This is a genomic window from Pseudobacteroides sp. (genome assembly GCF_036567765.1).
Taxonomy (GTDB): Bacteria; Bacillota; Clostridia; order Acetivibrionales; family DSM-2933; genus Pseudobacteroides.
In genome coordinates this window covers 115,343-161,202 of the sequence record NZ_DATCTU010000033.1, presented here as the reverse complement: position 1 = coordinate 161,202, position 45,860 = coordinate 115,343, and the positions used below count along the sequence as shown (strand labels likewise).

At 36.7% G+C, this 45,860-nt stretch carries 29 protein-coding genes (1 of these 29 cut by a window edge); 9 read left to right on the top strand and 20 right to left on the bottom strand.

Translation table 11 applies throughout. The features are described from left to right. Window positions 1-279: 279 nt before the first annotated feature. The 10 genes from VIO64_RS06200 to VIO64_RS06155 all read right to left on the bottom strand — a co-directional run bounded on the left by VIO64_RS06200 (window position 280) and on the right by VIO64_RS06155 (window position 23,933). Window positions 280-936 carry a hypothetical protein gene (locus VIO64_RS06200; protein ID WP_331916245.1) on the bottom strand — a complete coding sequence of 219 codons (657 nt, stop codon included), beginning with the start codon at window positions 934-936 and terminating at the stop codon, window positions 280-282. A 234-nt stretch (window positions 937-1,170) separates the two neighbouring features. Next, window positions 1,171-2,094 (bottom strand): ImmA/IrrE family metallo-endopeptidase, encoded by a 924-nt coding sequence (locus VIO64_RS06195; RefSeq protein ID WP_331916243.1) that lies wholly within the window; start codon window positions 2,092-2,094, stop codon window positions 1,171-1,173. A gap of 1 nt (window position 2,095) precedes the next feature. Next, on the bottom strand, window positions 2,096-2,440 hold the full coding sequence (locus tag VIO64_RS06190; protein ID WP_331916241.1) for a helix-turn-helix transcriptional regulator: 345 nt from the start codon (window positions 2,438-2,440) through the stop codon (window positions 2,096-2,098). Between the two features lie 1,451 nt (window positions 2,441-3,891). After that, window positions 3,892-4,455, bottom strand: coding sequence for a DinB family protein (locus tag VIO64_RS06185; RefSeq protein ID WP_331916239.1), 564 nt, complete (start codon window positions 4,453-4,455; stop codon window positions 3,892-3,894). Between the two features lie 321 nt (window positions 4,456-4,776). Further along, a complete protein-coding gene (locus tag VIO64_RS06180) occupies window positions 4,777-5,037 on the bottom strand; it encodes a transporter (RefSeq protein ID WP_331916237.1) in 261 nt (86 codons plus the stop codon). Window positions 5,038-5,271: 234 nt separating this feature from the next. Next, complete coding sequence (locus tag VIO64_RS06175; protein ID WP_331916235.1) at window positions 5,272-5,655, bottom strand: hypothetical protein; 384 nt, start codon at window positions 5,653-5,655, stop codon at window positions 5,272-5,274. Window positions 5,656-5,799: 144 nt separating this feature from the next. Next, window positions 5,800-14,391: a S8 family serine peptidase gene (locus tag VIO64_RS06170; RefSeq protein ID WP_331916233.1), complete on the bottom strand. Its 8,592-nt coding sequence runs from the start codon at window positions 14,389-14,391 to the stop codon at window positions 5,800-5,802. 15 nt (window positions 14,392-14,406) lie between these two features. After that, window positions 14,407-21,033, bottom strand: coding sequence for a hypothetical protein (locus VIO64_RS06165; RefSeq protein WP_331916231.1), 6,627 nt, complete (start codon window positions 21,031-21,033; stop codon window positions 14,407-14,409). A gap of 137 nt (window positions 21,034-21,170) precedes the next feature. Then, window positions 21,171-23,132 (bottom strand): anti-sigma factor domain-containing protein, encoded by a 1,962-nt coding sequence (locus VIO64_RS06160; RefSeq protein ID WP_331916229.1) that lies wholly within the window; start codon window positions 23,130-23,132, stop codon window positions 21,171-21,173. A 42-nt stretch (window positions 23,133-23,174) separates the two neighbouring features. Further along, window positions 23,175-23,933 carry an RNA polymerase subunit sigma gene (locus tag VIO64_RS06155; protein WP_331916227.1) on the bottom strand — a complete coding sequence of 253 codons (759 nt, stop codon included), beginning with the start codon at window positions 23,931-23,933 and terminating at the stop codon, window positions 23,175-23,177. A gap of 299 nt (window positions 23,934-24,232) precedes the next feature. Here VIO64_RS06155 and VIO64_RS06150 point away from each other — a divergent pair, with 299 nt between their 5' ends. Next, the gene (locus VIO64_RS06150; RefSeq protein WP_331916225.1) at window positions 24,233-25,588 is read left to right on the top strand and encodes an FIMAH domain-containing protein; all 1,356 of its coding nucleotides are present in this window, start codon (window positions 24,233-24,235) and stop codon (window positions 25,586-25,588) included. A 108-nt stretch (window positions 25,589-25,696) separates the two neighbouring features. On the opposite strand, the gene VIO64_RS06145 is transcribed toward VIO64_RS06150, so the two are convergent. Both VIO64_RS06145 and VIO64_RS06140 read right to left on the bottom strand, forming a co-directional pair. Beyond that, complete coding sequence (locus tag VIO64_RS06145) at window positions 25,697-26,329, bottom strand: RICIN domain-containing protein (RefSeq protein WP_331916223.1); 633 nt, start codon at window positions 26,327-26,329, stop codon at window positions 25,697-25,699. Between the two features lie 80 nt (window positions 26,330-26,409). Continuing rightward, window positions 26,410-27,222 (bottom strand): hypothetical protein, encoded by an 813-nt coding sequence (locus VIO64_RS06140; protein WP_331916221.1) that lies wholly within the window; start codon window positions 27,220-27,222, stop codon window positions 26,410-26,412. A 230-nt stretch (window positions 27,223-27,452) separates the two neighbouring features. On the opposite strand from VIO64_RS06140, the gene VIO64_RS06135 reads away from it, so the two are divergent. The 4 genes from VIO64_RS06135 to VIO64_RS06120 are packed head-to-tail and all read left to right on the top strand — an operon-like array spanning window position 27,453 to window position 34,265. Next, window positions 27,453-28,901, top strand: coding sequence for a Wadjet anti-phage system protein JetA family protein (locus tag VIO64_RS06135; RefSeq protein ID WP_331916219.1), 1,449 nt, complete (start codon window positions 27,453-27,455; stop codon window positions 28,899-28,901). Continuing rightward, window positions 28,882-29,571 carry a DUF4194 domain-containing protein gene (locus VIO64_RS06130; protein ID WP_331916217.1) on the top strand — a complete coding sequence of 230 codons (690 nt, stop codon included), beginning with the start codon at window positions 28,882-28,884 and terminating at the stop codon, window positions 29,569-29,571. The genes VIO64_RS06135 and VIO64_RS06130 overlap by 20 nt, the downstream gene beginning before the upstream one ends. Further along, a complete protein-coding gene (locus VIO64_RS06125; protein ID WP_331916215.1) occupies window positions 29,568-32,978 on the top strand; it encodes an ATP-binding protein in 3,411 nt (1,136 codons plus the stop codon). Before VIO64_RS06130 ends, VIO64_RS06125 begins: the two co-directional genes overlap by 4 nt. A gap of 3 nt (window positions 32,979-32,981) precedes the next feature. After that, window positions 32,982-34,265 carry a Wadjet anti-phage system protein JetD domain-containing protein gene (locus tag VIO64_RS06120; RefSeq protein WP_331916213.1) on the top strand — a complete coding sequence of 428 codons (1,284 nt, stop codon included), beginning with the start codon at window positions 32,982-32,984 and terminating at the stop codon, window positions 34,263-34,265. Between the two features lie 112 nt (window positions 34,266-34,377). Here VIO64_RS06120 and VIO64_RS06115 read toward each other — a convergent pair whose 3' ends face one another. Genes VIO64_RS06115 through VIO64_RS06105 form a run of 3 tightly spaced genes read right to left on the bottom strand, consistent with a single transcriptional unit; the run spans window position 34,378 to window position 35,741 of the window. Then, window positions 34,378-34,803: a DUF3795 domain-containing protein gene (locus tag VIO64_RS06115; protein ID WP_331916211.1), complete on the bottom strand. Its 426-nt coding sequence runs from the start codon at window positions 34,801-34,803 to the stop codon at window positions 34,378-34,380. Between the two features lie 57 nt (window positions 34,804-34,860). Then, complete coding sequence (locus VIO64_RS06110) at window positions 34,861-35,220, bottom strand: RNA polymerase sigma factor (protein WP_331916209.1); 360 nt, start codon at window positions 35,218-35,220, stop codon at window positions 34,861-34,863. 38 nt (window positions 35,221-35,258) lie between these two features. Next, window positions 35,259-35,741 (bottom strand): hypothetical protein, encoded by a 483-nt coding sequence (locus VIO64_RS06105; RefSeq protein WP_331916207.1) that lies wholly within the window; start codon window positions 35,739-35,741, stop codon window positions 35,259-35,261. A gap of 241 nt (window positions 35,742-35,982) precedes the next feature. On the opposite strand from VIO64_RS06105, the gene VIO64_RS06100 reads away from it, so the two are divergent. Together VIO64_RS06100 and VIO64_RS06095 are read left to right on the top strand one after the other, a co-directional pair. Then, a complete protein-coding gene (locus tag VIO64_RS06100; RefSeq protein WP_331916205.1) occupies window positions 35,983-36,117 on the top strand; it encodes a CD1871A family CXXC motif-containing protein in 135 nt (44 codons plus the stop codon). Next, window positions 36,110-36,988, top strand: a complete 879-nt coding sequence (locus VIO64_RS06095; RefSeq protein WP_331916203.1) for a 4Fe-4S binding protein — start codon at window positions 36,110-36,112, stop codon at window positions 36,986-36,988. Before VIO64_RS06100 ends, VIO64_RS06095 begins: the two co-directional genes overlap by 8 nt. Window positions 36,989-37,047: 59 nt before the next feature. Here VIO64_RS06095 and VIO64_RS06090 read toward each other — a convergent pair whose 3' ends face one another. Continuing rightward, window positions 37,048-38,346 carry a cellulase family glycosylhydrolase gene (locus VIO64_RS06090; RefSeq protein ID WP_331916201.1) on the bottom strand — a complete coding sequence of 433 codons (1,299 nt, stop codon included), beginning with the start codon at window positions 38,344-38,346 and terminating at the stop codon, window positions 37,048-37,050. A 294-nt stretch (window positions 38,347-38,640) separates the two neighbouring features. On the opposite strand from VIO64_RS06090, the gene VIO64_RS06085 reads away from it, so the two are divergent. Next, window positions 38,641-39,450 carry a M23 family metallopeptidase gene (locus tag VIO64_RS06085; RefSeq protein WP_331916253.1) on the top strand — a complete coding sequence of 270 codons (810 nt, stop codon included), beginning with the start codon at window positions 38,641-38,643 and terminating at the stop codon, window positions 39,448-39,450. A gap of 136 nt (window positions 39,451-39,586) precedes the next feature. On the opposite strand, the gene VIO64_RS06080 is transcribed toward VIO64_RS06085, so the two are convergent. The 4 genes from VIO64_RS06080 to VIO64_RS06065 are packed head-to-tail and all read right to left on the bottom strand — an operon-like array spanning window position 39,587 to window position 44,681. Continuing rightward, window positions 39,587-40,633: a sugar ABC transporter substrate-binding protein gene (locus VIO64_RS06080; RefSeq protein WP_331916199.1), complete on the bottom strand. Its 1,047-nt coding sequence runs from the start codon at window positions 40,631-40,633 to the stop codon at window positions 39,587-39,589. A gap of 1 nt (window position 40,634) precedes the next feature. Further along, window positions 40,635-42,242, bottom strand: coding sequence for a response regulator (locus tag VIO64_RS06075; protein ID WP_331916197.1), 1,608 nt, complete (start codon window positions 42,240-42,242; stop codon window positions 40,635-40,637). 6 nt (window positions 42,243-42,248) lie between these two features. Next, window positions 42,249-43,688, bottom strand: a complete 1,440-nt coding sequence (locus tag VIO64_RS06070) for a sensor histidine kinase (RefSeq protein WP_331916195.1) — start codon at window positions 43,686-43,688, stop codon at window positions 42,249-42,251. A 39-nt stretch (window positions 43,689-43,727) separates the two neighbouring features. Then, window positions 43,728-44,681 (bottom strand): sugar ABC transporter substrate-binding protein, encoded by a 954-nt coding sequence (locus VIO64_RS06065; protein WP_331916193.1) that lies wholly within the window; start codon window positions 44,679-44,681, stop codon window positions 43,728-43,730. A 191-nt stretch (window positions 44,682-44,872) separates the two neighbouring features. Here VIO64_RS06065 and dcm point away from each other — a divergent pair, with 191 nt between their 5' ends. Further along, window positions 44,873-45,860: the 5' portion of a DNA (cytosine-5-)-methyltransferase gene (gene dcm / locus VIO64_RS06060; protein ID WP_331916191.1), read on the top strand. The gene runs 8 nt beyond the window's last position; the window shows 988 of its 996 coding nt (coding positions 1-988); its start codon is at window positions 44,873-44,875; the stop codon falls past the right edge of the window.

Genomic DNA, 45,860 nt, shown 5'->3' with positions numbered 1-45,860 from the left:
TATACTTTATCTGGCCCTGCAAGCTATATAATGCGACTTACGCAGAATTTCCATTTTACCTTATCCGAAATTACAATTATGTACAATGAAAAATATTTGCAACACTAATGACCTAAATTAATATTTGGTTTATCTTTATATCACGTATTACAGTTCAATAATTGGAATACTATCAAGTATTACATTTTGATCAGATTAATGTCTTCTGTATGTGCAAGCAGGCGACGAAGCCAACACTAAGCTTTACCGACAATAAATATCAGTTCTTCATTTTATTAATTATAAAGAACATTTTGATAAAAATTCCCCAAAAGACTTTGGTAAAGAGCCTCTTTTAATTTCTGGCTCACAGTATGTTTTGTAAAGTGATTTTATTCTCTTCTTAACTAAAGCATTATTTTGATTATTTAAACTTAAATATCCTAAAAGTAAACAGTATTCAAAACCAATTAATTGGACTTTCTCAAGTTCATTTAATTCTCTAATTGCACTCATTACAGAACCATCTCTTGAAGAACAAAACGGTATCTTATGATATGCAGCATATGCTAAGGTAAACACATCACCGCGATTATATGATGGATTATCTTTTAATATTAAGCTCTTTCTCTCATAATCAAATAAGTCATATCTAGCAATTGAATTAAATATTTCGTTGTAGATTGGATCACTATTATAAAGGTTACCTTCACTCACAATCGTTAAGTTTTTACCAATGAATTGTGTTAAATATTTTTCTCTAACATCTCCAACCTCAAGCATCACAGCCTCATGAACTTGAATATCCTCAAAATATGCAAACATATGGTCCAAATAGCATTCACGCATATTCTCAAATGAATATTCAGCTTTCTGATTACTGTGCTCAATACCACACATTAAAATATTAGCATCTACTATTATTTTACTTTTTTTAGCCTTTTCTAATTTACGCAATCAGCTTCACCCAACTTATCAGAAATATATTTAATAATCACTTCATCTGTTTCCAGTATAATGAAACCAATTATATTTTATGTTTTTTTAGTTAGATTGTCAAATTTTCATGGCGAATAATTTCTGCTACTATATAAAACACTTATGCCCAAGCCTCATTCTAACATAAAAAAGTTCATACAATTCAAATATATTGAATTGTATGAACTTTTTATATACTATAATTTTATTTAATCAACGAATTAGTTTTTTTTTCAATTTTTCTATAAGTTCCAACTCATTAATTTCACTGTCATCTTCCGACTCATCATATGGTGATTTAATTCCAAAGTTATTAATATCTAAAAGTAATGTATTTACATCATAAAGAAGTTTATCATAAGAGATGTACCCCTTCTCATATGCCTTTGGAATATAATCATACATAACTTCTTCTATATGCTTATTTCCCGGACTTAGTAATTCTTGCCCTTGATCTGTATACCTTCTAAAAATTTCTGATAAACTTTTTTTAAAAAAATCATAGTTATTTACATAAACTTTAATATCTTTCAAATATCCTTCTTCATAAAGTCTATATATAGTAGCTTTTAGTGGCAATCCATAATTTATAGATAAAACATAACATAAAATGGCTATGAAGTTTGTATCATTATTATCACTTTTAAATATATTACAAAGCCTTTTAAATTCATTTCTAAGAGCTTCTTCAGGTAATAAAAACTCTGCTGCAAATCTACTAGCTTTTTGTTCTCTTTTAATATTTGAATTTGCTAGAGAACAAATTATTGGTTCTCTTTTTATATCCTCAATATCTTTTAAATAATGATAGTATTCATGAGCTGCTGCAAAAATCTGATTTACCAAGGGTTTTGACTTATTCAAAATAATAAATGCTAATTCGCTATTTTTATCAGGAAGGTATATTACTGCATCAAAATTAGAATTAAAGTTATCACCTTCGAAAAAGATATTTTTCTCTTTATCTCTAATAAATTTGAAAATATTTATCCCTATTGGTGCATTTCCATAATCATAACGCTTTTCTCTAGATATTTTTTTAATCTCATCAATATCATCGTTTGAAAGCTTATCAGGTTTAAAATCATACTTTTCCTGAGAATAGTCAGTTATTATTTTATTTAGTACCTTTTCCAATTTAATCACCCAGCCTATTACTAAGAGAAATATACTTTTTTCTAATTTTAATACGATCAATTACTCTCAGTAAAGTTTCTTTATCAGACACTTCCATTTTACCCATCATCATTAGTAAAGGATCTTTATTTTCTCGCACAAAAAAAACATCAATCGGCTTATTAATTAATTCGCAGATCTTATTTAATACTTCTGTAGAAGGTGATTGCTGTTTGTTTTCAAAAAAAGAAATTGTAGTACGATTGAGACCAAGCCTTTCTGCCAGTTCGGTTTGCTTTAAGTCATTCTTTTCTCTAAAAGATTTCAACTCATTAGCCAATAAATCTCTATCAAATACAGTTAACACCTCATTACCCCCTTTATAATGGATATAGAAGCATTACAAACAATTGATTGTTTACTCTTGCATTCCCTACTAGACTTGTTAATATCACCACTGATTCTTATAAAAAAATCAAAAAAAACATTTTCATCTACAAGTACCATTTAGTACCCCTCCATCCTATGTTATATATTATAACACACGCGAAACAATTATACAATATATGTTATGCTCAGTCAACATTATTATTGACTAAATCTTAAAAAATATTCTTAATATTTTTGACCAAACTATTAAATACTTCAAATTATTCTAGTAGACATACGTTGAAATGTACACTCTGTACTCTTTAAACAGATTCTAATATTGTCTATTACATTTGCCTTTCGAGTCAGCTTTAGATAAACTATTTTTCATATGGGCCGAGTGCTAAAAATACTAAAAACGTTATGTTAAAAAATGTTAAACTGATATCTTTTAATTATAAAGATAAATTAACAAGTTAACAAGATTAATATTTAAAGGCACTCTTTTTTATGATAGACTTGTTTGAAATCCTACTTCTCTGATCACAGGAAGAGGCAGTCAAGGAAATTGAAATATAAAATATAAGGATTATCATTCCAGTTACCTTACTTCCCAAACATTACAATTGAACTAAGTACCAAACTGTAATTTTTTTGGACAGCATATGCATGCAGTTTGTGAAGATTTTCTTATTCTTTGTTTTCAGTCAGAAATTGGTTTTGAGAAATACTTTTCATATACAGCACATTATGTAGATTCTTGAAAGTTGATATTTTTGCAGTTTTTGATTGTACATAATTGTAATTTCGGATAAGGTAAAATGGAAATTCTGCGTAAGTCGCATTATATAGCTTGCAGGGCCAGATAAAGTATACTATAGATGTTTTTATTGTATACTTTATCTGGCCTGACTCTGCAAGACCACTGCATAGCAGCTTTTCAGTTACTTATAAGCTGCTACTATAGGACTCTAAAGCAACGCTTCGCCAGCCATTCTAAAGTTTGGGGGGATTGGTTTTCTCAAGACTCGCTTTGTTAGTGTCTACTAAGGCAGCTCTGAAGCCATTCTTAAAATGCAATAACTTAACTAGAAAAAATCATTATAATTTTTGAATTTTTTATTATGGTACTTTATCATTTCGCTTCAATTTATATAGGACTGGAAATTATTTTATAAAAATCTAGCGAAACAGTTGTGCCATAGCGTTCCAGCAATAATTCTACATGCAGAACTTTTTTGAAAATTGGAAATTGTACAAATATTTATTTTCGTGTATTGAAAACGTAATATCGGAAGCAGAAATTACCCTCAGGAATAGGAAAGTACACCTGATTGGAAGCCCACTTTTTAGTTAGTTGATAAGAGTGAAACAGAAGCACCTTACTGGATATTTCAGATTTCAGAAGCGTGCTGATGCTTCTGAATCAGATGGCATGGAACCAACACTTTATAATTTAATATATTCCTTTTCTACATTTTCCATTTGTGCAATATGCCTTTTAGCATGTTGAGCTAGGAAATAGATATAATGATAAACATCAATTTTACCTAAGCTGTTTACTGTCATCATTGTTTTATAAAGTGTACCTTCTCCATTAGCCATCTCTTCTAAGTTCGTTAAACATTGATTGACTTGTGATTTCAAGAGAGTTCTAATTTCTAGCAGTGCTTTTTCACCAGTTGGCTCCATGTGTTCTGGGTTTATCCAGTTGAAAGAATTATAAATTGCTATTTCATCTAATTTTTCCGAGCCAAATTTATAATCTGACAGCTCTATGTTAGCATTACCTTTTCTTGCAATTTCAATAGCTTTTTTCGTTCCTTTATTGATTAAGATCAGAAGAAAGTGATTAGTTAATGAAATATGTTCCAATATTTCATTAATTGTCCAGCCCTTATCTTGAGGGCTATAAGATCTTAATTGCTCAGATTTTTCGAACCATTTATCTATTTCTTGAAATGTACTTTCTATTGCATTCTTAATCATTTGAATAATTTCTTTAATATTCATATCTATTCTCCCATGACTGTTTATTACTATACTTTAATATGTGTTCTTATTATAACATTAAAATTTTAAAACTAAGCCACTGTTTTCATTCCCTGCACCCCTGATATTCTCTGCTGATTTCCAGAATTTGATTTTGTGTAAAATTAGAGCCGGATTTCTCCAGCTCATGCCCAATTTAAATTTTGAATTCAAAATGATACAATATTTCCAGCACTATACTGTGGATAGGTAATACTCGTTTATTGTATCAACAAACAGTCCCCTGATGATTCATGGGTATATCTTTGAGGATGTTTCAAGTTTTTACAAAGTTCTATAAGGTTAATATAGAGTAGGAATTGGATAACATGCAGATGCTTCAATTAATGCTGGGTCAAACCCATAGAACGTCCAATTCCTCCCATTCCATATATAGCCTGAAACCTCGCCATATTCTATTCTTGTAGGATAAAACCAGAAAGGCATTCCATATTTAGGCCAAATATACGTATAGTTGTTTACACAGTCAATGAGATAAGAAATAGCTGGTTTTGGTGGGGGAACACTTGGTGGTGGATATGCTGGAGGCCCAAATTGTCTCATATATTTTACTTCCTTTTAAAGTCTTCTATATTATAATACGAAGGTATACATAATATGGTTCATGTATAAATATCGTTTCATCAACAAGCTTGCACCCCTGATATTCTCTGCTGGTTTTCAGAAAAGAAAACCTGTAATAGAGTTTTAGCCACTTTTACAGGTTTCCTTTTGCCTTGATTATTATTTAAGAATAGGTTTCAATATTTGTTGCACAGTTTGTAAAAAATACCTTTATTAGTCATCATCATACCCTGACGGTAAAACAGTTGATTTTCCATTATAATTAGAACGTATAATAAATGACAAGGCTGGTGTAAATATAAAAACAAAATGTCCTGTCCTTATAGCAATCTCTTTGTCAATAACATAATTAAATGGCTCAATATTTTTATCAATTTTCTGATACTTAAGGTTGTTTTCCTCAAACTTCTGAATGATTGATTCATATTTTTCACCAACAGTAAATGACAATTTGACTTTATTTCCTTGGGATGTGCTCATTTCAATAACAACTGTATTTTTACTTTCAGTTACCCAGTGCATATAATTATATACTACGACTAATCCAATCAAAACAAGAATTGTACCTATTATAATTAAGTAAAATGATCTCTTCAAAAAATCCATCTCCATTCTATTACATTTTTACACTTTCATAAAAAATCAATTTCAATACCTAAGTTATAATACCTTTACAATACTATGCAATATTTATTTAGCTCTTGATGGCGATAAAAATATATGCACTCAATGCCTATTATGTTATTTGGGCTTAGGTGTAACTATTGGTGCTGGTGCTGGTTTCGGTGAAGGTGGAGGAGGCTTAACCCAGGTAATAATTTTATAAATCTCATTACCTAAATTAGACATCTTTGCTTTTTCACCTGATGGTAATGAAGAACCTCCTGTATATGCACCATATGTTTTGTATTTGTCAGGAACATTATTTGCCAATCTCTTACCAAGATTGATTCCTCTTACTGAGCTCTCCCAGTCTTCAAAAGTCCCAGATACTTGATTACCGCTAAATATAGGTTGTATTGTTTCGTGAAAAGCGGCTGGGAAATAGGCTAAATTTTTATAATTATACCCCAGATATATTGCTAATAGATTGTGTTGTACGTTATTAGGATCTGGGTCATTGGCGAAATTCTCTTGTAGATCAGGACTAAATCCTACTTGCCCAAATGATCTAAGACCAAGTTGAAATTTACTATCTCCATTTTTCAAAAATTCATTAGGATACTTATTTTTACTAATAGAGTATTTAGACGACCCAATTGTTAAAAGTAAATCATCAAGCACTTGCCCAACTTTATACTGATCATCAGAGTTAATAATTGCTTCATTGAGTTTTACTGAGTAGTTAGCAATCTTCCTATATGCTTCGGCATCTGAATAAGCAGTGGGATTTTGCTTTGTTTCAGGCCTAAGATAACTAGGCATTCTTTCTCTAAACTCGTTTGCTTGAACTCTAGCAAAATGTTTCAAAAAGTACAGCCTTGACTCCCTGTCTAACTGATATTTTTGTGCATCAAATTTGATAGTAACCCAAGTACCTTTTTCATCTTTTCTGTACTTATAATTGTTTTCAGAATCTACAGTTTGCTTATATAAAGTAGTTTCTCTAAAAGAATCAGTAATTTTTGTTTCATCAAAATGTAGAATACCTTCTCTGTCAAATAGTGCAACATCATCTTCTGACATATTTTTGCCATAGTTTTCTTTTATATATTCTTTCCTATCATTATCAGTTACTCTTACAAAGTGACCGCTTGGGTCATCATACTTTATCGGTTCATTATAACAATATGTATACAAATTCAGACTCAACGGATCGTCTATTTCCCCAGTATACGTATCTTCCTGCAAAAATCTTGCTATTGTGGGGTCATACATTCTGGCGTTCAAATAATACAAGCCGGTTTCCTTATCATACTGGTACCCAGCATACATGATTGAGTTATCAAAGTCAGTCATAGCTGCTGCTACAGTTGTTGGTTCATTTCCTGCTCCATACAATTCTGTAAGGTCAATAAGCTTCCACTTATCAATATATACCTCACAGGTTTGTGTGTCAACAAAACAAGGTATCAGAGATGTAGTAGTTCCTGTAGCTGTAAATACAACTCCAGCTTCCTTCCACTGATTGAGAGTACTGCTCCAGTATACTGAACCAAGATTTAGGTTCCAACTGTTGCCTTCGCTGTTTACCCTTGTTGATAAGCTACTACCCTTGCTTGCAATATAATATGATCCGGCAAACAGGTATTTGTGACCTGCTACTGTAGCATAAGTCTTATATACACTAGCGGTTGAAGCGGTTGTCTTAATCTGTTGTGCTTTTCCTCCTGAAATAGCAGGGTTTGTTACAAGTGCTGCTGTAATTGAAGCCGAGTAAAGCCAGTTATCATCTTTTCCGTCCTTGTTGCCGTCTTTCTCAAACTCCCCGTCTACTTTGCTATTGTCTTTCAGATTACCCCACTCATCATAGCTGTATGCTGCCTTGATCTTGCTGCTTGATGCATCCAGCAGAGCAGTTACATCACCATGTCCGTTGTACATATAGTAAACAGTTGTTGAACCAATAGTTCTCATTAAGAGGTTTGTGCCATAGACATTTCTTGCTGTCCTCAAGCCGTCATCATCAACCTCAAGAACAACCTTATCCCCTTCATACAAGTACCTTGTAGTTTTCCCTGCTACTGTTTTTTCTACTCTATAACCTTCCCCATTATAATTATAGTATTGGGTTTTACTTCCTGCTTCAACCTTGACAAGCTGATTGAAGTTATCATATTCATAGTATGTTGTGCTGTTGTCATTCTCACCTGAGATTGCTGCTGATATACTTCCATCTCCTGTGGAATTTGAGTCCAAGATTACATTGGATCTGGAAACCATATTTCCATTTCCGTCATACACATACTTAACAACCGCTGTCTCAACATCATTAATCTTAGTCCTTACAGTAAGAAGTCTATTTTCCGAATTATATGAATAAGTATTGACAGTCTTGGTTCCTGTAATAGTAACCGTTTCTGTAGTCCTGTTTCCAACTGCATCAAATGTGTAGGCAATAGTTTTTCCTGAAGGATCGGTTACGCTTTCAAGCCTGTTGAGCTTGTCATAGGTATAGGCTGTAACTCCTTTGTTTACTCCATTAACTATCTCATTTTTAGTTACCTGATTGCCGGCTTTGTCATATGTGTACTTATAGCTATCCATCAAGACTTTGACGCCGCCTGACATTCTGTAGTTGGACAGAGCCTCAATCTGGTTATTGCCATTGTATGTATATACCTCAGTTGATCCGTCAGGATATGTCACACTCTTCCTGTTACCGTTATCATAATAAGCTATGTTTGTCGTTTGAGTACCGGTTGTTACAGCAGATAGCCTTCCAACCTTGTCAAACGTCTTGCATGTCACATTTCCCTTTGGATCAGTGGTTATTTCTGCATGGCAGCCCTTTGGTATGTTTTTGCCTGTAGCATCATATTGGTATCTTGAAGTTCCCAGCTGTGGAACAGTTTTGGTAGTTACTCTGTTCTCCTCATCATAGGTTCTGGTTGTTATACCTGTAGCCCCCTCAATTGTAAGTATGTTTCCGTTATCGTCGTATGAGTATTCAACAAAGGCTACCTCAACATTACTTAATGTTAGCTTTTCACCGCTCTGGTTAAGAGTATTTTCTTCAAAAACCTTTCCAGCTTCCTTCTTAACCAAACGTCCGTGAATATCGTAATAAAAACTTGTTTTAATACCGTTTCTGTCGACTACCGATGCCTTATTTCCATAGCAGTCGTAAGTATAAACTTCTGTTTTTGCCTTGTTATAAACGGCCCCTGTCTTACCTCCGTGATCAATTCTTCTTTTTATCTTGTTTGCAACATTGTACTCATAGGTTTCTACATTACCCTTTCCATCCTTGATGGAGGTCATGTTTCCGTTTGCATCATAGCTGTAACTTGTAAGCTCATCTTTTGCATTTCTCACCTGTATGAGTCTGTTGAAATCATCATAAACATACTTTGTTACATTTCCTCTTCCATCGGTCTTGCTATCTATGTTCCCCTCATTGTCATAGCTTTGCAAAGTTGTGTTTTTAAGAGAATCAACCTTTTTTACAAGTCTGTTGTTTTTATCATACCAGAAGGAAGTTGAGTTTCCAAGGGCATCAGTTGACTTTGACTGAATGCTGTTTGCATAGTAATAAAGTGACTCTATCACTTTTCCATTCTGGTCGGTTTTCTTTATAAGCCTGTTTAACGGATCATACTCCATTGTAAGCTTATTTCCCTTCCAATCCTTGATGGAAGTCTGATTGCCGTTCTTGTCGTATGTATAACTTGTAATCTTTGTTATCTTCTTTCTGTTGACATCAGTAACAATTGTTTTCTCTGAGATTAATCTGTTTAGAGCATCATACTTTTTAACCTTCTCGTTACCGTTTCCATCTTTCTCAATAACCTTGTTTCCATTTGCATCGTAGACTGAGGATACAGTAATTGCCTGGCTTTCGTCAAGTTTTTGCTCAGTAGTAGCAACTTCAAGGCTCTTATTGTTGTATTTGTGGATTATGACCTTGCTGTTTGCATATATTTCTTTTGAAAGCCTTCCCTGTTTGTCGTACTGGTAATATACCTCCATTGATGGAATGCTCTCATCTCCAGGAAGCTTTGCTTTTCTCTTTTGCCCAAAGTTATTGTATTCATAGTATGTAGTATTACCCTTAGCATCCTTAGCAGTCAGCAAATTACCCAAATAATCATATGTATTCGACTTAATAATGCTGACTACACCGGTTTTTGGACTTGTGTGTTTTTGGAAAATGATATTCCCATCGCTGTCATACTCATTGGAATCCTTAGCTCCATCGGTACTGATTTCTGCTATAATCTGCCCCTTTGCATCATATTCCCATTTGGTTGTAGAATCCAGTTCTCTTTCCTTTGATACAGGATCGAGAACAGAAGTCTTAAGCCCTGCTGCATTATAAGAATACTCTGTTCCATAGCCTTTATCAATACGTTCATCAACGGTGCTGCCTGTTCCTGCAAGGTATCCCAATGCATCAACTTCTTTTATTACATTTCCTCTGCTGTCATACTTGTAGGCTTTGGAAACTACCTTTTCCATTTTCCCGCTAACTGGATTCTTATATATATCACTCTTAGTAATGATTCTTCCTGTCTTATCATAAGCGTATTCAATCCTGTTAAGATCGGTAAGGGCTTTGTTGGAGTAGTAATTGGCAGGTGAAACCTCAGCGGTTTTTCTTCCTGCTCTGTCGTAATAATATGCAGCTATCCCCCCTGCAGGGTCAATCACTTTTTCCAACAACCCCATTCTGTTGTACTGGTACTTGGTAGTATATCCGTTAGCATCAGTTGAAGAAATCTTTTTACCCTCAAAATCATATGTTGTTGAAGTAGTCTCGATAATTTCATTTCCTGCTTCATCAACCTCATAGATTACTGTGCTTGTCTGCCTTCCAAGCTTATCATGAACATAATCGTTTTTTGTTCCATCAGGCTTTGATACGGAAACAACATTGCCTTCCTTATCATATTCGTAGCTTGTTACAAGCTCCTGAAGATCTTCTTTTAGTCCAGTATCGTTTCCAGCCAAATCCCTTTTCTCAATATATTCCTTTTGTTTTACTGTTTTACCAAACTGGTTGTTTTCATATATTGTAGTTATTTTGTTTGTCTTATCAACATAAACCGTCTCTCTGTTTACATTACCATCTGCATCATACTCGAACTCTGTCCTTCTTCCGGAATCAGTATGTTGGCTCTTTTTGTTTCCATCCTTATCATAGGTGAAATAAGTTCCTGTAATCTTACCTGGCACCTTGTAAAGCAGTACTTTTTCAGAACTAGACCTCTGGGCCGTTACTCTTCCAGCTTTGTCGTACTCAATAGATGTATATGAGTAGTAAACAGTTCCTTTTACTTCCTCAAATGGGCTCCATTTTTCAGTCAGCCTTCCAATACCATCATATCTATAATAAGTGGAATAACCCATTTCATCCTTTGTGCTCGAAATCGCACCATTGGAATAATACTGAGTAGAGGTGGCAGCTCCTTCTGCATCTATCTTCTCCACAACATTATTCCTGTAATCCAGTATCTCTACTGTTTCCGCCGTTTCCTTGTCATTGAAGTAAACCTTTTCAGTCCTTTTTGTATTTTTGTCTGACAGGACCTCATACTTGTATTCCCTTAACAGGATAGGAGTAGCTCCACGCTTTGATACAAAATATACCTTATATAGCCTGTTAAGCTTGTCATACTCATATTTGACCACACTCCCATCGCCCTTTGATTCTGTCTCAATCTGTCCATACAGATCATATGTATAGGACTTTGTGTTGTTTTCAGCATCAGTTATGGATTTCACTAGGCCGCTTGGGTAATATGTTATGTAAGAGCCCTCACCACCATTATAGGTATTGGTAGTTGTATCCTCATTTTCAGGCTCATAAAGATTGGGGGATATCTCTCTTACTTTCCTTCCTGCAGCATTGTACACAAAACGTCTTGTTTCCCCTGTGCTTGCAGCTTCCTTTATAATAGCTCCATTGTTGTCAAAAGTGTAGTCTATAGAGTAGCCTTTTGGAGATATTATTTTTGTTGTCCATCCAATCGGATTATTGGTGTATTTGGTAACGTTGCCTTCAGGGCTGGTCTCGGATATGAGGTAGCCTTTTGAGTCGTAATCGTAAGTTGTAACGTTGCCTTCAGGGTCTTTTTGGGATGTAATTTGTCCGTAACCATTATAAGTATAGGTAGTTATAGCAAAACGGCTTTGGTCACCTGTTTCTGAATAGAGCCCTGTTGATGACATAGGTTGCACCTTTTTGGCTAGATATCTTTTGTCTGTGTAGAAATAGTATGTTGTATTGCCCTTTTCGTCAACTTCCTTAGTCAGGTTGTTTTTATCGTCATACTCACAGGTTTTTGTGCTACCGTCGGGGTTTGTAATTTTTGTTATATTTCCATTTACATCCCTATCGTATTTTGTTATATTTCCATTTCTATCTGTAGCACTATATACCTCACCATATGAGTTATACTCATTTCCACTGTTTTTATCCTCTGGGTCTTGAATGCCTGTTATGTATTTATCATCATTATAACCATAAATGTATCTATTTTGGTTTGAGTCAACTACAGTTGTTTTTTTGTTTGTAGGATCGTAGGTAAATGTATATGTATTTTTAACAGCATCGGTTATTTTGCAAACCCTATTTGACGTATCATATTCAATTTTATTTAAAGAATCTCCATCATTATTTCTTATCTCTGATAAGTAATAATTTAATGTGCTATATGAATAATAGGTTTTATTCCCCATTGGGTTTGTTATACATGTCAACCTGCTATTGCTATCATATTGATATTTAACAGTTCTCCCCATAGGGTCTGATATTGTATCTATATATCCAGCTGCATTATACGTTATTAATATTTCTATACCAAGCGAATTATAAATTTTATCTATCCTGTAACCGTTTGATGTTGATGAGTTGGCAAAAGATATCCTATTTCCATATTTATCTTCTATATGGCTTAGAAATCCATAACTATCATATCTATACTTCGTCTGATCTTGAGCTGTGAGAATATATGCCGTATAATTATTAGTTTCTCCTTGGGTTTCCATCTTGCAGTGGTTTCCATATGGGTTAAATGTGCCAGTGTAACTATCCTTCAAAAATGCATATGACTTTCCACCAACTTTGGCTACTAAAACACTACCAGAGTTCTGAAACTCAATTCTTCCATAATAACCCATACTCCACCCATAGCCAAAAAGGTTATATCCACCATCTAACGAGTTATAAGTTCTCGTTACCTTGATCTCACCAAATGGTGTAAAGATTCCAGCCAAATCAGTATAGCTATCAGAGAAATTACCGGAAGGTGGGTAAACACCTTCTTTACCAAAATGGATTTGTTCAGTCAATAGTGGCTGTGCTGTAGCCAAGGCTTCAACCATTGATGAGTCCTCTGTATCTTCGTTCTGTTCATCTTGTTGTTGGCTTTCATCCTTGTTTTCAGTTGTGCTATTTAAAGTAGAAAGTGCATTTACAATTCCTCCTGATGCAATTTTACCTTTTAAGCTTCTTTGTTCAATTGAGCCGTTACTAAGCATTGCTGCGATTTCTGCTGGCTTTAGATTTTTGTTCTGGCTTTTTAAAAGCACCGAAATGCCGGTAACAAAAGGAGCACTCATGGAAGTACCATTAAGTGTACCATAATTATTCCCAGGAATAGTGCTGAGTATGTTAACACCAGGAGCCGCGAGCTTCACCTTTGGACCATAATTTGAAAATGCCGCAAGTTTTCCATCCCTGTCAACAGCACCCACAGAAACAACATTGGAGAGGTTAAAGCCCCCAGGATAAGCACAACCAAGCTTTCCTCCATTACCGGCTGCCGCTATGAATAAAATATCCGGGTTGTTCCTTATTTCGTCTTTAAGGACTTCGTTTTCATCAGGTCCTCCCCAACTGCAATTGATAATCTTAGCTCCAGCCGCCTTAGCATATTCAATAGCCTGTATGGCATCTGAAGTATATCCTGAATCTCCGTTTATAAACTTCAAAGGAAGAAGTTTTACCTTTGGCGAAACACCTATAGTCCCCATTTTGTTTTCTGAGGCACCTATAATGCCCGCCACATGGGTTCCATGAATATCAAAAATCGTTGAATCAAAGACTGTTCCGTTTTTACTTACAAAGTTCCACCCGTTTACATCATCTATATAACCGTTTTGATCATCGTCTTTTCCGTTTCCCGCAATTTCTTTTTTGTTAACATAGATATTTTTTGACAAATCATCATGAGAAATATCAATACCCGTATCCAAAACACCAACTATAATATCTGTGCTTCCCTTTGTTATATCCCAAGCATCCGTCACACCTATATCTACACCCTGAGTATTTGTATTATTCAAACCCCATTGTGCAGAAAAGTCGGGCTCATCAGGAATATAATTCAAAAACAGTTTATAGTCCGGTTGAGCATAGAGTACGTTGGTGTCCTTCCTGAGCTCGTTTACAATACTTGTTACATCAGCCCCCTCATCAACTTCAACAACTTCAACCTTACCTTTTTTCAGCTTCTTTTTTGATTTTAAATCCTTAAGCTTTAGTTTCTTTTTTACATTTGCTTTAACTGTTTCACTCTTGGTATCATCCTTATATTTTATAATTATGCCCTTATACGTTGTTCCCTGATTGCCAACTCCACTCCATACCATTTTTGCAGGAGCAAGTAAAACAACCAGCATTGTTACCAAAATAAGCCTGGTAATAGCTTTGTTTAATTTACTCATAGTTGTTTTGCTCCTTTATTCAAGTATGTATGTAATTGTGGATGGAGTTGCTGACTTTGACCTGAACTTAACGGAATTCAATGCTCCAGTCCAGGCAGCACCATCGTTGGCAGATTTAGTTACCGTATATCTTACTACTCCCGTATTTGGGTTAAATTCAACTACCTTAACACCAGTATCCGCAATATCACCTGTTGCCAATTCCTTATCAAGTGTATCCGCACACAAATCAAGTACCTCAAGCTTAGCAGGATCATATATAAGTTTAAATGTGCAGATATCAACATCCTTAAGGTTTCCTGCTGAAAGTACAATATTAAATATCTTACCTACACTGTAGTTAACGGGTATTTGGTTTGTCTTCGATGCAGCCACCGTTGTAGTATAAATGCTGCTCCATGCACCTGTACCAGCAGTATTAGCAGCCCTTACCCTAACATTGTGGCTTACACCTGCTGCTAGACCTGCTTTTACATAGCTTGTTGAAGTTGTTGCGTTAGTATAAACCACACTATCGATTTCAACATCATAACTTTGTGCACCATCAAGCTCATCCCATGACACTTTTACATTGGTTCCATAAGATGCTGTTTTAACATTGGCTGGAACTCCAGGCACAGTATTAGCAGTTAATAGTGATACCGCAGGTGAATATTTGGTTTCAATATTTTCGCCATTTACTGCTTTAAAGAATACCTGATATGTGGTATTAGCTTTTAAACCTTTAATTTTTATTGACTTGGTTGAAATCAGATCAGCCTTTGTTGAAAGTGTACCGTCTGCAAGTAAGTATTTGTCTCCAACTTTAACCTTATATTTGGTATCGGCACCATTCGAATCTGTAATTGTTATATTTGCTGTAGTTGCTGTTTTAGTCCCTATGGTAGCAGATGGAACAGCAGCTTTAGTAAAAGCCTCTTTTGTTGAAATAGCTATGTTTCCGCTCATATCCTTAGTTTCAAACTTTACTGTGTATTTTTTACCGGGAAGTAGTCCAGTTGCTGTATAAGATGCAGACTTTGGTTTAAAACTAATAAGTCTTACTTCATTAGCTGTTTTGTCTCTATATATTAAAACTGGTTGAGTTTGCTTTGGATTATTTGAACAGAAGCTTGGGTTTTCACCATTAGCTGCTACAGTCTCAATATCACCCCAAATACCATCAAAGGTTTTCTTCTGGATCTCGTTGTTTCTTGCCCAAGCAAGATGGACCCTATTTTGTGAATCAGTGCATATTGAGAGATTGCTGCAGTTGTAGATATTTCCGGTTGTCAATTTGATTGGGGTGGACCAAGTGTTCCAGTTTCCTGTTTCTGATTTACTGTAGAATACATTATATGCTGTGTTATCCGTTGCATCTTTTGCAAGCCAAGCTACGTGATATATGCCATCATTATCTTGACATCCTACTGGCGAAATAATATCGAATCCATTGGAACCTGCAATATATACATCACCAAAATCATTTTTTAAGCGCAATGCGGAACTTGAATTACTATATCGGGCAAATAGAATTTCAGCGTTTCCAGTAATCTTTTTAAATATCGACACATCACTACTATCACTATAACCATATAAACTTAAAGAAGATTCCCAAATACTACCATTATTACTCTTGCTATAATACAATGCATTATTATTGCTTCTCTTCCATGCTGCATATATAACACCTGAATTATCCATTGCTAATGACAAACTTTTATTGTACACGCTATCCCCACTGATTATTTTTGCTGCATTCAAGCCTATATTTGCTTGGTTACTTATTGTACTATTAAATCTAATAAAATTAGTGTCAAATGTTGAATAGTAGCCGTTATAGTAAGACGTATTATAAATGCAATAAACTTCGTTACCTTTTGATGCTATAGCAAAATCTTTATCATTCCCAGGATCTACACAGCTAACAAAACCAATATTACTCCAACTCTTAACATTATTATCAGCTTTATAAAAATTTATTTTTGTACCATAGTTAATCCCAGCAACATATCCATTATCTACCTTGACTATTTTAGTGCTTCCTACACCAGTTTTAATAACTTTTGAAACATTAAGGTCATTATCTTGCTTAATCCATCCACTATCTGCAGTTCCAATACAAAATCTTATTGGATTTGTATTGAGTCCCCTTGAATCGATGCCAGTCCCTGTTGCTGTTATTGTATTAGTTGTTGATGTTGTTGTAATAGTACCTGCTGATGGCAACCGATCATATATGAAACTTCTTGTTAAAATTGTTGTAGATATTCCATTGCTTACCTCAAACTTTATAGAGTGGTTACCTTCAGTAAGATTTGTATTATCTATTGGGTTAAATATTACTTCCTTTGCCTTATAGCTACTGTTACAAGCTTTACTATCATAAGGAATCTGCGAGCTATCCAGATATGCCATTATACTAAGTTTCTCATTATCCCTGGAAGTCACATTAACTGACGGTGTAATAAATCCGTCTTCTCCCGTAACTACCTGGCTATTACCTGGTTTAGCATAAATTATTTTAGGTACAAACCTGCCCTTATAAATTTCCACAGGAAGATTTCTACTATTGGTGTCACCAAGCCCAAGGATACCAACTTCATTTTTTCCCCATGCTTTAACGCTTCCATCTTTTAAATATGCTAGAACTGATCCATTATTAGCGGTAATATCAACTACGTCTGAAATGGAAGATATATTTTGTGGAGTTAGAGCATCAGTATTATTACCTAGCCCAAGTGTACCATATGTGTTTGTTCCAGCTGTTTTTACTTTACCATCTTGATATATTGCAAAAGAAGCATAAGTATCAAATACAAATTTTGAAGCTCCTGTATAATCATTAACTTTGGTTGGAGTATTCTTATTTACTTTATCGCCCAGGCCAAGTTGCCCATTTGTATTTTGTCCACAGGCCCATACTTCCCCATTATTTAAAATAATAAAAGTCGAGCTTCCAGAGCTAAATACTTCTTTTACATTTGATTTTACTAATTGAAAACTACTAATTGATTCCGTGCTTCCAAGTCCCAACTGGCCATAAGAATTATCTCCACATGCATATAAATCTCCGTTACTGTTAATCTTGAATATTGCACTATAATATGTAAATAGTTTGCAATCAGTGAATCTTGCAGGTGTAGAATAAATGTGACTAGCAGATAATCTTCCATATACCCATGTTTCTCCATTAGAAGTAGTATATGATACATATGATGGTCCCGAAACTACTCTCTCTACACCACTAAGGTGTTTGCTTTTTATCGGTAGTTCAATATTGCTTATCCCGATATCACTGTTATTTCCCCAAACCATTACAGTACCATCGTTTAAGATAGCATACCTCACCTCACTATATATTACCATCTCCCTTACGTTTGTCAATCCTTCAATTTCCATTGGGATATCAGTAGAACTAACACCAGTACCAAGATATTTCCATCCCCAGGATTTAACTGTCCCATCATTTAACACTGCAAAAAGTGCTCTTCCGTCTGTTACAATTTGCTTAACATTACTCAATTCAGTCCAAACAGTTGGAGTTAACGAGCCATTAGTTCCTCCCCATTTTTTCACAGTTCCATCTGTCATTAGGCCATAGTAACCTGTTGTTGCAGTACCTACAATGCTCTTCAAATTGTAATACGCATTTACATTTGTGCTATACTGCACAGTCTCCTTGCCGTCCCATACCTCAACCTTAATCAAATGGTCACCATCAGTAAGACTACCCAATGCCAGATTGACATCCTGCTCCTGCCATGCATTACTCACAACCTTTGTATCCCTTGCAACTGATTCATCATCCACATACAGGCTGCATGTCAACACATCATTATCCACATCACTCACAGATATGACAACATTGTTGTCACCACTCTTCATCTTAAGAGTAGCCGGCATCATAGTATTGGCTTCAAATTCCGTTTTGCTGCCCTCATAAGGATATCTTTGAAGAAGCTCTTCCACGCTCAGTGTAGTATACTCATTTTGACTGATCTCCTTCAGCATGATACCATCAAAATAAGCTGTATGCTGCTGTCCTGTAATTCCCTTCGCAACAAGAGAAAGCACACCTATTGAAGATGTAGGCTTGAACACAAAACCTTTCCTTACAAAAGTTGATGAAGTACATGGGTTAGTAGTTCCACCACCAGTTGATAATCCATATGCATTCCCAATAAGCATTTCGAGATTACCTCCAGATGCACTTTTGCCATACCCCGAAAGCAAATAATACTTATTTGTATCAAGAGGCATAAGATACTTTTCCAGCCCTGTATCAGTTCCTGCATTGCTTACTATCTTAATTCCATTGTTTCCAACCGCCTTGTTGGCAGTATCCAAGGTAGCAGTTCCTGTTTTTGCATTCCATGCTCCCAGCTCTTCGCAATCTCCGTCACTTTCCAGAAGGTTTTTATAGGAGTATTTTGTCATAAGCTGTGTTTCATTCAGTTTATCGTATTCATCCTGTGTTATCTCAACAATAATCAGGTTGTCAATAAATCCATACTGAGCTGCAGTTCCTGTATTGAGCTTAAGTCCAACTCGATACTCTGCAGCCGCCCCCATATCTGAAGGCTTTATTTTTATTCCCCGTCTTACATAAGCTGTAGTGGCGTTAGTGGTAGCATTTTTCTCTGTTCCAAAATTGCAATAAAGGTTTACTGAGTTGGTGCTTCCACTCTTAGTATAAGCCGAAATGAAATAGCACTTGTTATTATCAAGTATGGATTTAACATTCCTATAGATATATCCAACACCGCTTGCTGTTATAGAACCTTTTATAGCATTACTGCCATACAGCTTCGCCGATGTATCAAGTGCAACTGTTGCGTTTCCTCCTGCCCAGCCGGTTGTACTTTCACAATTTCCATCTGTGCCAAGCACACTTGCTTTAACTCCTTCTTCAGTGTAGGATGAAGGATAATTTATTCCCATTACTGGAGAGGAGTTTGCTCTCATTCCATTTATACTTATTTCGGTAGGTACATTAACGTTTCCTACATCACCAATTTTTTTCCCCCAGTATTTCATCGTCCCATCATTAAGAACTGCAAATGCATAGGCTCCCCCAATGTTAATATATTTAACACCTTCCAATTCAGGAACTATCTGCGGATACACCTGATCCTTATTGTTTCCAAGCCCCAATTGGCCATTACCGTTGTATCCCCATGTCTTGACAGTACCATTATTCATAAGAGCAGCTGTAAAATCAACACCTGCAACTATTTTTCTAACTCCGGATATTTCTGATACAAGTTCTGGCTTATTTCTGTCTATGTTGTCTCCAAGACCTAATTGACCGAAAGCATTTTTCCCCCATGATTTGATTTTTCCATCTGCAGTATGTGCAAAAACATGAAAGGCCCCTGCTGCTATATACCACACATCCAGCAAATCTGGGATTGTCACTGGTGTTTTTCTGTCTTCAAAGTCTCCTAACCCAAGTCGACCTAACCCATTATATCCCCATGCCTTTACAGTTCCATCATTCATTACAGCATAAGAAGAATTATAACCTGCTGCAATTTGCTTAACTCCAGCAAGTCCTGGAATTGTAACTGGTGTAAACCTATCTACAATATCTCCAAGACCTAACTGACCAAAATTATTTTTCCCCCATACCTTTACAGTTCCATCCTCCATCAATGCAATAGAATGATATTGTCCTGCAGCAATTTGTTTTACTCCGCCTAACCCTGGGATATCTATTGGATTAGTCATATCATCAGTACTATTTATACCCAACTGACCATTGTCATTTTGTCCCCATGATTTTACTGTTCCATCATTTAGAATGGCAAGTCCATGATATTGACCCGATGCAACACTTCTTACATCAGTTAGTACTGGCATTGACACTGGTACCGGCTGATTAACCAAATTACCAAGCCCCAATTGGCCTTCTGTATTAATCCCCCATGCTTTTACCGATCCGTCTTCTCCTATCACAAAAGCCGTATTGGTTCCGAGTTCAATCGGATATGTAGGATATTTTGTCCCTCCAGAATATGGATACTTAACCAAAAGAGCTTCAGCAGTCTCACTTAAGTATTCCTCTTCTGTTATTTCATTTATCATTATTCCATCAAATAATCCATTCTGACTCACAGTCTGACTGTTCTGTACAACATTTATCCTAAGCTCTCTCTTTGTACTGCTGCTGCTTATTGCATCAGCATCAAACTTAACGCCTACACGCCTGAATGCTCCAAGCATCTGCGAAGGTGTCTCGCAAAGGGTAGTATAGGTTGACCCAACTACATCCATAATCTTCAGACTGAACGCATTGTCCACATTGTTGTTTCTCAAGTAAACAGACACAAGATAGTACTTTTCATCCTTACCCAAGGTACTTGATATATCTTTTGAAGCAAAGCCATCACCTGCTGTTGTTGTAAAGTTTATTGATGCTGTTCCGAATACTTTCTGGCTTTTATTTAATGATGTAATTCCATTACTTGCTGTCCACCCTGCTAAGCCATCACAATCACCTGCTGATCCAAGCAGGTTTACAATCTGCGGCACAGCTGATGGTGTCAACTCCTCTGCAAATGACTTGTCCTCAGGTATTGGTTTGACTCCTCCTGGCAATAGCTGCAGTATAAATAAAATTGCCAGCAGCAATGAACCTAATTTTCTCTTTTTTAACATGGTTACCTCCCTATAAATTTACAAAAAATATAAAACATAATTGAATATTGTACCATACGTCATAAATTATGTATATATCAATTTGCGTTTATAGGTGTGGGCATTATAATACATTTGTTTGATATATTACCAATTGATTAATTAGCAACATTACCAAAGACTATATCCTCAATATATACCCCCCCATTCGGATGCTCCTTCACTTTCATGACAACAGTCTCTATGCAGGGATTATCTATTGAAATTTCAATATTAGCAGGAGTATATTTGCCGTTAGTCACACCCGTGAATGTTTTAGTTTTTACCGCTACCAGTTGACCAAATGAGTCATAGGCTTCTATCATTACTGTAGCAGGAACGTTATTGATAATGTCATAATCAGATGGAACAGTTACCAGACATAGCTTTGCATAATTTACTGGCTGATTCAAAAATTTAATGTTAATTGCTTCATCATCACTAAGACCAATACTTTCTTCTGCATAATTAGGGGAAGCGTTACCGACAATAACACCTGTATTGGCTATAGGTCCGTGTATTCTTGTTGTAAAAACAAAACCAGCTGGGGTACCTGTTATATCAATCCCCTTTGATTGCAGCCATTTTCTGTGTTTATCCACACTCTCAGGTTCTTCACCGAAGCTTGTATTCCAAGTAAATTTATCAGTAACATTTGGATCATCCTCAAAATCAACCGTTATGAGATGCGGTTTTATAGCCGAAGTGGAAGCAGGGGTATTAGTAGGCGTATTTGTTGGTGTATCGGTGGGGGTATATGTGGGCATGTTTACTGGCGTGTTTGTGGGTGTACTTACTGGTATACTCGTAGGTGTATTTGTCGGTGTATTTGTAGGTACACTCGTTGTTGTACTTCTTGGTGTGCTTGTTGGTATGTTTGCAGGTGTACTTGTGGGCATACTCATAGATGTATTTGCAGGTGTACTTATCGATATCCTCGTAGGTGTATTTGTATATGCATTTGTATGTGTGTTTTCATGCATGCTTACCGGTCCATTTGTTGGAAAGCTGGCAGGTGTACTGGAAGGAACGTTTGTAGGCAAATTTATTGGAGTATTTGCAAAAGTAATAGTAGATATATTTGTCGGGGTATTTGAGGGCATCGTGTGAACAAGTGTGGCTCTGGGTGTTACGGTAGTCCGGTTCCCAGGAGTTTTAGGCAGGTACGTTGCCGGCTGCAAAGTTGGAACAGAAGGCTCTATCTCTTTAGTATCTTTTCCTGTATCAACGGATTTTGTTGTATGGGTGGGTCTTACTGTGCTTGAAGGTATAGGGCTTGTCAAAGCTGTCTTACCTATAGCCCTATCTGAATCTGATGGATTGATTTCAACCACGCTCAACTCCACCTTGTCTATTATATTCTCCAGGGATTCATTTCTAATAGAATCAACCGATACCTGTAATCCTGATTTTTTTGCTTCTTCATATATTTTATATCTTCCCATGGATATATTATTATCCATGGCAAGGGCTCTTGTTTCTGGCTGAACTTTTATAACTTGAGTATTGATGTTATCATTTTTTAATTCTTTTATATCACTGCAAATATTGACTACAATACTTTCAATTTCTTCTTCCCTTCCCATTTCCTCATCAACCTGTGCAGTTGAAATCAAAACCACATCTTTTTTGTTCAAGTCAAGAAAACCCAGTTCTTTTGTTCTTTTAAATATTTGAGGCAGAGCATCCTTGATTGGGAGCCCTTTTAAGTCCAATTTTTCTATAACAATTACGGCATCATCATTTAAAGGAGACACATCCTTAATGCAATAGCGTTTATCTATGGAAATTTCCAGGCTTGGGTTAATATCTACAGCGATGTAACCAAAAACATTATTTGATGAATTCATATAAAAAAACAATATAGATGCAAAGATAATTAAAACAGATGCGGCATAGCCGGCAAATTTAATATAGCCTGTGAAAGTCTCTCTTGTGTAGATGATATCCGATTTCTCAAACTCAACCTTTTGACCTTTACACATACCAGGCCTTCTTCTAAGGTTGTAGTATTTACAGTCCTTTGTTAAAACAATAACTTTTTTATCTTGAATTTTTAAAATCAATCCAATTTGTTTCAAATTCTTTCCTCCTTACTTTATTACAGCATGAATGAAAATTACTTACGCTTTTGAGCGGGCGGCCATGTTTACATATTCCATGATATGTTCCTTTATATCATCAAATCCTTCGTTTAAGATCAGGCAGACAGATATAATAAATTTTCTGTTTTTTTCTATGGCTTTATGGTTAACCTTTATCCTTTTTTGCAGTTCTGACATGGGTACTACTTTCTTTGTAACAAGCAATCTATATAACAAATCATCTTCTGCCAGCAGTTTTCCAATCCTGATTGCCTGATGCATGGAATCCCTATGCTTAGGCCTGCTTTCCACCAAATCCTCCAGGCTGATTCCGAATTCAGCGAGCCTACTTTCGAAAAGTTCATATTGATCTTTCATCTCTATCTGATGCAATAAACTGCTTTGGCTTATTGAAAGGTATTTGCTCTCAAAACTGGGTACGCAGTCTTCCAGGTGGGAAAAGGGGAGTGTCTTTAGCTCCTTCTTTTGCTTATTAAAAAAGGTATACAGCTTCCTTCTTATTACCTGATCGGAAAATTTAAAAAAGTTGGCGTTCAAATTCTCATTATAACAATCTATAGACTCATTAAATGCAGAAAGGCCTATGCTATACTCCTCGCTGTTTTCAACTTCTACAAACTTCCCGATTGTCGTAGATACTGATTTTATAATAAAAGCTCTATAATCATGGATAAACTTTTCCTTTAAAAGCTTATCACCGCTTTGAATTCTTCTTATAATGTCATTAACAGAGTCTCTGCTCTGTTGTCGGTTTTTTATAAATTGTATTTTTAGCAAATTATCACTTCCTTTGTAATAAAGCTTTATATATAAATTCTAATAAACTTGAGCTTTTATGGGTAGATGCTGGAAAAATAAATTTAAATTTATTTTTCCAGCATCTACCCATAAAACAATTTAATTTGTAGAACATTTATGATAACAAAGCAAAAATTGTATTTGGTTATGCTGACAGACCTGTAATCGCTTCTCATAAAATAAATAATGAGAAAGGAGGTAAACCCTTAGAATTTGAAGTGTTACAAAGCAAACAGCATACAAATACGATAAATTAATAATAATAGGGGTGATTAGTCATGAAAGGAATTAGAAGGTTTTCCAGATTAGGATGTTTCATTTTTGTTTTGATTTTTTTGGTTTCGGCAAGTGTTTGCAATGTTTTTGCCTCAGATATCGGAAGAAGTGCTGAAGCTAGCTATGTGGTAGATAAGGTCGGAGATACTTATACATATACCGTAACTGTTAAGAACACTAGTCTAAATCCAAATGACAGCATTTATGCTTTTATGCTGGGTAACTGGTATGATGAACCAATAGTATCGCTGCCTTTAGAGAGCCCAACAGCAACGGAATTCCCTGAAGGATGGAGTTCATCAATTTTAGGGGGAAGCAGTTATAATGGCTATTCCATCTCGTTCAGTTCAGATTGGGAAGGAAGTGCCGAAGCTTCCAACTATATAAGATCCGGAAACACAGCTATATTCAAATTCACTGCCTACAATGAACTAAATGAACTTAAAATAGGGGTTTGTTTCTATAATGACAGCGGAATATGGGGGGGAGAAGGCTTCAACGGCTATGCATATAAAAAATCTTCCTCAGATCCAAAGTTGATAACAGTAGATTTTGAAGATGATCCAAGTGTCGGCGAAAAGTTTAACTGGAACCCAGACTTTGGTGTAGAACCTGCTGATATAGCTTCTCATAAAGCATGGCTGCTTTCAAAGGGCATAGATATAACAGGGACTCCAGCCGGTTTTGTTTTCTCAACAAGGATATATGGTCCTGTAGGTAATACAGGTGTTGTTATTGGTAATGCTTCTCCGCATTTTGAAGAGGAAAGTACAGGATTAAGTGAAGACGAGACCCTCAGCATAAAATTTTTAAAGCAAACAGTAAGCTATGCAAAGCTTTCCCTGACATCCAGTCCGTCCGACTATGAGAAGATTAATAATGTTCCCGCTGAAGTTATAATTGAAGCTTATGACTCAAACGGTGAATTGGTGTCCACTAGCACCAAAACATTCACAGGAGTAACAAACGGTAAGTACACTCCCGACTTCATAGAAATCTCAGCAGCTACTCCCTGCATTAATACTGTTGTTTTAAAAGTTAACGGGCATCCTTATGGAGGGATATATATTGAAGATATAACCTTCGGTTCTACACTAAACCAATCCCCTGATTTACTTATAAAGGACTTGATAGACTCTGTTAAAAAATTGGGTACTAGCCATTTTAATACCAACTACTTAACCGTAAAACTTTATAATGCAAAATATTTTATCGAAGAGGGTAAAACCGATAAAGCCTATTCCGAACTTAAATCCTTTATAAAAAAGGTGGAGTCTACATCAAAACGCCATCTATTTGATGAAACAAAAACTGAACTTATAAGCAAAGCCCAATCTATAATTGATGTATTGAAATAAAAATTTACTAAGTCGACCTATAGATAACGAATTATAAGTTCAACATTAATAAAATAAGGCTAGAACACCTAAATCATAAGTGTTTTAGCCTTTGTCTTTGCTTTACAATTATTCCTTTCCCACCTGCTGAATCCTAACAAGCTTCCACTGCTGATGCATACCTTCGTTGTCATCCCACTGGATAACCTTTCCTCCGTTTGCTTTGGAGCCGCCGCTAACCTCAAGGTACTTTCCGCTGTTTCGGTTTACCAGTTTAAAGTATTCACCTTCCACATTTATATATTCCCATTGTTGATTGTGGCTGTTTATATCCTTCCACTGTATAATGCTTGCCCCATTTGAACCAGACTTGCCTGAAACCTCAAGAATCAAACCGCTTTTTCGATTAACCAGCTCATAATAGCCGTCCCTTGTTTTTTCAAATCTCCACTGCTGGTTATAACTGTTTTTATCAGTCCATTGTATGATATTGGCCCCATTTGAACCAGATCCACCTTTTACATCCAACAGTTTACCGCTTTTTCGGTTAACAATTTTGTAGTATGTATACAACACACCTTTTCCCTTAAGGTTCGTCATATAATGATAAACCTTTTTTACCTCCTGTGAGGCACTTGGATTTGATATTCCCTTAGCTGTAATATTTAATGCAGGTGCAGCCACCGTACTCCCCATAGTATTGGCAACCACCCAGATCACAAAGATCACAGACATACTCTTTGGCCACTTCAATATATACATATGACTCCCCCCAATATCAATATACATTTATAATATCGGATAATATAATTGAAGGGTTGAGTAATAACTGCCGTTTTCAATTATTCAAACTTTACAGAATCCAACATGCCTTTGATTATCTTATCATTTTCATTATTAGTTGATGTTGTAATAAAGACAAGTGCATAACCCTTTAAGACACATGCATAATATTTTTGAGTAAGCTTTATGTCCGGCGATTCAATAACTGTCTCCAAAACCGAAAATACCTTCCCGCCAATTTTTTCTTCATACACATCCTTATCAAGCTTATATGGCATTTGGCCATTTAATTCCTTTAATCCTTTTTTTACATATTCAAGGTATTGGCTTCCCTTGTTTACTCCCTGCAGAAGACTAAGTTTCTCAGCCATTATCATAAGATTGCCGTTGTCATATGATTGATTTGTCATACCAATCTTTGAAACCATGAGCAAATAAACTGACTTTAAGTCCGCTAAATCCAACTGAGTTTGCTTGGATTTGTCATCACCTGCAATTGCTTCTTTACCTGCATTTAATACTTTTTGTTTCTCTTCATCGCTGGAAACTTTCCAATCTTTAGGAAGCTTCATTGACAAACCGAAAAATTCGTTCTTATATGTGTCACCTTCATTTTTACCTAAATCCAACTTTTTACCGGTGCTGTCATCAGCCTTTTCACTTGGCTTTGCACTTGGTTCATTGCTTGAAGACTCCTCCGGCTTTTCACTTGGTGTCTCATCGTTTTTGCTGTCAGTGTTTTCACCTGTTTTATCGCTGCTGATAATCTCGCCCTTACCTACTTCTTCCTTGTCTATGGCACCGCATCCAATAGAAGACAATGCAAGGCATGCTGCTAATAAAATAACACCTGCAATTCTAAATTTTTTCATTTTGCTCCCCCTCAATAATATTAAAAGTGTTAATGACCTTATATCAATCACTTTCAATTTGTGATACTAAAAGTAGTTTCATTAATACTAAAATACTAATGACTATTTAACTATAAATGAATCTTAAACCCTTGTCAAATTAAACATCTCCCATTTTATTTCTTGCCCCTCAGCCGAGGTATATATTATAATAATGTATTGCCATAATAAACCTTATAACCGGAGGTTATATGAAAGTCTTTGATGTAATACCAGGCCAGTTTTTCAGGATACTGACCGGAAAAAACCGCAATGTTTATGTAGAAATACTTCTGTCGCTGCGAAAAGCCTTCAAGAATGAACTTTATATAGAAAAAGACAATCTTGTAAATATGTTTGCCGAGTGCCTTGAGGATCTTATGATACCCGTCGATATAGAAGCAGAGCTGGAAGAAGCTGAATCGGATATGTCAGACATGAATATTGGGGAGCCTCAGTCCATTACATGGTCAGCAATGGCTCATCTCATATTACGTAGGCTGCGGGATACACATTGGATTGAAGTTGAATACAAGCAGCGTTCCTATGATGAGATTGTTACAATACCTCCATATTCGGTAAGCATGATTGAATTTTTGCATTCAATTACACAGGAGAACACACAAGCTTACAAATCCTACGCTTTTAACACCTATTCCTCATTGAAGACAGTTTTAAGCGATGATTCGGAGGATTATTTGTATACAGCACTGGAATCTGCCTATATGAACTGCAATTTGCTTCTGGATTCCCTCAAGATACTGCTTAATAACATACGAAGATTTCATCAGATCCTAAATAACTCCATAGCAGCCAATGATATTTTGAAGGATCACTTTGAAGGGTACCAGATATTAGTTAATGAAAGAATATTTCATCCCTTGGTAACCAAAGATTCGGTCCTGCGTTTCAAAATACCCATAATGACCATGATTGATAAAATCCGATCCAACGAAGAACTTAGAAAACGCATAGTATCATTGGGATTGAGAGAAAGACAGTATAATGATCCTGAAAGTGGTATGGAAGAACTAGCCCAAAAACTATATGAAATCTATGACACATTTGAAGGAATCGACAGGCTCATGCAGGAGATTCAATCTAAAAACACAGCCTATACAAAGGCTTCAATAGACAAAATGATTTACCTTTTGAATTATGACCAGAGCGTGAAAACCAAGCTTGCAGACATATTAATGAAGTATTACGATCTGGATGAAGATAAAAAAGAGGTTGTCTCATCGGCTGTAAATCTGTTTAGGCAATGCTGTATTGATGAAAGATCTTTATACTGCCGCTCTAGCAGAAAGATACGGTCAATTGAGCCACCTGAGAAAATTAAAATTGCCAAAACTGAGTACCCTGAAAAGGATCTGGATGATTTTCTTAAGAGTGTTCAGAGTCTTTACAGTCATAAGCAGATTGAGGATTATATGAAAAGGGAGTTTGGTGACCGTATGGTTGTGCACAGCCATGAGCTCAGTATAACAGATGACAAGAGCTTTGTGCTTATGCTTTTGGCCTCAATGAAGTCCGGAGAAAAAAGAACATTTTATGATGTGGAATTTCTGGAAGGATATGTTGAAAAAGAAGGCTACCAATACCCTAAAATGAGATTTATCAGGAAAGTAGAGGATACAAATGACAAACCTTTGGATTGAAGAATTCGAAAAGTTAAGCATTTCTGAGCAAAACATGTTCAGGAAATGCATAAACAGCCTTTTAGCAAAGACTTTTGCCGTATGTGATACCTATGATGAAGCTACAGGCATGATGAAATCCAATCCGGAATACCGCTTCATTGACCGAAACTTCGACATTATAAATACATACTTGTCCTATGCAGGCTGGAACCTTTTAAAGGACAGAAACTTAGGAGTAATACATATAGAAAGTGAATACGAGTACAATAGGCTTCATCTTAACAGCATTACGACCCTGTTTATATATACATTGCGGCTTTTGTACGATGAAGAACGAGAGAATCTAACATTACGATCAACCATACCGGTCACTACCTATGATGTTGTTTCACGTTTAATGACCTTTAATACATTAAAAAGAAAGCCTTCGGACAAGGACCTTTCCGACACCTTCAAGCTTTTGTCCAGGTTTAATATAATACAGAAACTGAGCGGTGACTGGACAGAGCCTGACTGCAAGCTAATTATATTTCCGTCAATACTAATGGTTCTTCCCAACGACTCTATAGGAAGGATATTTGCAAGCCTCCAAGAGAATTTTGATGCAGGCGACCAACCCAATACAAGTGCCCAAGATGAGTTTGATGAGCTTGAGCCTGATGTTATAAGAGGGGAGGAAGATCAATGAAAAAATTGACCCGCCTTTTACTGGTTAACTGGCACTACTATTCTGTAGAAGTTATAGACTTTGATGATATAAACTTCCTCACCGGAAAAACCGGTGCCGGGAAAACAACAATAATTGATGCAATGCAGCTGGTTCTTCTTGGTGATACAAACGGACAGCACTTTTTTAACAAAGCAGCCAATGACCGCTCCCGAAGAACACTAAAAGGCTATCTCCGCGGAGAATACGGCGATGACGGCCAAACAGGCTTTCTATCACTAAGAGAGGGCCCCTTTTCAAGCTATGTTGCATGTGAGTTTTTTGACACAGAGAAGAATCGTTATCTTACTTTAGGGGCTGTATTTGATTGCAATTACTCGCTGCAAGATGAAAACACTTATTTTATCCTGAAAGAGCCTATTCCTGATAACAAATTTATAATTGATGATACTCCTCTTTCCATTAAGGATCTGAAAGTTTATCTCCGAAAGACATTCGACAAAAACCTTTTTGAATTCAGTGAAAGCGGAAGAACCTATCAGTCAAAGATAAAGAGTCTTTTTGGGGGGCTTCGGGATAATTACTTCAGTCTTCTGAAAAAAGCTGTATCCTTTTCTCCCATTGTGGACATCGAGGAGTTTATCACCAGCAATATCTGTGACGCAAAAAACAATGTGGATATAACAGCCATGCAAGAGAACTTAAGGCATTACAGAAAACTTGAGCAGGAAGCGACCCTGATGAAATCCAGAATAGATGACCTGGAAAAAATAAGCCATACCTACAGGACACTGGAGGATGAGAAGCAAAAGCTGGCAGTCTATCAATTCCTCATTGACCGGTCAGAGCTGGAAAAAAATCTTCAGGAAATAGAAAAGCTAAAGCAAAGTATTGAAGGCACCGAAAATGAATATGCCAAAACCGCAGCAATCCAAGTACAGCTTGCAGCGGATATCATGGAAAAATCCACGGCCCGAGACGTTCTTATAGAGCAGCGTGGAAAGGATAACATTTACCAGAACCAGCAGTCCTTGGAAAACCACAAGAAAACAATAGAAGAAAAAATACGGTCTTTGGAAGGCACCATAAATGAGCTGGTAAACCGGTTTCATATATACGGCCTTAACTGGAGTGCTGCCGCAGAAGACACCGAGAATCTTTTACAGCAAGTCGGAAGACTGACCAGCAAAGATATGATCAACGATGAATTAGATCAGCTTTATACAAACCTTTCAGGCCTTAGGCATGAGATAGGAATACTACTGGATATACGAGAGGACAACCTTTCAAGCCTGAGCAGTGATCAATACCATAAACTTATGGAATCAGGGAACTCATTTAAAACATCACTTTCCAATCTGGGCCATATGCTTGGCAAGCTATTGGATTCAAAATCCCTTGCCCTAATGGAATGTGAAGAAAAGATAAGTGCCCTCAAAAGGAATATCAAGCCATATGACCGTTCAGTACAGGTTTTGAAGGAGGAAATTCAGCTTCGGCTTTCACTTAAATACAAGCACGATGTTGCCGTCAATATACTGGCAGACCTCCTTGAAATCCCCGATACAAGATGGGTTAATACAATCGAAGGATATATGAACAGACAAAAGCAGTACATATTAGTAGCACCTCAATATTATACAGATGCCTTAAAGCTTTATGAGCAAATTAAGTTTGAAATGGGCATTTATGATATTGGACTTATTGACGGAGAAAAGGTACTTTCATCAAACCCTGTTTACCTAAAAGGCAGCCTTGCAGAGGAAATTGTCACAGATGACCCCTACGCTCGTGCATATGTGAACTTTTTGTTAGGAAGGGTTATAAAATGTGACAGGGTTGAAGACCTGAGAAAGAATGATCGATCTGTGACCGATACTGGAATGCTCTATCAGGGATTCGTTGCTAGTCAGATTAACCCTTCCCTATGGCAAAAACCCCTTATAGGTAAAAAGTCTATCCAGGAGCAGATTGCAAGGCTGGAAATGGAAAGGACTGAGCTGGAAGAAGATTATAGGCTAGTTAAGTCTTCCCATGAAATGTTTAAAGGTATACGGCATATTGATACAATGAACCAGAATGAAGCACAAGATAATGAGAGGAAGCTTCAGGAGTCAATGGCAATACCCCATCTTCAATCAAGAAGGCAGGAGGTACTAGACAAGCTTTCACAGCTTGATCTGGCGTGGATTCATGACATAACTGAAAAAATCAATTCGCTTGGAACAGAAATTGAGGAACATAAAACCCTTGAGAGGGAATGCATCTCAAAATGTGGAGTTCTTAAGGAACGTATAGATAATATGCGTGACTTGCAGCTTCCTAATGAGCTCTTACAAGTTGAGATGAAAAACCGGTATATAACAACCTCCTATATGAAGGAATGGATATTCTCTGTCGGTGAGCCCAGGTTTAAGGAAGAACTGGCCAATAAAAAGAGTCCTAATGCAATAATTGCAGACTATAGGTCCCAGGTAGGTATACGCAGAAATCAATTGGAAAAGCATCGAGAGCTGCTCAACAACCTCCGTTCTGAGTACAATCGCCAGTACGGTTACAGCTATGACATCAGTGCACATGATAATCAAAAATATGATAAAACCCTGGCAGAGCTTAGAGAAGAAAAACTGCCCGAGTATCTGGAAAAAATTACAGCTGCCAAATCAATGGCCTATGAGCAGTTTGTAAGCCACTTTTTGGCAGAGCTTAAGGCCAATATAGATGACGTTACCGAGAGGATTAAAGAGCTTAATAATGCATTGAAAAAGCACAGGTGGGGAGCAGAGCAATTCAGTTTCTCTGTTATTCCCAACCCTGATTATAAGCCTTTTTATGATATGATAACTGACCCAATGCTCATGAGCGGATATAATATCGCATCCCATGTATTTATTGAAAAGCATGGGCCTGTAATTGATGAGCTGTTCTCAAAAATAATGGATTACGGAACCGGAATGGATGCAGATTCCAGGCTTGAAATGGAAAAGAACATCAAGCTCTTCACCGATTATAAGACCTATTTAAGGTTTGATATGTATTCCTATGATCAGGAAAATAACAGGCAGAGGCTCTCTAAAACATTGCTCAAAAAGTCCGGAGGAGAAACCCAGACTCCATTTTATATAGCAATGCTGGCTTCCTTCGCACAGCTTTACCATGTTAATGACCGGAACTGGAACTGCATAAGGCTCATAATATTTGATGAGGCCTTCAGCAAAATGGATGGGGAAAGAATAAGAGAAAGCATACTACTCCTACGCAGCATCGGTTTTCAGTGCATATTGTCTGCACCTCCGGAAAAGATAGGTGACATTGCACCTTTGGTGGACAGGAATATTGTTGCTATCAAAAAGGGCCGGCAATCCTTTACAAGGTTTTTTGCAGGAAGCAGGATGGCTCAGGAATTTGAAATGACTGAGGGGGAATAGAAAATGGACTATAGAAAATATATCCTGGAAAAATTATTGTACCGTTATAATAAAAGTGCCCACTCTATAGGTAATGCTAGTAACCACAGGGTCAGGATAAAACTTGGCCCAAAATCCAAAGATATGAAAGAATACGATATCGAAGACTTTGAAAAAAAGGATTTGATTCATTCTGCTATTTATGATCTTAAAGAAATGAAGTTAATAGAGTATGATTGGGAACCATTCGATAAAAAGAACGTAATGTCGTCTGTATGGCTCAATCTGGAAAATATTGATTTAGCCTATGCGATAACAGGTAAAGAGTCAAAGTTACAATCTCTTAGGTGCTTTTGCGAGAATATAGAATCTTTAATAAATGATCTTTCTAAAATTAACAATGGGACTCATGAAAAATCAAATACAAGCTGGATTGTTACAGCTTTAGAGGATATTCTTTCAAAAATTGAAAAGAACAAAAAAATTGACCCAATCATCCCTAAAACCTACGATGGCTTAAAGGAATTTTCTACGGCTCTCAAAGAAATATGTTGGAGCTCTGATAAAGAAGTATTGGAAAGGGTTTTCAGCCTCCGCTGTTATGGTGATACTAAGCACTTTGAAAACAACATACGCAGCACCTTAATTAAATTCATAAAAAAATATAGCACCTATTATATTACGGAAGATGAAGGCATGGCAGAGGAAGACATTCTACTTAGTGTAGGAATTTTAAGAAACCCTGAAATATTTGAATTTTGCGGCCCAATTATATTACTCTTCAATGATAACTATGTGGATTTTAATCTATTTACTCAGGGAGCTGCAATAAATTCAGATACTTTAGAAATTATAACTAATTTCAATATGCAAAATATTACCAAGGTTTTATTCATTGAAAACCGATCTAATTTCTCGCATTATATCAAGAATGAAATAACTAGAAATGAGCTAGTTATATATCATGGTGGCTTTTACAGTTCTTCCCGGGGCCGTTTTTTTAAATTCATTTATCAAAATGCTGCAAAAGGGACTAAGTTCTACCATTGGGGGGACATCGACCTTGGTGGTCTGTCTATATTTATGAGATTAAAAGAAAATATTATACCTGAACTTTTACCCTACTTAATGGACACTAATACTCTTGAATCCATGAAACAATACGGTAAGAATTATAGTCCTTCTTACAGAAACAAGTTGGAGCAAGCTTTAAATAATACGAAATTTTCTGAATTTTATAGCACTTTGCAATATATGTTGGATAAAGGTATTCGTTTGGAACAAGAAGCCTTTTTGCTATTAAGATGAGCTTTATTTTATAAAACTAGTAATCTTCCTTAACACTCATTAGATAAGGAACTCTAAACTCATCAAAGGCTTTAGAGTTCCCTTTTTATTTAGATTATTTAAAATCCATCTCTTACTTTCCGCCTTCTCCTATATTCATCTGTTTACTGAAATATGTCTTCCTGATATCTCCGGCTTTTTCACAAAAGGCTTCAAGTCCGATTCTCTTAATGGTGCACAGGTTGTAGAGCTTGAAGTTATGGGGATACTTGGAAGCCCCATCCGCTATGGGCATAAGGTACTCACACGGAAACTCATTGCATTGAAAGCAGTAATCCACGCCCTTGGACTTAACGCACTCCAAGGTGGAGCACTTTTGATTCCTGATGCTTAGAAACAAACATATATTTCCATCCTTGCAGCCCTTACAGACAATCTTATCCTTTGGTATTCCTGTAGCCAAAGAAAGCCGTTCCTGAAATTCCTGTGTTACATTTTTCTCGTACATTTCACAGTTAAAACAATCAATGCCGCATGGGGCAACAATCTTTTCACACATAATCATGACCTCCAATGTTTTTGGCTTAACACTTTATATGTTAATGGCTCTTTTGGTTTACTCACTTCTTAGACACTTTTCTCTCATTTCATCTACGATTAGTTCGTCATCAAAAGACGGCAGAGTCTTTAGTCTCTCAAAGAAAACCTCTTCTGTTATCCCTTCACGATTGGTAATACATGTTATTGGAAGTGCATTTATTCTTGAAAAAAATTGATTTGATTCATTTATAATAATTCTGTATATCCAAGTTGAAAGCTTAGAGCCGCCGCGGAATTTATCAATATTCTTAAAAGCCTTCATAAAGGAATTTTGCAGTATGTCCTGGGTATCATGATGATTTCCTGTCATCCTGAATGCGATGGAGTAAAATCTCTCATAGTCAGATTCAAGTAAAGTCTCAAGCTTTCCAGTCATATTTTCCCCCTCAGTAATCCTCCAAGCTTCTTACCACATTATCTGTTGACAATTGAGAATTTAAATCCTTCATATATGGCAAATCCATAGAACAGCAAATCCATTACCTTAAACCCTAATTTAAGCACATCAAAAAGTCCTATCATTTTATAAGCCTCTGACATTGTTATATTAAACTCATTTGAAATTGCTCCGTAATACGAAAAAATGTTTCCCAAGAAGCAGCCCAGAAAGGCTAAAGCCGCACCCATAATCCCATATATTGGTGCATTGCCTTTACCTAGAACCCTTACACACATTCCAACCAGGAAGCCTATTCCAATAGCTATTAATCCAATCCTATAGCCAGTAATGACTGTTATAAATGCCCATACGCCTGCACTTATAAGTGCAGCAGCCAGACCTCCAATAAATCCTAAAAACAAATTACCACGTGTTTCTTCCACCATATTCAAGCCGCTGCTGTTCTGATCAAATCCACCTGGTGAATTCGGCTCAAAGTCTGTGTTAAAATCGCTCATTTTAACCCTCCGTTAATTAAAAATAAAAACATAATAAAATTCTACACCATAAAATTACAATTTACAACAAAATTCTTACCCGTCTTCCTTTGCCACTTTACAGAGTCAAAATCATGTAAAGACAAACTTCAAAAAATAAGTTAAAATATAATCAAGTAAAAGTATCATAACACTAAACAAAAATTCTAATAACCATACATCAATCATATTTATACAGGCATTAACTGACAGGAGATCATATATGAAAAACCGAATAAGAATAAGTCTTCTTATCATATCAACAGCGTTTATAGCTTACGCTGTTTTACGCGGAGAAGTGAAGCAGGTGTTTCGCAAAGCAGTCTTAATATGTCTGGAGTGTATAGGAATTGGTTAAAATTAAAAGATACTGGTTTCAGATTACTTCCCTCTTATTGGGTAATTCTTATTTAAAGGGCTTTTTGGAAGGAACTATTTATACCGGAAATCTGAAAAAAATCTGCTTCCCTGGGCTAAACTGCTATTCATGTCCTGGGGCAGTGGGTTCATGTCCTATCGGATCCATGCAGGCTATTGCCCTTGATATTAGATTCAAATTTTCTCTATATATTGCAGGGATTTTGATATTTATAGGTACCCTTATAGGCAGGGCCGTATGTGGTTGGATTTGCCCCTTCGGATTTTTTCAAGATATACTGTATAAGACACCATTTAAAAAAATAAAAATTCACAAGCTCTTTGAAAAGCTCAAATATGTTATACTGCTTGTGACCGTTATTTTACTTCCTGCACTATATATAAGCTTTGATATTGGTTCAGGTTCTCCATATTTTTGTAAGTTCATTTGTCCGGCAGGCACCTTGGAAGCAGGCATTCCACTGGCTATAGCAAATGAAAGAATCAGATCGACCCTGGGACTTTTGTTTACATGGAAAATGGCATTACTTATAGGTGTTATCATTCTGTCTATGGCGTCCAAAAGGCCTTTTTGTAGAGTTGTTTGCCCTTTAGGAGCCATTTATTCGGTATTCAATAAGATCAGCTTTTATAGAATGGAAGTTTCCAAATCGAAATGCACACGCTGTGGAAGCTGCAAAAGCAAATGCCCTGTAGATCATACAATCTATGAAAACCCTAACGGTCTTGAGTGCATACGATGCGGGAACTGCAAGAAAAACTGCCCTGCAGGTGCCATTAAGTCCTATTTCGGAAATCATGAGCTCAATTCAAATTCCAAATGTGATAAGCTTCACGATGTAAACATTTAAATTGTAATGAAACCTAAAAAGCAGGTACCTGCCAAACCGGCAGATACCCGCTTTCTCTATCAGTATGTATAATTAAATCTAATAGCCAGCATGATTACATCTGTCATGTTTATAGCTCCATCATTGTTCAAATCACATTTTCTATTGTATTTGCTATCTTGTAAAGTCGCATTGAAGCTATTTGCAATAAGAATTACATCCACCATATTAACAGCCCTGTCGCCGTTTATATCCTCAATTACTGTGTTGGCTTTGGTTGGTGTAGGAGTGCTGGTTGGAGTATTGGTTGGTGATTTAGTCGGTGTATGGGTGGGTGTGTTGGTGGGAGCAGTTGATGGAATTCCTCCCCCCATAAGTGATTTCACCAGATTACCTGACTGGGTTAGGTCGCTGCTGGTCCATCCTCCCTGTGTGCTTGCTCCTGCATTTAGTATTGCGGAGGTTTCAGCTTTCGGACACAGCGACCAGTTAACCCAGCTTATTTTTTTGCTGTTGAGAAAATCAATCCAGGTTTTGGTTTCTTCCACAAATACCCCTCCAGTACCGGAAGCAAGGCTTGTTCCCCACTCAGAAACAAAAACACCGCAGCCCTTACTTAAAGCAGTATTTATTTTGTCTCTTAAAAACTGCTTGTGTGTTCCTGCATAGAAGTGGCAAACATATTGTATGTTTGAGAAAGAAAGGGGATCATTAGCGGCAGCATCCACATCCTGACTCCAGTTACCTGTTCCTACCAAAATAACGCTTTCAGGATCATTTGCCCTTATCACAGGAATCACTTCATTTGCATAAGGCTTTATGCTAGATGACCACTGTACCTTGTTGGGCTCATTACAAATTTCATATATAACATTTTTGTGGTTTTTATATAGGCTTGACATTTCTGCAAAGAATTCTTTTGCTTGAGCCTTATAGGTGTTTGGGTCACCATCGGAAAGAATATGCCAGTCGATTATTACATATATTCCAAGCTCAGTTGCTGCATTTACTATTTCCTTAACCTTTTCCTTATAAGACGGATTTGTTATATATCCCTTTTCCGCGGTGTACAGTGCTGCTCTAATAACAGTAATGCCCCAGTCATCCCTTAGCCATTTGATACTGTTTATATTCATGTAGTCTCCATAATATTGAAGACCTGCAGAGCTTACGCCCTTTAACTGAATGGGCTGGCCAGCCTGGTTGCATAGCTGTGTCCCCACTACCTTAAGCCTTCCATTTGCAGAAACAACATCTCCTCCTGCAGATGCCTTCAAAGGAGGAACAGCCAGAAATACAGAAACTATAAGGGCCATTGCAAGCAGTAGCGGCAAGCTGTTCCTTTTTAAAACTTTTTTAATTCCTCTTTCCTTTTTCATAATTTTTCCCCTTTCATAAATTAAAATAAGTAATAAGTATACTCTGCGAATAATAACCGCACTCTGCATAAATACGATTGATAAACGCTTTATACCCCTATATCAATGTTTTTGGAGAATTTAACGAGAAATTAAGTGCATAGAATGTGCATATTGACTACAGCTCAATGTAATATTATTTTATGTCCATGTAATTTTATTATATCCTACATATGAGAATTAGTAAATTTTTATTTTGATGTATATTGTTCCTTATGACGGTAACAATAAAGTATGGAGGTGGATATTGTGAATATGAAAAAGTTATTCCCCGAAAAAAAATTAACAAGAAAAAAAATATTGAACTTTCTTGATAAAAGATTGTTTTACATCGTTTTGACCCTATGTGTCTGCATTTTGGGTGCTACTGTATACTTTACCATGGGAACCGAACAAACAGGGAATGTAAAAAACATTGCTCAAGGAGAAATTTCTGATGAGATTAACAACCCTGCTTCCAGCATTCTTGGAAAAAGTCCCGAAAAACTTGTACCGAATAAGAGCAATGAGGAAAACAAATTGCAGGCAGCAACACCTACTAAGTTGGCTCCAAGTCCAACACCGGCTGTAACTGCAAAGCCCACAGCCAAGCCATCGGCTAATAGCGGTAAAAACACTGATAAACCCGCTTCAGGTAAAAATATCGCTAAAAGTCTCGATATGATAATGCCCGTTTTCGGACAAATATGCGTTGATTATTCAAGTGATAAGCCTGTGTACTCAAAAACACTTGAGCAGTGGCAAACCCACGAGTATGTGGAAATTGCCTGTGAAAAAGGCTCTGCTGTAAAAGCAGTTGCAGATGGTTATGTGAGTGAAATAACGGATGATCCAAGGTATGGTATCACGATTGTGCTGGATCACTCAAATGGGCTTAAAACTGTATATGCAAACCTTGCAAGCAGTAATATGGTTTCAACAAACCAAAAGGTCAGTATTGGAGACATTATAGGGTGTGTTGGGAATACTGCTGTATTTGAATCAGCAGAACAGCCCCATCTTCATTTTGAAGTACTTAAAAACGATGAGCCTGTGAATCCCGCAAATTACTTACCAAAGGAGTAAAAATACTCCTTTACCGAGCTATACATTATAAAAAAACACAGCACTTTATACCTATAAATACAGATGCCTTTTATCCAGCTTGGATATTTAGGCACCTGGCTTTGTTCGGGTCTAAAGTGTTTTTGTGCTGAAATTCCTAGTATCCCGATACATTTAGGTAAACCTCCCTCTTTTTCTGCCATCCGTCTCCAATGACAATCTCATCTATATTGTTTTTGTCTACGCAAGCCGGGTCAATAAGAAATGATGGAACATCAACCATACCATTATTTAATTGGGTTTCGGTTGGTACCTTCTTGCCTTTCGCAAGCATCACAGCAATCTCTGCAGCCTTTAAAGCCAGCTTTTCTATTGGCTTGTAAACCGTCATTGATTGAGTTCCCTCGACTATTCTCTGGCAGGCGGCTATATCTGCGTCCTGGCCTGTAAGCCCGACCTTGCCTGCAAGCTTACGTTCTGATAGTGCCTGAAAGGCAGTGCCTGCACAACCGTCATTTGATGCTAATACTGCTGCAATATCATATTTATTTCCCCTTAATGCCTGACTTACATTTTTGTATGCGATTTCCGGATTCCAACCTTCAGTCCACGTTTCAGACACGATTTTAATATCTCCACGTTTTACGTAAGGATCAAGCACCTTATGCTGCCCTTCCCAGAGAAGTTTGGCATTGTGATCCTCCTTTGAGCCTCCCACAAGTATATAGTTACCCTTTGGGAATTTTTTTACCAGATACTCAGCTTGAATCTCTCCAACCTTTCTGCTGTCAAAGGATACATAATAGTCCAGATTACAGTCCCTGATCATTCTGTCATACGCAATAACCTTTACTCCGTTTTTATGAGCAAGATCAACTATTGATTTGGCAGATATGCTGCTGTTGGGCACTACAACAAGCACATCAACTTCTTGCTTTATGAGCTCTTTGGCCATCTTTTCCTGCAAATCCTTTTGGCCGCTTGCAGATTTTGCATAGACCTGAGCCCCATAATCCTGTACATTTTTTGTAAAGAGCTCCATGTCTCTTCCCCAACGTTCCTCCCACAGTGCATCTATCAAAAAGCCAACTTTAATGTCCTTTTTATCTTTTCTTTGTTCTGAAGCACAGCCTGCAATAAAAAGTACAATCACACAAACAGAAGCAAAAATAATAGCCGCTTTAGAGCATCTTGTGATTCCCATGTTATTTTCCCTCACTGCCCGTTGACTTATTAGCCTGCCTATATTCTAAAGGTGTCTGCCCTGTTACCTTCTTGAACACCCTTGTAAAATAATTGGGGTCATTATATCCTACCTCGTAGCATATTTCCTTTATGCTCACATTAGAGTCGGGTATTCTCTTCTTTGCAGCGTCTACCCTTAAATCAGTAAGAAAATCAATAAAATTCTGACTCATCTGACTTTTAAAAAGTTTACTTAAATAATAAGGACTGACATTAACTGCTTTTGCAACGTCCTCCAATGTTATTTCATGCATGTAATTGGTTTCAATGAATCTGGCAGCACTTAGGATAATATCATCTTCTGTATTGGTAATTTTTGAGTCCGCCAAATGGCTCACCAATCGTTGTATTTTGGAAGCACACCATTCGTATATCTCCTGTTTTGATTCGAACATTAAAATCTTTTTTCTTTCAGTATCATCGAAAAATCTATTTGCAGCACTTTCCATCTCAAATTCCAGAGGTATTCGTGTCAAAACCACCATAAGCTCACACATCTTATTTGTAATATCCCTGGTTTCCCATGTGATTATCGAAAAATAAAGCTCTTTAAATGTTGCTAATGCATCATACTTGTCATTTTGCCGGATTTTTTCACATAACTGGCGTTCAAGCTTCAGCGAATATGAGGTATCTATCCTTTTGATTTCAATATCATCCACATGGCTTACTGACTGTGTCTTTGAGCTTACAGCCAGGTTTGCCTCATTATACGACTCAATAAGGCCTCCAATGCCTTTATGCAAACCTCCTATGCCAACTGAAGGCATTATTTCCAGTTCATCCTGAATCTTTTTAATCAGGCTTTTTGCCAGATCTATAGAAATCATTCTGATTTCATCAATATCATTAATTCCATCCTCTGGAAAGAAAACTGCAATCCTGCTTGAAAAGACAGGGCTGATAATACAATAGCCTACTCTGGCATTAAAGAACATAATAAGAAGGTCCCTTACCTTTGATATTAGCATACTTTTTATCATATCCCTGCTTTTACTCTCGGTTATATTAAAATCCAAAACCATTGAATAGCCTGCATCGAATGATTTACCTAAAAGCTTTGGATAGTCCATCTGATTAATTCTCTCTACATCTCCAAAAACCATTGAAAGTGCAAATTCGCTTTCCAATACCGGAAGCACATTGCTTAACCTTTCTTTGAGCTCCAACTCCTGGTTTTTCTTGCTCTTCACCTCTTCTATAATACCAAGCACCTTACCCACCGATTCAATAATTCTTTCCTTTCTGGCTGGCTTTAAAATATATTCATCAACAGATAGACTCAACGCCTCCTTAGCATACTTAAAGTAATCATATGCAGTTAAAACTATAAACCTGGTTTCAGGGTTGATTTTCTTAATTTCGGATATAGCCTGTAACCCATTAATACCCGGCATTTTAACATCCATGATCATAAGATTGGGGTTATATTCCGAAGCTCTTTCAATAGCCTCTCTCCCTGTCTGTGCCTCAGCTACAATCCTAATTTGAGGAAAATGCTTGTTTATTACCATCTTAAAAGCGTCTCTTACAAAAGACTCATCATCAGCGATTATCATTTTATACATAATGCATCACTCCATTTCTGCAGGAAGATAAAGAATAACGCTTGTACTTTCTCCCACTTGGCTCTTTATTTCTATCACATCCCTTTTCCGGTAAAACAATCTCAATCGCTTAATTACGTTTTTTAATCCAAGGCTTGTGGTGTGTCCTGCAGGGACATTAAAATCCGGAAGGGGATCATCCGACATTATTTCTTTTATCCTTGCCTCACTCATGCCAACACCGGTATCCCATATCTCTACAACAATATTTTTTTGTTTCTTAAACACACTTATTTTAATAATACCCGGTTTTTCTATCTTTTCTATACCATGCAGGAAAGAATTTTCAACAATAGGCTGGATACTGAGGCATGGTATTGTTATATCCAGCAGGCTGTCATCTTCTATCTGGACACTAAATTCAAATTTGTCATTAAACCTAGCCTTTTGTATATTTATGTACTCCTTAATATTATTTATCTCATCCCTCAAGGTGCCGTATTTATGGGATCTTGAGAGATTGTAGCGAAACAAGTCAGCCACCGACATTATCAGATCATATGTTTTATCAGCATCTTCCTTTAATGCAGTATGTGCTACACAGCCTAGCGTATTAAAAAGAAAGTGAGGGTTGATTTGTGCCTGTAATGCTCTAAGCTCCGCCTCTTTAAGAAGATTATTTATTTCAAGATTCTCAACTTCCTTTTGTTTCAGCTTCTTTTCCACCTCAGCCTTTTCCTTTATCTCAGAAATCAACTTTTTTATATTGGAAATCATTGTGTTAAATGCTGACGTAAGAATGCTTATTTCATCTTTTCCAGTTATGGGAATCTCCTCAATATCAAATTTGCCACCTGAAACAATATGTGCAACCTTTGTAAGATTCATTATATGTCTTGTTATCCTTCCTGAGAATACAATGGAGAAAACAATGCTTACAAATGCTGTTGCAAAAAGCGTTATTACTATAATGTACTGGTTCTGCATCTTTTGGACAAGACCTATCCTGTAGGAAGAAACCAGCTTATTGATTTGTTCCTTCATATAACCTGCTATTTTCTCAGATTTATTAAAATGTATGAGGGATTTTTCCGGATTCCTTCCTGATTTGGCACGAAGGGCTTCCTTTGCTTCTTCGGTATAGGATAGCACCATTTCTTGAATACTTCTATAGGTTGCATATTCCGAAGGATCCATAAGCTTTAGATAGAAAGCGTCATTTATATCGTTTATCAGCTTGTTGGAGCTTACCTGTGAATCAAAATTTCTAGGCACAAACCTTGTAAGCACGATGTCATTTGCAAGATCGGATTGTGTTTTATTGATATCCTCCATAATATTATCAAGAGACTTCAGGTTGTGAACAAATGATGAATACTGGAGAAAAACAAAATAACTTACAACGCTCATTGCTAAAATCAATGTTACAAAAAACACTACTAGTTTGGTTTTAATACTAAAAAACATTTTCTTGCCCCTATCTATGTGAAGTAAAATAAAAGCTCGTTATTCCGAAAACTCTGTATAAACAAAATCGAAGCCCTCCTCTTCAGGCTTTTCTAATTTCCCTTTTTTATGATTAATCATTTTACTCATTGCATTTTTACCTATGCTATAAGGATCCTGTATCACATTAGCTAAAATTGTCCCTGTCTTGATGTAAGTTTCCATCTCGTAGTTTATACTATCCTTCAAAACATAGTCAGAACCTATTATTTTGATCCTTTCGGATTTGTTGAGATCAACAATTTCTCTGGCCGCACCGATAGTATCGTTGTAATTGGTGCAGAAAACATAATTGATATCCGGGTGTTTGACTAATAATTTTCTTATAGCACTCCTAGCCTCGAGGATATTTGAACTCGTCTTCACACTTGCAGTTATGCCTATACCCGGACTGGAAGTGACCTTTTCCAAAAATCCGTCTGTTCTTGATCCATCTCCTGTGTCAGGTGACAGAATTGCGATATGAGCATTTGCACTCATACTTTGAGTCACAGCCTCCGCTGCTCTTTCCCCTGCATACTTATAATCTATTCCGACATAAGCACTCCTATTGCTAAGCGGGCAATCTGTATCAATTGTAATTACCGGGATACCTTCGTTCTCAGCTTTATTAATGACATCAATAAATTGGGGCTTATCATAAGAGTGTGCAATTATTCCATCAACCTTTGACAGGATTGCTATATTAAAAAAATCCAGCTCCGCTTCCTCGTCAGTCCAATCACTTTCCATTACCTGCAGCGAAATGTTTTCTTTCTTTGCCACTTCTTCCACACCCACCCTTACCTCTTTCCAAAAAGGATCGTGCTTTTGCTGAGGAATAAATGCAAAAGTGTATTTGAAATCAAAAGGCCGCCCTTCACTCTTGGTTTTTACTGAGTACAGAGTGCCTGCAGATATACTTATTACAGATAGTACTAAAATAATAAGTAAAAATATATACCTTTTTGCCATTCTATTTCTCCTATAAATTACAGTTCAACCCATTATTTCTTTGCTACCTATATTTAACTACTATATTAAAATAAAATCAATACCTGATGTGCAGAAATTGATATCGTAACTTCTATGGCTATAATGTATAATGGATATTATTATACAGTTGACTTTCAATCCAATTTATATAATATACGTGGAGAACAATAATGAAAAAGTTTAACGATTTAAAATTTATAGATCTGTTTGCGGGTATTGGAGGGTTCAGGCAAGCCCTTGAGTATTATGGAGGAAAGTGCGTGTTTTCCTCAGAAATAGATGAACAAGCCTGTATTACATATGAAGCTAATTATGGTGAAAAGCCTTTCGGAGATATCACCCTTATTAAGAGCCATGAGATACCCTCCCATGACATACTGTGCGGAGGCTTTCCTTGCCAGGCATTCAGTATAAGCGGGAAGCAGAGAGGCTTTGAGGATACAAGGGGTACCCTGTTTTTTGAAATAGCCCGGATAACTGAATATCACAAGCCCTTGATGCTATTTCTTGAGAATGTGAAAAACCTTGTCCGCCATGACAGCGGAAAAACCTTTAAACATATGCTGGATATACTCAATGACCTTGGTTACAATGTCTTTTACAAGGTTCTCAACGCAGGCCACTACAGCGTTCCTCAATTTAGAGAAAGGGTATACATGCTGTGTTTCAGAAAAGATCTAGGTGTAGATTATTACCAGTTTCCTGAACCATCGGGCAGCTATACTTATTTATGTGACATACTTCTTCCTGATAATGAAACCGACAAATATGTGATTGACAGAAATGATATGGTTTTATATTACAATTTGGAGCAAAACCATGCAGCAAAACCCTTACGGATAGGAACAATCAACAAGGGCGGGCAAGGCGAAAGAATTTACAGCCCATATGGTCATGCAGTGACTTTATCTGCCCACGGCGGAGGTGCAGCTGCAAAAACAGGGGCGTATCTGATAAACGGCAGGGTACGCAAGCTTGCACCACGAGAATGCTGCCTTGTTCAAGGCTTCCCAGCCGACTTTATAATTCCCGTTTCTGATGGGCAGGCCTATAAGCAGTTTGGAAACAGCGTTGCAATTCCGGTTCTCAAGTCTATATTAAAAAACGTTGTACAACTTGATGGGCTGAGGGACTTTGTTAAAAACCACGAAGACATAA

Coding starts and splice junctions, on each gene's coding strand:
- VIO64_RS06100 (WP_331916205.1), top strand. CDS start 35,983: ATGAAAAACCGAATAAGAATAAGTCTTCTTATCATATCAACAGCGTTT.
- VIO64_RS06080 (WP_331916199.1), bottom strand. CDS start 40,633: ATGGGAATCACAAGATGCTCTAAAGCGGCTATTATTTTTGCTTCTGTT.
- VIO64_RS06120 (WP_331916213.1), top strand. CDS start 32,982: ATGGACTATAGAAAATATATCCTGGAAAAATTATTGTACCGTTATAAT.
- VIO64_RS06180 (WP_331916237.1), bottom strand. CDS start 5,037: ATGAGACAATTTGGGCCTCCAGCATATCCACCACCAAGTGTTCCCCCA.
- VIO64_RS06130 (WP_331916217.1), top strand. CDS start 28,882: ATGACAAACCTTTGGATTGAAGAATTCGAAAAGTTAAGCATTTCTGAG.
- VIO64_RS06070 (WP_331916195.1), bottom strand. CDS start 43,688: ATGTTTTTTAGTATTAAAACCAAACTAGTAGTGTTTTTTGTAACATTG.
- VIO64_RS06110 (WP_331916209.1), bottom strand. CDS start 35,220: ATGACTGGAAAGCTTGAGACTTTACTTGAATCTGACTATGAGAGATTT.
- VIO64_RS06165 (WP_331916231.1), bottom strand. CDS start 21,033: ATGTTAAAAAAGAGAAAATTAGGTTCATTGCTGCTGGCAATTTTATTT.
- VIO64_RS06105 (WP_331916207.1), bottom strand. CDS start 35,741: ATGAGCGATTTTAACACAGACTTTGAGCCGAATTCACCAGGTGGATTT.
- VIO64_RS06145 (WP_331916223.1), bottom strand. CDS start 26,329: ATGTATATATTGAAGTGGCCAAAGAGTATGTCTGTGATCTTTGTGATC.
- VIO64_RS06115 (WP_331916211.1), bottom strand. CDS start 34,803: ATGTGTGAAAAGATTGTTGCCCCATGCGGCATTGATTGTTTTAACTGT.
- VIO64_RS06125 (WP_331916215.1), top strand. CDS start 29,568: ATGAAAAAATTGACCCGCCTTTTACTGGTTAACTGGCACTACTATTCT.
- VIO64_RS06140 (WP_331916221.1), bottom strand. CDS start 27,222: ATGAAAAAATTTAGAATTGCAGGTGTTATTTTATTAGCAGCATGCCTT.
- VIO64_RS06185 (WP_331916239.1), bottom strand. CDS start 4,455: ATGAATATTAAAGAAATTATTCAAATGATTAAGAATGCAATAGAAAGT.
- VIO64_RS06085 (WP_331916253.1), top strand. CDS start 38,641: ATGAAAAAGTTATTCCCCGAAAAAAAATTAACAAGAAAAAAAATATTG.
- VIO64_RS06075 (WP_331916197.1), bottom strand. CDS start 42,242: ATGTATAAAATGATAATCGCTGATGATGAGTCTTTTGTAAGAGACGCT.
- VIO64_RS06150 (WP_331916225.1), top strand. CDS start 24,233: ATGAAAGGAATTAGAAGGTTTTCCAGATTAGGATGTTTCATTTTTGTT.
- VIO64_RS06090 (WP_331916201.1), bottom strand. CDS start 38,346: ATGAAAAAGGAAAGAGGAATTAAAAAAGTTTTAAAAAGGAACAGCTTG.
- VIO64_RS06135 (WP_331916219.1), top strand. CDS start 27,453: ATGAAAGTCTTTGATGTAATACCAGGCCAGTTTTTCAGGATACTGACC.
- VIO64_RS06065 (WP_331916193.1), bottom strand. CDS start 44,681: ATGGCAAAAAGGTATATATTTTTACTTATTATTTTAGTACTATCTGTA.
- VIO64_RS06170 (WP_331916233.1), bottom strand. CDS start 14,391: ATGAGTAAATTAAACAAAGCTATTACCAGGCTTATTTTGGTAACAATG.